This window comes from Rhodococcus qingshengii JCM 15477, assembly GCF_023221595.1.
GTDB classification, from domain to species: domain Bacteria; phylum Actinomycetota; class Actinomycetes; order Mycobacteriales; family Mycobacteriaceae; genus Rhodococcus_F; species Rhodococcus_F qingshengii.
The window spans coordinates 1-57,142 of the sequence record NZ_CP096565.1 but is presented as its reverse complement, the minus strand read 5'-3'; the positions used below and the strand labels follow the sequence as shown (position 1 = coordinate 57,142).

General features: G+C 62.3%; 62 protein-coding genes and 1 pseudogene (1 of these 63 cut by a window edge). 29 read left to right on the top strand and 34 right to left on the bottom strand.

Annotated elements, in window-relative coordinates:
- The 6 genes from M0639_RS30370 to ligD all read left to right on the top strand — a co-directional run.
- Positions 1-396: the 3' end of an HNH endonuclease gene (locus M0639_RS30370; protein WP_064075721.1), read on the top strand. It extends 468 nt beyond the left edge of the window; only the last 396 of its 864 coding nucleotides appear in the window; its start codon lies off the left edge, out of view; it ends in the stop codon at positions 394-396.
- A gap of 586 nt (positions 397-982) precedes the next feature.
- On the top strand, positions 983-1,168 hold the full coding sequence (locus M0639_RS30365; protein WP_064075722.1) for a hypothetical protein: 186 nt from the start codon (positions 983-985) through the stop codon (positions 1,166-1,168).
- Between the two features lie 433 nt (positions 1,169-1,601).
- Positions 1,602-2,885: a tyrosine-type recombinase/integrase gene (locus M0639_RS35245; protein WP_064075513.1), complete on the top strand. Its 1,284-nt coding sequence runs from the start codon at positions 1,602-1,604 to the stop codon at positions 2,883-2,885.
- Positions 2,885-5,362 (top strand): site-specific integrase, encoded by a 2,478-nt coding sequence (locus M0639_RS30355; protein WP_076949024.1) that lies wholly within the window; start codon positions 2,885-2,887, stop codon positions 5,360-5,362. Before M0639_RS35245 ends, M0639_RS30355 begins: the two co-directional genes overlap by 1 nt.
- A gap of 322 nt (positions 5,363-5,684) precedes the next feature.
- A complete protein-coding gene (locus M0639_RS30350; protein WP_143541263.1) occupies positions 5,685-6,173 on the top strand; it encodes a DinB family protein in 489 nt (162 codons plus the stop codon).
- A gap of 37 nt (positions 6,174-6,210) precedes the next feature.
- Complete coding sequence (gene ligD, locus M0639_RS30345; protein WP_082893206.1) at positions 6,211-7,122, top strand: non-homologous end-joining DNA ligase; 912 nt, start codon at positions 6,211-6,213, stop codon at positions 7,120-7,122.
- A 273-nt stretch (positions 7,123-7,395) separates the two neighbouring features.
- Here the strand turns inward: ligD and M0639_RS34995 are convergent, their stop codons facing one another.
- Positions 7,396-7,524 (bottom strand): hypothetical protein, encoded by a 129-nt coding sequence (locus M0639_RS34995; RefSeq protein ID WP_256063984.1) that lies wholly within the window; start codon positions 7,522-7,524, stop codon positions 7,396-7,398.
- A gap of 166 nt (positions 7,525-7,690) precedes the next feature.
- Here M0639_RS34995 and M0639_RS30340 point away from each other — a divergent pair, with 166 nt between their 5' ends.
- Positions 7,691-8,413: an SOS response-associated peptidase gene (locus M0639_RS30340; protein WP_064074597.1), complete on the top strand. Its 723-nt coding sequence runs from the start codon at positions 7,691-7,693 to the stop codon at positions 8,411-8,413.
- Positions 8,414-8,438: 25 nt separating this feature from the next.
- Here M0639_RS30340 and M0639_RS35240 read toward each other — a convergent pair.
- Positions 8,439-8,546: pseudogene (locus tag M0639_RS35240) on the bottom strand (hypothetical protein); the annotation flags it as partial.
- On the opposite strand from M0639_RS35240, the gene M0639_RS30335 reads away from it, so the two are divergent.
- On the top strand, positions 8,510-9,313 hold the full coding sequence (locus tag M0639_RS30335) for a hypothetical protein (protein WP_064074581.1): 804 nt from the start codon (positions 8,510-8,512) through the stop codon (positions 9,311-9,313). The pseudogene M0639_RS35240 and the gene M0639_RS30335 overlap by 37 nt on opposite strands.
- On the top strand, positions 9,310-9,648 hold the full coding sequence (locus M0639_RS30330; RefSeq protein WP_042953505.1) for a hypothetical protein: 339 nt from the start codon (positions 9,310-9,312) through the stop codon (positions 9,646-9,648). Before M0639_RS30335 ends, M0639_RS30330 begins: the two co-directional genes overlap by 4 nt.
- Positions 9,649-9,804: 156 nt before the next feature.
- On the opposite strand, the gene M0639_RS30325 is transcribed toward M0639_RS30330, so the two are convergent.
- Positions 9,805-10,224 (bottom strand): SMI1/KNR4 family protein, encoded by a 420-nt coding sequence (locus M0639_RS30325; RefSeq protein ID WP_064074582.1) that lies wholly within the window; start codon positions 10,222-10,224, stop codon positions 9,805-9,807.
- Positions 10,225-10,769: 545 nt separating this feature from the next.
- Between M0639_RS30325 and M0639_RS30320 the strand changes: the two genes are divergently transcribed.
- From M0639_RS30320 to nrdH, 4 genes are all read left to right on the top strand, one after another.
- Entirely contained in the window at positions 10,770-10,979 is a 210-nt protein-coding gene (locus M0639_RS30320; RefSeq protein ID WP_064074583.1) for a hypothetical protein, read from the top strand.
- 73 nt (positions 10,980-11,052) lie between these two features.
- Positions 11,053-11,307: a hypothetical protein gene (locus tag M0639_RS30315; protein WP_003945385.1), complete on the top strand. Its 255-nt coding sequence runs from the start codon at positions 11,053-11,055 to the stop codon at positions 11,305-11,307.
- Between the two features lie 86 nt (positions 11,308-11,393).
- On the top strand, positions 11,394-12,956 hold the full coding sequence (locus tag M0639_RS30310; protein WP_064074584.1) for a ParB/RepB/Spo0J family partition protein: 1,563 nt from the start codon (positions 11,394-11,396) through the stop codon (positions 12,954-12,956).
- A gap of 569 nt (positions 12,957-13,525) precedes the next feature.
- Complete coding sequence (gene nrdH / locus M0639_RS30305) at positions 13,526-13,756, top strand: glutaredoxin-like protein NrdH (RefSeq protein ID WP_064074585.1); 231 nt, start codon at positions 13,526-13,528, stop codon at positions 13,754-13,756.
- 40 nt (positions 13,757-13,796) lie between these two features.
- Here nrdH and M0639_RS30300 read toward each other — a convergent pair whose 3' ends face one another.
- Positions 13,797-14,999 carry an IS110 family RNA-guided transposase gene (locus M0639_RS30300; protein WP_064074586.1) on the bottom strand — a complete coding sequence of 401 codons (1,203 nt, stop codon included), beginning with the start codon at positions 14,997-14,999 and terminating at the stop codon, positions 13,797-13,799.
- A gap of 203 nt (positions 15,000-15,202) precedes the next feature.
- On the opposite strand from M0639_RS30300, the gene M0639_RS30295 reads away from it, so the two are divergent.
- The 5 genes from M0639_RS30295 (at position 15,203) to M0639_RS30275 (ending at position 17,669) form a co-directional block, all read left to right on the top strand.
- Positions 15,203-15,523: a hypothetical protein gene (locus M0639_RS30295; protein WP_064074587.1), complete on the top strand. Its 321-nt coding sequence runs from the start codon at positions 15,203-15,205 to the stop codon at positions 15,521-15,523.
- Positions 15,524-15,529: 6 nt separating this feature from the next.
- Positions 15,530-16,111 (top strand): DnaB-like helicase N-terminal domain-containing protein, encoded by a 582-nt coding sequence (locus M0639_RS30290; RefSeq protein WP_064074588.1) that lies wholly within the window; start codon positions 15,530-15,532, stop codon positions 16,109-16,111.
- Positions 16,108-16,497, top strand: a complete 390-nt coding sequence (locus M0639_RS30285; RefSeq protein WP_223304540.1) for a hypothetical protein — start codon at positions 16,108-16,110, stop codon at positions 16,495-16,497. The genes M0639_RS30290 and M0639_RS30285 overlap by 4 nt, the downstream gene beginning before the upstream one ends.
- A 117-nt stretch (positions 16,498-16,614) precedes the next feature.
- Complete coding sequence (locus tag M0639_RS30280; protein ID WP_007734780.1) at positions 16,615-16,830, top strand: antitoxin VbhA family protein; 216 nt, start codon at positions 16,615-16,617, stop codon at positions 16,828-16,830.
- Positions 16,827-17,669 (top strand): Fic/DOC family protein, encoded by an 843-nt coding sequence (locus M0639_RS30275; protein ID WP_064074589.1) that lies wholly within the window; start codon positions 16,827-16,829, stop codon positions 17,667-17,669. The genes M0639_RS30280 and M0639_RS30275 overlap by 4 nt, the downstream gene beginning before the upstream one ends.
- Before the next feature lie 54 nt (positions 17,670-17,723).
- Here M0639_RS30275 and M0639_RS30270 read toward each other — a convergent pair whose 3' ends face one another.
- On the bottom strand, positions 17,724-18,083 hold the full coding sequence (locus tag M0639_RS30270) for a hypothetical protein (RefSeq protein ID WP_054801604.1): 360 nt from the start codon (positions 18,081-18,083) through the stop codon (positions 17,724-17,726).
- Positions 18,084-18,177: 94 nt separating this feature from the next.
- The gene (locus tag M0639_RS30265) at positions 18,178-18,555 is read right to left on the bottom strand and encodes a hypothetical protein (RefSeq protein ID WP_141695824.1); all 378 of its coding nucleotides are present in this window, start codon (positions 18,553-18,555) and stop codon (positions 18,178-18,180) included.
- Between the two features lie 913 nt (positions 18,556-19,468).
- On the opposite strand from M0639_RS30265, the gene M0639_RS30260 reads away from it, so the two are divergent.
- The 3 genes from M0639_RS30260 to M0639_RS30250 all read left to right on the top strand — a co-directional run bounded on the left by M0639_RS30260 (position 19,469) and on the right by M0639_RS30250 (position 21,135).
- Entirely contained in the window at positions 19,469-20,365 is an 897-nt protein-coding gene (locus M0639_RS30260; RefSeq protein ID WP_064074591.1) for an ArdC-like ssDNA-binding domain-containing protein, read from the top strand.
- Between the two features lie 87 nt (positions 20,366-20,452).
- Positions 20,453-20,791: a hypothetical protein gene (locus M0639_RS30255; protein WP_064074592.1), complete on the top strand. Its 339-nt coding sequence runs from the start codon at positions 20,453-20,455 to the stop codon at positions 20,789-20,791.
- Positions 20,785-21,135, top strand: a complete 351-nt coding sequence (locus M0639_RS30250; RefSeq protein WP_054801592.1) for a hypothetical protein — start codon at positions 20,785-20,787, stop codon at positions 21,133-21,135. Before M0639_RS30255 ends, M0639_RS30250 begins: the two co-directional genes overlap by 7 nt.
- Here M0639_RS30250 and M0639_RS30245 read toward each other — a convergent pair.
- A complete protein-coding gene (locus M0639_RS30245) occupies positions 21,132-21,305 on the bottom strand; it encodes a hypothetical protein (protein ID WP_156525044.1) in 174 nt (57 codons plus the stop codon). The genes M0639_RS30250 and M0639_RS30245 overlap by 4 nt on opposite strands.
- Positions 21,306-21,687: 382 nt before the next feature.
- Between M0639_RS30245 and M0639_RS30240 the strand changes: the two genes are divergently transcribed.
- Positions 21,688-22,710: a DUF4192 family protein gene (locus M0639_RS30240; RefSeq protein WP_064074598.1), complete on the top strand. Its 1,023-nt coding sequence runs from the start codon at positions 21,688-21,690 to the stop codon at positions 22,708-22,710.
- 137 nt (positions 22,711-22,847) lie between these two features.
- On the opposite strand, the gene M0639_RS30235 is transcribed toward M0639_RS30240, so the two are convergent.
- The 3 genes from M0639_RS30235 to M0639_RS30225 are packed head-to-tail and all read right to left on the bottom strand — an operon-like array spanning position 22,848 to position 24,302.
- Positions 22,848-23,042 carry a hypothetical protein gene (locus M0639_RS30235; protein WP_021334494.1) on the bottom strand — a complete coding sequence of 65 codons (195 nt, stop codon included), beginning with the start codon at positions 23,040-23,042 and terminating at the stop codon, positions 22,848-22,850.
- 40 nt (positions 23,043-23,082) lie between these two features.
- A complete protein-coding gene (locus M0639_RS30230; RefSeq protein WP_064074593.1) occupies positions 23,083-23,937 on the bottom strand; it encodes a CPBP family intramembrane glutamic endopeptidase in 855 nt (284 codons plus the stop codon).
- An 11-nt stretch (positions 23,938-23,948) separates the two neighbouring features.
- Entirely contained in the window at positions 23,949-24,302 is a 354-nt protein-coding gene (locus M0639_RS30225; protein ID WP_054801595.1) for a hypothetical protein, read from the bottom strand.
- A 588-nt stretch (positions 24,303-24,890) separates the two neighbouring features.
- On the opposite strand from M0639_RS30225, the gene M0639_RS30220 reads away from it, so the two are divergent.
- The 4 genes from M0639_RS30220 to M0639_RS30205 all read left to right on the top strand — a co-directional run bounded on the left by M0639_RS30220 (position 24,891) and on the right by M0639_RS30205 (position 30,787).
- Positions 24,891-25,289, top strand: a complete 399-nt coding sequence (locus M0639_RS30220) for a plasmid mobilization protein (RefSeq protein WP_064074594.1) — start codon at positions 24,891-24,893, stop codon at positions 25,287-25,289.
- On the top strand, positions 25,286-27,046 hold the full coding sequence (locus M0639_RS30215) for a relaxase/mobilization nuclease domain-containing protein (RefSeq protein ID WP_064074595.1): 1,761 nt from the start codon (positions 25,286-25,288) through the stop codon (positions 27,044-27,046). The genes M0639_RS30220 and M0639_RS30215 overlap by 4 nt, the downstream gene beginning before the upstream one ends.
- A 1,061-nt stretch (positions 27,047-28,107) precedes the next feature.
- On the top strand, positions 28,108-30,039 hold the full coding sequence (locus tag M0639_RS30210) for an NACHT domain-containing protein (RefSeq protein ID WP_143542556.1): 1,932 nt from the start codon (positions 28,108-28,110) through the stop codon (positions 30,037-30,039).
- 172 nt (positions 30,040-30,211) lie between these two features.
- Positions 30,212-30,787 (top strand): hypothetical protein, encoded by a 576-nt coding sequence (locus M0639_RS30205; RefSeq protein WP_143542555.1) that lies wholly within the window; start codon positions 30,212-30,214, stop codon positions 30,785-30,787.
- Positions 30,788-30,861: 74 nt separating this feature from the next.
- Here the strand turns inward: M0639_RS30205 and M0639_RS30200 are convergent, their stop codons facing one another.
- The 23 genes from M0639_RS30200 to M0639_RS30090 form a co-directional block, all read right to left on the bottom strand.
- Positions 30,862-31,692: a hypothetical protein gene (locus tag M0639_RS30200; protein WP_087503837.1), complete on the bottom strand. Its 831-nt coding sequence runs from the start codon at positions 31,690-31,692 to the stop codon at positions 30,862-30,864.
- A 201-nt stretch (positions 31,693-31,893) separates the two neighbouring features.
- Entirely contained in the window at positions 31,894-32,658 is a 765-nt protein-coding gene (locus tag M0639_RS30195; protein ID WP_064075293.1) for a Shedu anti-phage system protein SduA domain-containing protein, read from the bottom strand.
- Positions 32,659-32,866: 208 nt separating this feature from the next.
- On the bottom strand, positions 32,867-33,343 hold the full coding sequence (locus M0639_RS30190; RefSeq protein ID WP_064075292.1) for a hypothetical protein: 477 nt from the start codon (positions 33,341-33,343) through the stop codon (positions 32,867-32,869).
- 152 nt (positions 33,344-33,495) lie between these two features.
- On the bottom strand, positions 33,496-34,308 hold the full coding sequence (locus M0639_RS30185) for a hypothetical protein (RefSeq protein ID WP_064075291.1): 813 nt from the start codon (positions 34,306-34,308) through the stop codon (positions 33,496-33,498).
- Complete coding sequence (locus M0639_RS30180) at positions 34,308-35,078, bottom strand: DUF4913 domain-containing protein (protein ID WP_064075290.1); 771 nt, start codon at positions 35,076-35,078, stop codon at positions 34,308-34,310. The genes M0639_RS30185 and M0639_RS30180 overlap by 1 nt, the downstream gene beginning before the upstream one ends.
- On the bottom strand, positions 35,075-36,901 hold the full coding sequence (locus M0639_RS30175; protein ID WP_064075289.1) for a type IV secretory system conjugative DNA transfer family protein: 1,827 nt from the start codon (positions 36,899-36,901) through the stop codon (positions 35,075-35,077). Before M0639_RS30175 ends, M0639_RS30180 begins: the two co-directional genes overlap by 4 nt.
- Before the next feature lie 86 nt (positions 36,902-36,987).
- Positions 36,988-37,239: a hypothetical protein gene (locus M0639_RS30170; RefSeq protein WP_019750037.1), complete on the bottom strand. Its 252-nt coding sequence runs from the start codon at positions 37,237-37,239 to the stop codon at positions 36,988-36,990.
- Positions 37,240-37,542, bottom strand: coding sequence for a hypothetical protein (locus M0639_RS30165; RefSeq protein ID WP_020971508.1), 303 nt, complete (start codon positions 37,540-37,542; stop codon positions 37,240-37,242). It lies immediately after the preceding gene.
- A complete protein-coding gene (locus M0639_RS30160; RefSeq protein WP_019750039.1) occupies positions 37,539-39,269 on the bottom strand; it encodes a hypothetical protein in 1,731 nt (576 codons plus the stop codon). Before M0639_RS30160 ends, M0639_RS30165 begins: the two co-directional genes overlap by 4 nt.
- Before the next feature lie 31 nt (positions 39,270-39,300).
- Positions 39,301-40,791, bottom strand: coding sequence for an SCO6880 family protein (locus M0639_RS30155; protein WP_019750040.1), 1,491 nt, complete (start codon positions 40,789-40,791; stop codon positions 39,301-39,303).
- A gap of 55 nt (positions 40,792-40,846) precedes the next feature.
- Complete coding sequence (locus tag M0639_RS30150; protein WP_064075288.1) at positions 40,847-42,409, bottom strand: hypothetical protein; 1,563 nt, start codon at positions 42,407-42,409, stop codon at positions 40,847-40,849.
- Positions 42,403-43,257 carry a DUF8175 domain-containg protein gene (locus tag M0639_RS30145; protein ID WP_020971506.1) on the bottom strand — a complete coding sequence of 285 codons (855 nt, stop codon included), beginning with the start codon at positions 43,255-43,257 and terminating at the stop codon, positions 42,403-42,405. The genes M0639_RS30150 and M0639_RS30145 overlap by 7 nt, the downstream gene beginning before the upstream one ends.
- A 28-nt stretch (positions 43,258-43,285) precedes the next feature.
- The gene (locus M0639_RS30140) at positions 43,286-43,936 is read right to left on the bottom strand and encodes a DUF8175 domain-containg protein (RefSeq protein WP_064075287.1); all 651 of its coding nucleotides are present in this window, start codon (positions 43,934-43,936) and stop codon (positions 43,286-43,288) included.
- A gap of 44 nt (positions 43,937-43,980) precedes the next feature.
- A complete protein-coding gene (locus tag M0639_RS30135) occupies positions 43,981-44,247 on the bottom strand; it encodes a hypothetical protein (RefSeq protein WP_064075286.1) in 267 nt (88 codons plus the stop codon).
- Positions 44,244-44,567 (bottom strand): hypothetical protein, encoded by a 324-nt coding sequence (locus M0639_RS30130; protein WP_019750045.1) that lies wholly within the window; start codon positions 44,565-44,567, stop codon positions 44,244-44,246. The genes M0639_RS30135 and M0639_RS30130 overlap by 4 nt, the downstream gene beginning before the upstream one ends.
- 18 nt (positions 44,568-44,585) lie before the next feature.
- Positions 44,586-45,275 carry a hypothetical protein gene (locus M0639_RS30125; protein WP_019750046.1) on the bottom strand — a complete coding sequence of 230 codons (690 nt, stop codon included), beginning with the start codon at positions 45,273-45,275 and terminating at the stop codon, positions 44,586-44,588.
- On the bottom strand, positions 45,272-45,859 hold the full coding sequence (locus tag M0639_RS30120; protein ID WP_223304546.1) for a hypothetical protein: 588 nt from the start codon (positions 45,857-45,859) through the stop codon (positions 45,272-45,274). Before M0639_RS30120 ends, M0639_RS30125 begins: the two co-directional genes overlap by 4 nt.
- On the bottom strand, positions 45,856-47,553 hold the full coding sequence (locus M0639_RS30115) for a peptidoglycan DD-metalloendopeptidase family protein (RefSeq protein WP_082893286.1): 1,698 nt from the start codon (positions 47,551-47,553) through the stop codon (positions 45,856-45,858). The genes M0639_RS30120 and M0639_RS30115 overlap by 4 nt, the downstream gene beginning before the upstream one ends.
- 93 nt (positions 47,554-47,646) lie before the next feature.
- Entirely contained in the window at positions 47,647-49,260 is a 1,614-nt protein-coding gene (locus M0639_RS30110; protein ID WP_064075285.1) for a cutinase family protein, read from the bottom strand.
- A gap of 26 nt (positions 49,261-49,286) precedes the next feature.
- Positions 49,287-50,144 (bottom strand): hypothetical protein, encoded by an 858-nt coding sequence (locus M0639_RS30105; RefSeq protein WP_064075284.1) that lies wholly within the window; start codon positions 50,142-50,144, stop codon positions 49,287-49,289.
- Positions 50,141-51,217, bottom strand: coding sequence for a DUF8176 domain-containing protein (locus M0639_RS30100; RefSeq protein ID WP_064075283.1), 1,077 nt, complete (start codon positions 51,215-51,217; stop codon positions 50,141-50,143). Before M0639_RS30100 ends, M0639_RS30105 begins: the two co-directional genes overlap by 4 nt.
- Positions 51,218-51,300: 83 nt before the next feature.
- Positions 51,301-52,512, bottom strand: coding sequence for a hypothetical protein (locus M0639_RS30095; RefSeq protein ID WP_064075282.1), 1,212 nt, complete (start codon positions 52,510-52,512; stop codon positions 51,301-51,303).
- A gap of 84 nt (positions 52,513-52,596) precedes the next feature.
- Positions 52,597-53,037 (bottom strand): hypothetical protein, encoded by a 441-nt coding sequence (locus tag M0639_RS30090; RefSeq protein ID WP_064075281.1) that lies wholly within the window; start codon positions 53,035-53,037, stop codon positions 52,597-52,599.
- 555 nt (positions 53,038-53,592) lie between these two features.
- Here M0639_RS30090 and M0639_RS30085 point away from each other — a divergent pair.
- The 3 genes from M0639_RS30085 (at position 53,593) to M0639_RS30075 (ending at position 56,005) form a co-directional block, all read left to right on the top strand.
- Complete coding sequence (locus tag M0639_RS30085) at positions 53,593-54,093, top strand: helix-turn-helix transcriptional regulator (RefSeq protein ID WP_031332243.1); 501 nt, start codon at positions 53,593-53,595, stop codon at positions 54,091-54,093.
- A 145-nt stretch (positions 54,094-54,238) separates the two neighbouring features.
- A complete protein-coding gene (locus M0639_RS30080; RefSeq protein WP_020971495.1) occupies positions 54,239-54,439 on the top strand; it encodes a hypothetical protein in 201 nt (66 codons plus the stop codon).
- Between the two features lie 390 nt (positions 54,440-54,829).
- On the top strand, positions 54,830-56,005 hold the full coding sequence (locus tag M0639_RS30075; protein ID WP_064075280.1) for a hypothetical protein: 1,176 nt from the start codon (positions 54,830-54,832) through the stop codon (positions 56,003-56,005).
- 4 nt (positions 56,006-56,009) lie between these two features.
- Here the strand turns inward: M0639_RS30075 and M0639_RS30070 are convergent, their stop codons facing one another.
- Entirely contained in the window at positions 56,010-57,017 is a 1,008-nt protein-coding gene (locus M0639_RS30070) for a GAF domain-containing protein (protein ID WP_019750057.1), read from the bottom strand.
- Between the last annotated feature and the right edge of the window lie 125 nt (positions 57,018-57,142).

The following is a 57,142-nucleotide window of genomic DNA, read 5'->3' as shown; positions in this document are numbered from 1 at the left end:
GATAAACTTCCCGAAAAACCCGACCTGTACTTGACCGCCTCTGTCTCGGTCGGAACCTCCGTGACTATCATCTTCACGGTTGTTCGGCCTGTTAGTATGGCGGAGGAAATATGGAAGATACACCGTCATCAATTTGCCGAACTGGATCTAGCAGCTCGATATGCGGAAGATTCGGTCGAAACAGTGACCGGTATGCTATCCGCTCTGGAGGAGTTCTACAGGATCGGTGGTTCAGCAAATGTTTCCAGTTACCTACAGCTTGAGTATAGAACAAAGAAACGTAACTACGGGCCTAATCACTGGTGGCCAGTCCTGCTAGCTGCACTCGCCTCCTCTAACGAGTTTTGCGACGGCGGATTTAAAGTCCTCGACTCAAATATCCCTCTTGAAGTGTGAAGTTTCGGAACGATCTGGCGCGATGACGATAACTACCGACTTTGCGGGTCGGGAGAAATGTTTCCAGTTCTCACTCAGGTTTGTATGAGCGCTTCGGATTACTGGAAGCTGACGCATTCTTCTGGCATGTCGGGCCACCGGACTATCCTCGAACTCGCGACGAGCACCAGGTCGCCACACTGACCAGACCGAAGCGCAAGCCGAAGTCCTGACCTGCAACAATCCTTGCAGATCGGTCACACGTGGCGACCTGATACTCATTCACCACCACAAACCAGAGCTACCGCGACACCACCCGTGGTCCAGTTCCGTCGCTCCCGCACAATCACCACGCCAGCGCACCGAGCGGGAGGTGCCCACCACCGCACACACCCACCGCCGGCCACACACAAGAACCGAACGACACCTCCGGCGCCGTTGCCGCTACGCAGCCCCGAGTGGTCAAGAAAGTCGTCGTACAAGTCGCCCCAGAACACCATGCCGGGGACCCGACCCGTCAACCCACGCTCCGCTCTACGGGGTTGACAGCCCACCCTCGACCTGGTGACAGGGGAGCGACTCTACCGACTCTCAGAAAGGCATCACCATGACCGAAACAGCCGCTCCCACACGATTTGTCGCGATACCCCGCACCGAAGAACACGGCGGATACGAGAACGAGTGCTTCACCCATTACGTCCAAGACAACGGCGGCCGCTACTGCCTTCGAGGACCGATGGTCCAGTCGGACGCGGAATGGCTTGCAAGCAAGATGAATACACAGTTGAGCTAGTCAACCAAGAAGGCCCGCACCGGATGGCGGATTCGGTGCGGGCCTGACTGGTGTACTCCTATGCCGGGGTAGGACGCTCGGGCATCTTCATCATGATGAGCTCCGCGCCATCCTTGTACCGGTACGCCCACCGACCATCCGAAGTCAGCACCGTGCCGGCCTGGCCCTCATCCGGGGCTGGACCCCACCCAACCCTTGAACCTCATCCGGTTCCGCAGTCTCGCTCATCTCACTATTGTCTCAACCTCGGAAAACCGGCCGAAACCAGTACAAACCCGCGCACAGTAGAAGGCATGAGCGCCGCCACCGGAAAACCAGTGCCGCCGATGCTCGCCACACTCGGGCAGCCACCAACGGGGGAGCGCTGGCGTATTAACTGAACTAACGAATCGCATCATTGCAGGTCAGGGTGTGTGCTGATACTTTCCTCAGTATGTGCAGCGAGACGCGCCGGACTGATCTTGCAGGGCTTGTCGTTCCCGACGTGGGGCGGCTGATTTCGACAGGTTCCGAAGCAGAGCCCTACCGGTTACTCGATGCGTCAGGTGAGGTAATCGGCACTGCGACACTATTTTTCGAGGAACTTCACGCGTGTGACCGGTCATCGGCGACGATCCGATCGTACGGACATGACTTGTTGCGGTGGTGGAGATTTCTCGCAGCGGTCGATGTGGGATGGGAGAGAGCCACTCCCGCGGAGGGCCGTGATTTTGCGCGTTGGATGAAGATTGCGGATAAACCCAGGCGTGAACACTGGCGGAGGCGGGGCGAAAAAGTCTCCGGCACAACACCTGTAGGGGGCAACGCGACCAAGAGTGGTAATTGGGTGGTCAACGAGGTCACCGGCAAGCCGCGGCAGGGACAGAAATTCTCCCCGGCCACTCGCGCGCACGCGGAAACAGTGTTGCGGGCGTTCTACGATTTTCAGATGAGCATCGGTGCTGGGCCGGTCGTCAATCCGTTCCCGGTGGATCGCTCGCCCCGTGCCTTTCGGTCGAACGCGCATCACGATCCGCACGATCCGTTTCGTAACGAGCGGAAGGGCCGATACAGACCCAAGGTTCCGAAACGGATACCCAAGCGGATTCCCGACGATCGTTTCAACGAACTATTCGCGGCGTTGTCGTCGAACCGAGATCGGGCAATGTTGGCCTTTTGGGTCTCGACCGGTGCCCGCGCCGACGAACTCCTGTCGATGTCCCAGCAGAGTGCGGACCCGGGCCAGCAATTGATCACGGTAATAAGGAAGGGGACCCGGGAGGTCCAACAGTTGCCGGCGTCGCCAGATGCATTCGTGTGGTTGCGGATCTATCAAGAAGAGGCATGGGGAAAGGATGCCCCTCGCGGCTGCGATCATCCCTTGTGGATGACGTTGCGAAGGCCGTGGCGGCAGCTGTCGTATTCGGGAGCGCGCGCGATGTTCTCACGGGCGCAGTCGGTGTTGGGATCCAATTGGACCATTCACGACCTGCGCCACACCGCCGCTTTTCGGATGACGAGCGATCCTGACATGCCGTTGTCCGATGTCCAATGGATCCTGGGCCACGCGCACCTGACAACCACTCAGCTGTATCTGACCCCGAGTCGCGACGAAGTTTTCGCACACGTCCGAGCCCACCATGCTCGATACACCGGTAACACCCAATCGCTGCACGCACCGCCAGCGCCGGGCTACAACCCGGCAGTACTGGACGTACTTTTCGGAGGTCGACGCTGATGGTTTCTGCACGTGTCTCCAAAGTGCCTGCCAGTTGGAGCCTGAACGTCGATGCCCGCGAAGGTGCGAATCGCAGTGTCATCGACACACTCCTCGATCGGTATCCACCGCGTGTGGTGCCGTCGTCGTGGAAGACGACTGAACTCGGCCGCGCGGCCGCACTGAAGCGGGTGGAAGCGCTCATGATCCGGGCTCCGGGTAGCGAGAACTTTCAGCGCGATGCTGTCCGAGGTGCTGGGATGCTTCTGCGTTGGCTGAACTCGTTTCCGGGAAAGAGCTGGCAAGACCGCTGGAACGGCAGTTGCGTCGCCGAACACGGTCTCGGATGGGTTTCGGTACCGGAAATGTGGCTGGACGAACAGGGGGTGCCATCCGTCCGGTCCACAGTCCTGACGCATGCCCTGATCGGATTGTTCGTCGCGGATCTGATTCGCCCCGATTTACGTTTCGTGGTCCAACTGCACCGGTCGCACTACTGGCGCGACTGGGCGGCAATCAGCCGAGATCCGAAAGGATTCGAGCGACTGGAGGCTGCGGCAGGTGCGGAAACTGCCCAAGCAATGCAGGGTCGAACTGCACGATGGCAGATCTCCATGTTGATCCTGTCCAAAGGCGGCGGCCTCTCCGACATCACCGTCGGTGACTGCGTCGAACTCCGCCAGGCGGAGCTCGCCGTATGTTCGAGAGGTAAAACTCGCTACCTCTTCTACAAACTTCTCCACGACATCGGGATCTTTCCACCAGACGCGCCACCGACTTTACGATTCGTCACGGTGTATCGAGGGCAGAGCACCGTCGGAGAACTCGTCGACCGCTTCGACATCGCAAATTCCGACGTCCGGAATCTCCTCGTGGACTATCTGTCCGAGCGTCACCCCTCGTTGGATTACACGACGCTCGACAATCTCTCACGACATTTGGCGCTGCATTTCTGGAAAAACCTGGAGACCACCCATCCGGGAATCAACTCGCTGCAACTCGACCGCGGTGTAGCCCAGGCGTGGAAAGAACGCATGCATTGGAAGGTCAGCCGCCGCCGACTCCCCGACGGAACGTACGCCGAGACCCGTAGTCCACGAATGAACTACACCGACATGCTGACAGCTGTGCGCGCGTTCTATCTCGACCTGGCGGCGTGGGCAGCTCTCGACCCCGCGCGGTGGGCGCGGTGGGTAGCGCCGTGTCCGATCGGCCCAAGAGAGACGAGCGCGAAGAAGATCGGACGCCGACGCAAAGCACGTATGGATCAGCGCACACGAGAGCGACTACCTCGACTGCCAGAACTGGTGCGTATCGCAGAACAACGAGCCCATGACGCCAAGATGCTCCTCGAGGCCGCTGTTGCGGCATCGCCGGGCGCCAAATTCAGCGTCCTCGGCAAGACCTACACCAAGTCGGACCCATGGTTGAAAGCAAGCGCCGACGGCATTCCGGTGATCTACGACTCCGAGGGGCGAACCATCCGGCTCCGGGAAGCCGAGAACCGGGCATTCTGGGCTCTGGCAAGTGTGGAAGTCCTGCGACACACCGGCGTTCGAATAGAAGAGATGCTCGAAATCAGCCACCACAGCATCACCCAATATCGATTGCCCTCCACCGGAGAGCTCATCCCGCTACTGCAGATTGCACCCTCGAAGACAGACGAGGAACGCCTACTTGTGGTCAGCCCGGACCTCGCCGACATGCTGTCGACGATCGTGTCCCGAATACGCGGCGCGGACGGAGGGGTTCCCCTTGTGCCTCTTTACGACCGGAACGAACGCATCTGGGTGGCACCCGCCCCACTCTTGTTCCAATGGAAAAGCGGTGGTCACCACCGCGCGGTATCCGCAGGCTTGATCCGCAATGCACTGACCGAACTCATCGATGCGGCAGGAGTGAAGGACGCAGCAGGCGAACCGCTGTACTTCCAGCCCCACGATCTGCGCCGAATCTTCGCTACCGACGCCATCATGAACGGCATGCCTCCTCACATAGCTCAAGTTCTGTTGGGGCACAAAGACATCAACACAACCATGGGATACAAAGCCATCTACCCGGAGGAAGCGATCAACGGTCACCGCGCCTTCATCTCGCGCCGACGCGCCCTTCGCCCGAGCGAGGAATACCGCACCCCGACAGATGCCGAATGGGATGAGTTTCTCGGACATTTCGAGCGCCGTAAACTCGCCCTCGGCGAATGCGGCCGCGCCTACGGCACCAGCTGCCAACACGAACACAGTTGCATCCGGTGCCCCGTATTGCGTGTGGATCCCGCACAACGTTTCCGATTGGTCGAGATACGCGACAACCTTACTGCCCGAATTACCGAGGCGGACAGCGAAGGCTGGATCGGCGAAGCAGAAGGACTCCGCGTGAGCCTCGTGGCAACCGAGGAAAAACTGGACCACATCGATCGGCGGGCCCGTCGTGCCGTTCAACTCAACATGCCCAGCTTCCCGGACATCGTCGCGCACACCGTTCAGCCTCACACATGATGGGTATCGCCTTGTCAGACGTGTCGACAAGCGCTGGCAGGCGCAAGGTTCGGGCGGTCGTCCTCTCCCGAATTGCAATTATGCGATAGACTACTAGCAGACTGCAGAACCTTGCCGCGGTGTTGACGCTGGCTCCTATCCTTGCATTCCCAAGCACATCGTCCTTGATGACAAACGGATCACATCGCCTTTCTCTGGCTCGGTTCCCGGTGCCGGACATTTCGCTTCTCCCCGCATTTGGTTGCTGTTGTGCGTAACCCATCCCAACTGATAGCGAGCGGCGGTCCTTGGCCGTCCGCCTGACTGAAACGAGTGAAAGACTATTATTACCAACATAATTACTACCGGCACGGAGCGATCGATCATTGAGAACATGCTCGACCGGAACCGCGAAGCGCTGATCGAGACCGTGCGCGGACTCTCTGAAATCGACGCTCGTCGACGACTCGTCTTATCGCTGACGACACCGATCTCGTTGATCAAGCATGCCGCTGCCGCGGAACGAATCTGGTTCCAACGGTTTTGGGCAGGACTCAGCGAATCTGAGTGTGATGGATACTCCCGCCGCGACGAGGGCACCTTCGCTGTTGCCGACGACGAGGCGCTGGCGGATGTCATCGCCGAGTTCGAGCGCGCCAGTCGACGGTCACGTGAGATCGCCTCTCGTTTCGACCTCGACGACATCATGGACACTCCCCGAGAAGGGGTCGTCAGCATGCGATGGACGCTGCTTCTGATGATCCAAGAGCTCGCCAGGCACGCGGGTCACGGCGATATCCTCCGCGAACAGATCGACAAGCCGCTACTTTGACAGTCGGACGCGTGACAACTTGTCCTGTTCGCAGTTTGTGCAGTTAAGGGCCTTCGAGTCGAAATGGGATGGAGTCAGAGCCATCGCCACCACCGGCACCAAACCGCCGGCACTGTGGTCGCGCAACGGCAACAACTTCAGCGCCTCGTTTCCCGAGATCGTCGACGCACTCAGCGCCGTGCTCGACCACCGCGAAACCGTCCTCGACGGCGAGATCGTCTCACTCGGCCCCGACGGTGTCCCGTCCTTCTCCCGATTACAGCGCCGGATGCACGTCCTCAAACCCACCGCGCAGCTCCGCAACGACGCCCTGACCACCTACTACGTCTTCGACGTCCTCGACATCGACGGAACATCGACCACCGACCTGCCCTACCTCGAACGCCGCGAAGCGCTCGCCAACCTCAGCCTCGAACACCCGCGCATCAAAGTCCCACCCCACTGGCTCAACGTCGACGGACCGACCATGCTCGAGGTCGCCCGCACACACCACCTCGAAGGCATCGTCGCCAAAAGCATCACCTCGACCTACCAACCCGGAAAACGGTCCCCGAGCTGGCTGAAAACACCGCTCCGCGCCAACACGGAAGGAATCATCTGCGGATTCGTCCCCGGATCCGGCAATGCCGCCGGCGGAATCGGATCTCTCATCCTCGGCGCCCACGACGACTCCGGATCGCTCGTCTACATCGGAAACGTCGGCACCGGATTTTCTTCGAGACAGCGCCGCGAACTACGCGAACAACTCATCGACATCGAACGACCCACCAGCCCGTTCGCGATCGCGCCACCACGAGCAATCACCCGTGAAGCCCGCTGGTCAGAGCCGCTTTTAGTGTGCGACGTCGAGTACCGCGAGTACACCGGCGGCGGACTCAGACACCCAGCATTCAAAGGTATGCGCATCGACAAGACCGCCGATGACGTCGACCTCCCCGGCCGACACTGACCACCGGCACGACGAGCAGCCGGAACCCAAAACAGATGCATCAAACTTGCATCTGATGCAACCCGTCTCCCTGACCTCGGACATGACGAAGCCGCCGGCACCGAAAGGTGTCCAGCGGCTTCACAGGGTCGGTGCCCGTCTTGCGCCTCTCGGCAAGTGGCCGCTCGAAGCGGCATTTCTGGGGTGGTACCCGGGGCAAAGAACCGAACACCGACAGCCTCTACAACGAACACCGTCGCAGAGTTATTCCGATCCGCTGACCAGCGCTGGCGGTCATTTCCGGGTGATGATCGTCCGCAACACGAAGCGGAAGACCACCGCGGTACCGGCCCCGACTGCCACGCCGGCCACCACGTCGGCCAGAAGAACCCCGACGGTGACACCGAGGACCGTTGCGGCCACGATCGCCAAAGCGACATCGGCAGGCGCCGGCCGAGGACTGGTGATCGCACTTCCCCTTCCGCGACAGTCGACGACGTACTCGCACAGATCATCACACGGCGTTTGGCGCGGAAGTCGGACCCACGCTGTTCAATGGGACAGGAACCGACTACGAGGAGGTCAGGCCATGTGCGGGCGCTATGCAAGCACAAGCTCAAGCAAGGAATTGCAGTCGTTTTTCGACACCATGCAAACCGTCGGCGACGAACTGCCCCCGTCCTACAACGTCGCCCCCACCCAACCTGTCCGGGTGATCCTCGAACGAACCCCACACGAGGAACCCGACGCCGAGCCCCAGCGCCAGCTCAGAACTGCCAAATGGGGCCTGCTCCCTGCCTGGGCAAAAGATCGGAAGATGGCGTCCAAACTCATCAACGCCCGCAGCGAAACCGTCACGGAGAAGCCCTCATTCAGAAATAGTGCATCCAAACGGCGCGCCATCATCCCGGCCACGGGATACTACGAATGGATGAAAAGCGAAGCAGGGTCGAAGATTCCGTACTTCCTTCACGGCGAGGACGACATCCTTGCAATGGCCGGACTCTACGAGTTGTGGCCCGATCCCGAACTGCCCGAAGATGATCCGAACAAATGGGTATGGACTTGCACAGTCTTGACCCGGCCAGCCTCAGATTCCTTGGGGCACATACACGACAGATCCCCGCTGATTCTGCCCGAATCATTCTGGGAGCACTGGCTCGACCCGACACTCACTGATAAAGGTGAAGTCCAGGCCATGATCAACTCCGTTCCGGAGCCGCACCTCGAACCCTATGAAGTCTCGACCGCTGTGAACTCTCCGAGGAACAACGGTCCGAGTTTGCTCGAGCCGATCGCCGGACCGGCGTAAAGCTCAGCCGCTCCCGAACCTGTTTTTATCGAACCTGTGTTCGAGTACCCTGGGTGTGCGGGACGTACGCGCGGATCCAGGAAAGCGGGGGCGAGGATGAATCAACAGCCCCACTCATCAGCAACAACAGTGCTGACCAAGGCGGAAAAGCTCGAACAGCTACGCCGCAAGATGGCCTCGATCCCTGCCCGCTCCGACGGCACCGAACCCGCTACGCCGTCGGTGATGCTCAAACCCGTCGGCGAGCGCGAGCCGACTCCGATCGTGGCCACCGCGCAATCAACCCTCCGGATGCTTCCCGTTCCGGAGCCGATCGGTGATCTGCTCCCACGCGGCGGGCTGGCCCGAGGAACCGTCGTCAGTGTCGACGGCGCAGCTTCAGTCCTGATCGGACTACTCGCCACCGTCACCGCTGCCGGTGGGCACGTGGCGGTGATCGGAATGCCCGGACTCGGACTCCTCGCCTTCCACGAGCAAGGCGGAGATTTAGCAAAGGTCGCGCTGGTGCCCCAGCCGAAGGACGCTGCAATCGACTGCGCCGCAATTTTGCTGGAGGGTTTCGACGTGGTTGTTCTGGGGCTCTGTGGCAGCGCTGTAACGCCCTCTCGCGGACGGGCTGTGGCCGCGCGCGCGAGGAGTAAGGGATCGCTGTTGATTGTCACAGAAGGGCAATGGGACGGTCCGGATCTGCGGATCTCGTCGCGGGTGTCCGGATATACGGGTCTATCAGCGGGGAGAGGGCGTGTGACCGGAGTCCAGCTCGACGTCGCGGCCGCCGGCAAAGGATTCCAAAAACGCACCGGAAGCCTGGAGATCCGCGACGAGAGCGGACAGCTCCGCTGGGCAACCGTCGACGACACTGCCCTCGCCGCGACACCGCCGCTCCGGGCAGCACAGTGATCAACACCGACCACTGGACCGAACGCTGGCCCGATCACCCCGTGATCAGGACATTCGACGAGCCGAGAGCAGTGAAAGTCGACATCGGCCGGGCACTTCCACTCGGACGCGGAGGAGCATCACGCGCCGATCACGTGAGCATGCGCGTGAAAACCTCCGCGCTCTACATGTCCGGATACCTGGACGGAGCCTTGAAATTCTGGGCGAAAATGCACGACGGCCAATGGCTGGCCGGAGTAACCGTGCGTGTCACCGATGCCGGCGGAACCAATCTCGTCGAGATCGACCTGCTCGTGACTGCCGACGCCGTCACCGAAGTGCCTGCTACCTCCTGAACGCACCAAAAGGGCCGGTGAGTAGTACGGCTCACCGGCCCTGCATGTACAAACACCATCTCGGCGACCGGTACGGTCGTTTGGGACGACCACCGCGGACATGCGGCCCGCGAGGGCGACGAGGGGCAGTCGATATCGCGCGGATGCCTTCGTGGGTCAGTCGTCGACGTTCTCCTCCAACAGCGTGCGGAAACTGGCAGCCAGTCGAACAACTGTGTTCGCGTTGTCATGGTCGACCAAGCACACACTTCCGTCCGCAGCGATCCAGATCGGATTCCCCGACCCGTCGTCAGCGAACACCACCCCGTCGATGAGGGCACCGTATGCGTCACGCGCCCCAATGGTCAGCTCGATGCATGTCTCACGACCGATAAGTTCGGCGTTGTCCCATGCGTGCACTGACACGCCCACGAAGCATCCACCCCAACGTCCCACGAACTCGGAGAAATCCTTGTCCGGGACGATGTCGAGCGCATGCAATCGCGCGTGAAGCTCGTCTGCCGGAATCGGACGGCCGGGACCGTAGAAGTCCACGGTGCGCTCGATGCGAGCGACCAACCCGTTTCCGAGAGCCATATCGGAAGGTTACTTACCGGCGCAGGACACTAGGGCACCCCGGTCGGTCGGATCACCAATTGCATCCGCCTGCCCGGCGGCCCGGCCACCTGCGGTGTCCCCCGAAGAGAACTCCGCTTCGCTCCGTCTGGAAAAGCGTTTTATTTGTTTCTCCTTCTGGCCTTCCGATTTTGACCGGCGGTGACCTGCGCGCAACCGCTGACTCCGCTTCGCTTCGGCCTTCGGCTCGAAAGACTTTTTCAACCCGCACTCGCAGGCTCGCAGAAAAACTCTTCCGCTCACCAGTTGCACTCCGGCCCCCTAATGCCGGTCCAACTCTCCTATGCCAGAAGGCGAAAAAAATCGGCGGGGAACGGGATTCGTCCCCAGCCACGAACGAAAGGTCACCGATGAGCGGCGACTACAACGCAGCAACCAACCACTACGCCGGACTGACGTGCGGGTGCGGTGACTACTCCTGCCCTCGCATGCACAACGACGCCGCACAGTGCGTCAATGCCGAGTAGACGACAGCCAACCCGCCCCCCGAAACAAAGGAAAACCACGTGAGCACCGAAACCGGCACCCTCGCACCCGCGCTAGTCGCCGTTGTCGAGGCGACCGCAGCCCTTGATGCAGCGATGTTCGACCGCAGCCGCGAAGGGTTCATCGACGTCACCGCCCTGGTCGACGCCTTCGCAGCCTCCCGCGCCGCAGCCCGCGACGCCGGACACCCCGAGGAGGACATCGACGCCGCCGCCGCCCCCACCAACTAACCACCCACCCATCCGTCACCTGCAAGGACGCGCAGCATGACCGACCACAACCGCCCGACCGAAGGAGAAAACGATGTACGGCTACGACCTGCACAACATCTGCGAGAAAGCAGATGCCTGGGCGAAGTTGTTCGAGACAGCCGAGTATCTCGACAGCGTCGTCGAGCACAACTGCTGTTCGGAAATCGACGTGTTCGTGGAGCTGCTCATCGCGCTCGACTACCACGGCCACGCCTCCGCCCTGATGGACGCACACATCGAGGCCGATAGCTGCCGAGACCGTCACCCCACGGCCGATCAAGTGATCTTGGAACCGGCCACCGCTTGAGATCGAAAACCCTACGGAAACAACACAACACCGGGCAGCTGTTACCTGCCCGGTGTTGTGTCCGAAAGTCTACGAGAGGCAACACCGTGACCGCAACACACACCGCCCCCGACGCAGCACTCGAGGTGGCGCAGCTGCACCCGGACACCCTCGACATCGGCGAGAACGTCCGCGACAGCGTCGATCTGGCGCAGACCCCCGACTTCGTCGAATCCATCCGCGAAAACGGAGTACTCGAAGCGATCAGCGCCGTCCGAACCGCAGACGGAACGATCGTCGTCCGCGACGGCCAGCGCCGCACCCTCGCCGCCCGCGAAACCGGCCTGACCACAATCCCCGTCGTGATCTACCCCGACACCGAAGGAAGCGACAAGGCCCGCGCCGTCGACCGGATCGGCAAGCAGATCACCGCCAACCGGCACCGCGAAGGGCTGACCGCAGCGCAGCACACCCGAGGGGTTGCGCAGATGCTCGAATTCGGCGCATCCATCACGAAGGTGTCCAAGACCCTCGCGATGGACAAAAAGGATGTCAAAGCCCAGGCAGCGGTAGGGAAAGCCGAGGCAGCCCGCGCCGCCCTCGACGCCGGACAGCTCGACCTCGCACATGCGGCAGTAGTGGCCGAGTTCGAGGAAGCCGGAGACGCCGAAGCCGTCGAAAAGCTTCTGGCCACCAGGTCGTACGACTTCGACCACGTAGCGGAGCGACTACGCGGGTTGCGTGAAGAACGGGAGGCATATGCCCTCGCCGCAGCTCCGTTCGCGGAGAAGGGATTTACGATCTTTCCCTTCGATCGGCGCAGTTTCCGTGACGAGGTGTCCCCGGCCGAGCTGGTCACCACAGACGGCGACGAGGTCACCCAAGAGCTGGTCGACGCAGCCCCGCAGTTCTGGGCAGTGTTTCTGGGATTGAACGATGCGTTTTTCGACAAAGCCACCGGCGAGCGCGTCGATTACGACGATGTCGATTGGGACACCGAGGACGACGATTCCGCCGTACCAGAGGAAGGGCTACGGCACGCCAACACCGTCGACTACCGGCCCGAGTACCTACCGGACTACTGGTGCATCGACCAGGACGGCGCTGGACTCGAGCCGCGACCGATCATCGACGCCGTTCCCGCCGCCGCAGGTGGCAGCGGAAACGACCCCGCCGAGGCAGCTCGGGCAGTGCGCGAGCAGGAAGCGAAGGACAAGCAGGAACGGCGACGAGTCCGCGAGTTGAACAAGCAGGCCGAGGCCGCGACCACCGTCCGCCGCGAGTTTCTGCGCACGACCTTGCTCGCCCGCAAGACCCCGCCGAAAACGGCAGCGGCCTACGTCGCGGCCACCCTCGCCCGCGATCCCGGACTGATCTCGGAATACAAGGCAGCGGAATCACTCGGTGAGCTGCTCGGATTCAAGGGCTACTACCCCGGCCGAGAGTTGGCCGAGCAAGTGGCGAAGGTGTCCGAGGCTCGCGCTCAGGTGCTGCTTCTCGCGTTGGTGATCGCCGCGCAAGAGTCCCGCATGGTCAAAGACGCATGGCGATCCAAGCCCAAGAATGCCGACCAGTACCTCAGTTTCCTGATGGAACAGGGCTACACCCTCGCCGCCGTCGAGGAAATCATCACCGGACAGCTCACATTCGACGAGGTCGCGATCGACTGACCCGATGAAGCGGCGATCCCCGGCCCGAAAGGGTTGGGGATCGCCCGCCCTTCCGCCCCGCACCTTCCGCCTCCGGCCGGCGGTCAGAGCCACCGGCGGACCGGAAGGGCGGAATACGGACACCACCACAGACACTCGAGAAAGCACCCGGCCGCCGGCCACGAACCGCGATAAAAGCGCAAGGAAAAGAAATCGACCCGCCCCGGTGTGAACATTCTTCTATCCCGACACTCGCGCATCAAGGCCGCTCCAGAAATAATATCCACACGCGCCACTCGCACGCTCGAACAAAGGCGCTACGATATTTTTTCCTACACTCACCTTGACCCACTCCCGCCGAGACCAGAATATCGGCACATACCGGGGGAGGGGGAGAAAATTCAGGTAGAACGCATGCAGGTAGCTGCGTATGTCACGGTTCGGCATTAGAGAAAGAATGTGGAAATGATTGAAGATGCCATTAACTAAAGCGGAAACTAATCGAAGAAATATCCACGAAAGTATTGGTTTATATTGCAATGTTCGATAGAATGAAATCAATAAAGAATCACCGACGAGGGGGAATGACAATGGCGATCACCGTATATACCAAGCCCGCATGTGTGCAATGCAATGCCACGTACCGCGCACTCGACAAAGCGGGAATCGAATACGACGTCATCGACATCACCGAAAACGCACAGGCCCGCGATTACGTCATGAGCCTCGGATACCTGCAAGCCCCCGTCGTCGTCGCAGGAGAAAACCACTGGAGCGGATTCCGCCCAGACGAAATCAAGAAGCTCACCACGGCCGCCTGATCACACACTTTCACCAGCGAAACGAGTTTCAATGAGGAAATCAAGCAGTTCGGACGGCGGGTGCATCAACGACGAACAGTCGGTCGTCGCGCAACAATGCCCAGATCACGCTCACTCGTCGACGGGCCAAGGCGATCACCGCTTGAACGTGTCTCATTCCTTCACTTCGTTTCTTGAGGTAGAACTCGCGGTTCGGTCCATCTTTGATGATGGAGGTTTGAGCGGAGAGGTAGAAGACGCGCCGCAGTCGCCGGCTGTAGCGTTTGGGTCGGTGCATGTTGCCGGTTCGGCGGCCGGAATCGCGGGGGACCGGAACCAACCCCGCTGCCGAGGCGAGGTGACCGGCATCGGAGTACGCCGACATATCACCGGCAGCGACAACGAATTCCGCGCCGAGGATCGGACCGATACCGGGCATGGATTCGATGACCGCAGCCTGTGGATGGCGGCGGAAGGTCTCACCGATCTGCGCGTCGAGACGAGCAAGCTGGACGTCCACTGCGAGGACTCTGTCGGCGATATCGGCCACCAACTGCGCCGCAACAGCCTCACCAGGCAGGACCACATTCTGCGCGGACGCCGCTTCCCACGCAATCTCGGCGACACCGTCCGCCCCGCGTACCCCACGTTTACCGAGCCACAAGCTCAAACGAACGCGTCCGCGTCGCCGAATGCCGCGCGGCGTCTGGAAACCGGTCAACAACACCAACGCGCCCTTGTGACGCCCGAAGTCGAAAGCCCGCTCGAGCGCAGGAAAGACACCGGTGAGAGTGTCACGCAGACGGTTGATCAGCCGGACTCGGTCAGCGACGAGATCGGTCCGATGCGAGGTCAAAAGCGCGAGTTCCGCGGCCAGCTGGGCCGGTGGAATCAACACAGACAGATCGCGTCGGTGTCGAGCAGTTTCCGCGATCACATAGGCATCGCGGGCATCGGTTTTCGCCTCCCCTCGATACGCGCCGGACATCCTGTTGACGGTGCGACCAGGGACGTAAACCGCACTCTGTCCGTGCGCGGCGAGAAGAGCAAGCAACAACGTCGAGGAGGTACCGGAAATATCTACCGCCCAATGGAGTTCGTCGGCCAAGGCCAGAATTTCGCTCAGCGCGTGCAATATCGCGGTCTCGTCGTTGATGATCTTGTGCGACCACACGATCAACCCTGCTTCGTCGACCACTGCCGCCCAATGATGGCCCTTGCCGGCGTCGATTCCAACCCATGCGTGGGTGTGAGTTTCTCTCATCGCTCCTCCATGTCGCCTACTCATATCAGGCCCGAGGAACACCCCACCGTCATCTCCGTAAACAGCACTCGAAGCACATTTTTCAATCAGCAGCCAGGGCGTCCCGAAGCGCTGGGCGGCCACTCGTTTCGAGCCACATAAGGCAGGACACCATCAGCCACACCCAGCACTTCCGGACCATCCAACAACTTACGGAGGACACCATGACCGCCGCCGCATTCACCTTCACTCCCGATGCAGACTTCGTCGACCGCGCACTCGACGCCGAGCTCCGCCGCGACAGCGAATCCGTCGACCGCAAACTCCGCACCATGCTCGCCGCCCTCGACGACTCCCTCGCCGGAATCAGTGATGCACGCGAAGAGCTACACACCCTCTACACCGCCCCCGGCACGGACACCGCCGAAGACGTTGCCGCCCATGACCAGGACATCGCAACCCACCTCGCCGAGGCTGCCCGCAACCTCCGCGCGGCCACCGAGATCCTGCGCAGCCACCGGCAACTCACCTCACCGCGACCCTGACCTCCCATGCCCATCGGCGACAGCAAGGACCCCGACGTGACACTCTCACTGGCCACCGTCCCCGACTTCGACGACCTCACCGACAACGACAGTGAGATCGACGAATACAGCACCATCATCGAAGTCGAGGTCGAGGATCAACTCCTGTGCTCGCTTCTCTGGGCGCCGGGCGCAAGCGCGAAGCGTGCAGTCGAGGCCCTGACCAGCGCAGACTTCTACCGACCCGTGAACGCGGCACTGTTCACCGCGATCTCGGAACTTGTCGAGGCCGGCAAACCTCACAACAGTGCCCACGTCTTCACCACCTTGCAGCAGGAAGGCCGCACCAGCGGGCACCTCGGGAAACAGCTCACCAAAGCACTCACCGACATCACCACCATCGGCGTCCCGTCCGCTGAACTCGAGCACAACATCGCCGCAGTCCTCACCCAGGCCTACCGGCGCGGATTCCGCGAAGCAGCACGATCCCTCGCCCAAGCCGCCGACGAGCTCCCCGAAGACCAACTGTTCGAGCACCTGCTCAGCATCGGCCGCGAACGCCGCGCAGCCTCCCAACGCCTCGCCGCCATCCGCGAAGGCCGAGCATGAACACTCCAGACAAGCCAGATCAGCGAATCAGCAGGCCGGGGGTGGTGAAACACAGCATCTTCGGTGTCCTCACCCTCGCTGTCGCAGCCCTGGACTTCGCCATCGGAACCAGTCGAACCCTCATCGCCGGAGTCGGATTACTCGCCCTTTCGACGTACAGCTTCCTGAAAGCGTCCAAACTCCGAAGGTCGCCCCTCGAGCAGACAGGAACCCAGAACATGAACGATGACGAACACGACGCCTGGCAGCTGCACCACCACGGAGCCGATTGGGACGAAATCGGCACCGAAATGGGATGCAGCCCCACCACAGCGCAAACCCTCGCAGCCGCCTACGAAAAACGCACCGACAACGCCGCCGCACAAACCCAAAACACCCTGTTCTGACACCACCCTCGCAGGTCTGTTGATCGCAGGAAACAAGCAATGATCAGGTAGAATAGACAACGGTGCGCAGCTCCCCTGCGCACCGCCACGCTCGACCGAGTCGACGAAGGAGCACCGGTGACCACTGCACGCAACGCACAGTCGCACATGACCGAAGCCCAGATCGACCGAGCCATCGCCGCCGCTACCGCCGGACACCGCATGGCCGGCATGGAACCCAGCGAATACGGCATCGAAGTCGGCCGCCGGCAACTACGCGGAGAAATCACCGGCGACGAAGCAGTCGCACTCGTCCTCGCCGAAAACCGCCGCCGCCGAGCTGCCCGCAGTTGAAAGACCCGTACGTCGACCCCGACACCGGGGTCCTGATCAACAAACTCGGGCACACCGACCCGCAAGCACTCCTCGAGGACGAAACCGAAGCGGCGTATCAGCGCATTCTGCAGCTCGAATTACAGCCCATCGCAGGTAATTTCGACTTCGAACACCTGAAGAAGATCCACCAATTCATCCTGCAAGACGTCTACGACTGGGCAGGCACCCTCCGCACCCGCGACACCGGCGCCGTCGGCATGAACCTCCCACACTGCCGACCCGAACACATCGAAAACCAAGCAGCGTTCATCTTCCGCGGAATCGCCAAAGACAACTTCCCCCAAGGACTCCCGAAAGACCGCGCCGTCGACCGACTCGCCTACCACTGGGGCGAAACCACCGTCCTGCACCCGTTCCGAGACGGCAATTCCCGCACACAACGAGTCTTCTTCGACGAACTCCTCAAATCCTCCGGCTGGACCATCGACTGGCAGAAAGTCCACGCCTCCGCAGTACAAGCAGCCCGCTACGTCGCAATGGAAGCAACCCACACACCGCTCCGCGACGTCCTCGCCCCCGGCGTACACCGCAACGGCACCGAACCGCCCACGCTCGCCAGCACTCAAGGCAACGTCATCCACCTCGAGGTGGCCGAGCACCACAAAGCGATGATCGACCACCTCCGCAGCGGAAACCGCGCACCGTACAACCCGAACGAACTCAGCGACCTCATGCGCGGCCGCCTACTCGACTACCCGTCACAGCCACCGACAGGTTCACGAGAATCAGGGACGAGCGGGCCGGAAACCTCGCGGACCCAGACACCGAAACGCTCCCACGACCTCGGGCGTGACTGAAAACTTCCGGACAAAAGCGGGCTGACCACAATAAATGTGGCCCGTACTCTGCTCCTACTGGAACTTTTCGGTGTGATCGCTCAACAGCCGAGCAAGAGCGCGAACGGTTTTCGGGTCAGTCATATCGCCACCGCGCGCGCAACCGATCCGCGCACCGGACGCCGCCTCCGCAGCCCGCAACTCCCGATATGCCTCAACAAGCTCAGGACTCGGATTCGCCATCAGCTCCGCCCGACGCTTCTGCTCAGCCTTGTGAGCCAAACGCAACTTGCTAGACAGCTGCTCTTCGCGCCAGATCCTGAACCTGCGACGCTTCCACGGAGAACGAACCGCAGCACCGCCCGTCCATGCCGCGAACTGCTCCTTGTCCCGCTCCCACATCCGCGGCCGAAAATCCGGACTCCAACTATCCATCAACGTTTCCCCCATCAAGCGCCGACCTGCGGATACACCCAAAATAGCAGGGGATAGTCGCTCTCGACGACGTCTCCGCCACACCCTCGGCCCGTCAGGCATCCAGCGAAGCGGCACCAAAAAGCATCCCCAACCCCGCACCCGCGACCATCAAAACCACCAACACCGCAAACGCCAACAGATCCCCGATTGTCGCCGGAAATTCCACCGGAGGAGTGATCGACTTCGCAGGCTGCTCCACGAAACTCGCGTCGATCAGCAACCACGACGAAATGCCGAACACGAAAGAGACGGCCACGCGCCCCAACGCCGCGCCCACGCGCTCCAACGACACATCTTTCATAGCCTCAATGACCGACAACGAAGCCACGAAACATGCCCCAGCCGCTCCCACCATCAAAACGAACCACCAGTCCTGCATCGCCGCCGAGGTCGAAAGAGAAACAAAACTGAAATCACTCTGACTTGGCATAGCAAACCCCCACGCAACATTGAAAGGACTCCCGGAATGCCGCCCCGACAGGAGCGACAAAAAGAATTATCCACATCCCCTGGCGCCTCCGCTACCCAATCCCTACACACCCCGGGCAGCGTGAACCGACGACGCACTGCAATCGAATCCGCATCAAAGAGCCTCAGAAACAGCAACTTTCGTGCAGGTGACGTCACCCCCGACGTCCCGAAGAGTAACGAAAAGCCCGCATGACCCACTGTCTGCGAGATAGCTGAGATTCCACGCCACCTGAACTTTTAATCGATGTGTTGTAAAAAATCTCGCTATTCCATCGAATTAGCAAACTTCTCAATAATAAGGAAAAGGAGGAACAGAAACAGGCCCGGCGGTTTTATGCGTCACCAAATCGAAATGAAAGAATCGGAACGAATCGGACAGATTTGCATGGTGTTAGACGCTCCGGTGCAACACAAAACACCCGAAAAAAATTGAAGAGCTACCGCGACACCGCGCGTGTCGAGTCCCGTCGCTCCCGCACAATCACCCCGCGAGCCACCCGAGCGGGAGGTGCGAACGCCTGGCCCGTTGCCGGCGGTGTGTTGGCGCCTGCCCGGCGGCCGGCCACCTACCGGTGTCCTCCGAATTGAGCTCCGCTGCGCTCCGCACCAGCGAAAAGCGTTGATTTGTTTGTCCTTCTGGCCTTCCGATTCTCGTCGGCGGTGACCTGCGCGCAACCCCTGGCGGCGATGCCGGCCCGAGGGCTCCGAGAAATTTTCTCAACCCGCACTCGCACGCTCGCAGAGAAATTTTCCCGGCCCAGGGGTGGCACTCCGGCCCCCTCATGCCGACGCGATTCTCCTTTGCCAGCAGGGCAAAAAAATTGGCGGCCACCGAGCAGGTGGCGCCACCGGATCAGCGGAGGTTGAAAGTTATGGGCGCGAAGACCACGGCAGACAAGAGCGCGGCACGACGCGAGCAGGCCGCCGCACTGCACGAGAGCATCACCGCGAAGGTCGCCCAGCTCACCGACACCGACGCATGGGCCGCCTACCTGACCGCCGCAGCAGCGTTCCACTCCTACAGCTTCAACAACGTCATGTTGATTTTCTCGCAGGCCCCCGACGCGAGCCAGGTCGCCGGATTCCGCAAGTGGCAAGAACTCGGACGCCAGGTCCGCAAGGGCGAAAAGTCGATCAAGATTTTCGGCTACTCGACCAAGAAGATCACCGAAACCGACACCGAGACCGGCGAGGAAACCACCCGCCGCGCAGCACGGTTCCCGATCCTGTCCGTGTTCGACATCGCCCAAACCGACCCGATCGAAGGCCACCCCGCCCAAGCAGCAGAAACCATCACCACCCGACTACACGGCGACGACCCCGCCGCGATCTACACCCGCATCGCGCAGGTGATGACCGAACAGGGATGGACCGTCACCCGCGAGCACATCGCCGGAGAAACGAACGGCCGAACCAGCCTCGACGGATCACGCCGCATCATCGTCGACGACAAGATCAGCGACGCCCAAGCCGCGAAAACGATGATTCACGAAGCCGCCCACGCGCTCATGCACGCCAACGGCGACATCGACCCCGCCGAGCTGCACCGAGGCCGCGCCGAAGTCGAAGCCGAATCCGTCGCCTACGTCCTCGCCGGACTACTCGGACTCGACACCACCGACTACAGCATCGGCTACATCGCCGGATGGGGAAACGGAGACCTCGAGGTCATCACCGACACCGCCCGCGCAGTCCTGGCGACCGTCCACACCCTCGCCGAGGCACTCGAACCCGCCACCGACGAAGCCGAGGACACCGCAGCCGCCTAGACGGCAGCACCCCACAAACACAGTGCGACACCGGGCGGAAGGAGCCCGCCCGGTGTCGCACCCGAAAGTCTACGAAAGGGCAACGACATGAGCACCACGACCGACGAGCTGCGCACCGACACGATGTACAGCAACACTATCGACACCGCGTACCCCGCGATCACACCCTCAGGAATGGCGACCGCCGAGATCCTCGAGACACTGACCGCAAAGATCACCGCCGCCACGAGCGCGGTAGGGATGCAAGCGGAAATCGGGTGGCTCACCCTCGCGCACGAAGTGACCGCCCGCGAAGCCGTCGCCCTGCTCGCCGTCGCGACCCGCCGCGCCTACGACGCCGGACAGATCGCACCCTCACGCGTGAATCGGGTTTACGGCAGAGTCGAGCGCGCCGCCGCACCGCACGGAATCCGATTCCGATGGTGAATGTCCCGAAGGCGGAGACGATGGTGGATCCGCAGATGTTCACCGGATGCGTTCTCGCGGGATGCTCGAACATCGTGGCCGAGGACGGAGAAATCTGCTCGCAGTGCCGCCACATCTTCGGCGACATGATCAGGCTCGTATCCGAGCGCGAGCGCGCCGAACAGCCACGGCCCGCCGCGACCGGAGCGCAGGTGTTGACCCGGCGCAATCAACGGTGCTGGCTGTGCGAGGGTGCTGGCTGTGCGAGCAACGCCGCACCTGTACCCGCGTCGGTGGTCAGTGGGAGTGCCGTGACTGCACGCTCCCGGCACCAGCGTGACACCCAGGACATTCGCCGCTACTAGCTGCGAGCCTGCACCTTCAAATCCGCGAAACCGGACGCACCGAGTGCAAGGCCCACCGTCACCCATAAAGCGGCAGAACCGAGTCCCGAACTGAAATAGGACAACACAGCCGCCACCAGAAAGATTGCGACAGTCGTAGCCCAGAGCAGCTTTCGTGCCTTCAAGCTCACGCGATCCCCCTAAAACAGTGTTCTCGACTCCGACCCTGCGAGCGTATCGCCGCAGTTACGTTGTCGCCTGCCCGGCGGCCGGCCACCTTCGGTGTCCCCCGAAATGAACTCCGCTTCGCTGCGTCCTGATGAAGAGCATCTTTTTGTTCTCCTTCTGGCCTTCCGATTCTCGTCGGCGGTGACCTGCGCGCAACCCCTGGCGGCGCAAGCGCCGGCCGATGGCTCCGAGAAATTTTCGTCACTCGCAAGCTCCCGCCGAAATTTTCTCGGCCCAGGGGTGGCACTCCGGCCCCCTCATGCCGACGCGATTCTCCTTTGCCAGCAGGCGAAAAAAATTGGCGGGGCACCCGGCCCGGTCACTTTCATCAGCGAGGGGAACGACATGCAGCGCATCCGTTTGAACACCGCCACCGAGGTACTTGCCTCCATCCCCACCATGCTCGGATTCATCCCGACCGCATCGGTCATCGTGATCATGCTCAAAGACGAAATCGTCGACGGCCGAACCACCAAGCAGATTGCCCTTGTCGCGCGGACCGACGCCGCCGCAGGCGAGGGCGCCGAATTCGATCCGGCCCCGTACCTCGAAGCTGCCGCACGCGCCGACACCACCGCCACGATTTGCGTTGCCGTCGCCGAAGACGCCGCCGCAGTCATCGCGCTCGACCAGATCGCGATCCTGCGCCAGGGATTCCGTGACGCCGGAATCCACGACATGCTCGCCTTGCACGTCACCGCGCTCGAAGCCGGAGCGTTGTGGACCGACCTCGACACGTACGCGACCGGACTCACCGAAGACCCGAACGCCTCAACGTTGAGCATTCACAACGCCGTCGAACAAGGTCGCACCACCGCAGCCTCACGCGAGGACATCGCCGCCCGCTACGCCGTCACCGTCGAAGCGGACACCGCACCCGCACACGCAGCGCTGCACGCGCAGGGACCGGACTTCGTTCGCCACGCCGTCACCGAACTCGCGACACTCATCCGCACACGGGGCAACCCGGACGCCGAGCTGGCCGTCCGTGTCGGACTGTGCGCCACCATCAGCCCCACCGCACGCGATGCCCTGATGTTCACCGCCAACGGAAACGAGCACGCCGCCGCCCACGCGTTCGCGACAATCGCCCGCCAGGTACGCGGCAACGCCCGCATCCAGATTCTCACCGTCGCGGCGTACTGCTCATACATCAGCGGCGACGGACCCAGTACCGGCATCGCACTCGAGGCCGCCCAAGCCGCCGTCATCGACGGCAACGGCGAACACGACACCCCACTGCGCAACCTGCTCGACTTCGCACTCGAGCACGCAGTCTCGCCCGCAGCAGTCACCACGCAACTGCACGCGATCGCCGCCGACGCAGCGCGATCCTTCGGCGTCGACGTCGACAATCTCGACAGCTGAAAATCGGCAGCGGCCCCGACTTCGCGAAGAAGTCGGGGCCGCTCCCGTATGCGGTGGCAGTTGTTCGGGCATCGAGCCCTAACAACCGCTGCGCCAGCTCCCCAGAGCGCCACCAGTGCAATGCGGCGCACCGAAGATCAATCGAACAAGTGATCCGTGGTTCCCGGCGCGGGAAACGCGAAATCGATCTGAGCACGCGCAACGGGTTCGCCAGTCAGTCCTTCGACAACAGCGGCAAGATCCGCATCGGTGATCACGTTCAGATGCTTCGTCGATTGGTACATCGCGGCCTCGACTGCGGAGCGTTCCACAGGGATGTTCTTGTCATTCACGGCTGGGCCTTTCGTTGTGTGCGTGGAGCTAGTGGAGAAGTCACGAGTTCAGCACCCACTGCACTTCGATGATCAGGTTGGCGAATCCGTGGGCAGCGATCGCCGGCCACAGTGAACGGGTGTACAGGGCGAGGACAGTGAACAGTGCGCCGCCGATGAACGCCGACACCACATTGCCAAAACCGAACTTCAGGTGAGCGAAAGCGAAGAGCACGAGCATGACCGAGGCAACCGACAGAATCAGAACACGATTCGACGGTTTCCAACGCTGGATGGCGAGAACGCCGGACCGGTGCAGAATCTCCTCCGGTAGTGCTGCGTGGAGGAAAGCCCCGGTCACTGCGGTGAAGATTCCACCCCGGATCAGAAATTCCTTCCGAGCCTCGTTCGCGGCGATGGTGTCCGGATCGGTGACCGGAAACCACGTATCCAGATTCACGCCATATGCGAAGAGGAGATAGTTTCCGATCGCGACGAGAACCGGAATCAGGAGAACCCACAACCCGATCCTTCTCCACGCAGACATCTGCGAGTTCGGTCGCGGCATGACAAAGCCCAACCACCGGATCGACCGCACCCAGGTGACGCGCAGCGAACGGGTCAACGATCGGATGCGCGGCCAACGGCCGCCGGCTTTTGCTTTTGCGATCGGCGGGACAAGAGCAAACACCAACCAAAACAGCCACGAGAGAAACGCGTCTTTGAGGTTCTCGCGAGTGGGGTCGTCCACGGCATACGCAGCGTTGTGAATCGCGTAACCCAGTAGCACCGTGGACAAGAACCGAATCTGCGTACGCGCCGGAATCAACCGGTACCACGCGTCCCTCATCAGTTCGTAGCGCGAGCGAACAACAGTGAGCGGCGTCGTCCCCGAGCGAACAGCCGGTGTGGTCACCGTGCGCTGTCCTAAGCGCTCTTCTGCTCACCGGATTCAGTGGCCGGCGAGGCGGCCGGTGAAGTTTCGATCTTCTTCGCCACCGGCTTCTTCGTCGCTGTCCGCTTGGCTGCTGACTTCCGCGCAGCCGGCACACGCCACTGTTTGATCGACGCTTCGGTGAATCCGACACGGAGCGCTTCACTGATCGCGGCATCGAGGTTGCCGACGTTGGCGGCATCCTTGCGGGCGAACTCCTCACGCGTGTCGAGCAGCTCCTTGTGTGCAGTCGCCACCACACGGATGATCTTCATCTTCTCTTCGGCTTCCGCCTTGATAGCTGCGTCGAGTGCGTCGAAATCTGGTGTGTTCGGTGTCGTGTTCATGCGCTACATCGTAGGAGAAATCTCGCCCGTCCGTGCACCACTGAACGTGCGCTAAGCGCAACTCGCGGAGACTCGTCCCGTTGTCCCCGGGTGGGTGTCCGGGGCGGCGTTGTGTGCACACCAGACGCGGAGCGGAGGAATCTGGTGTGTGCCCAATGCCGAGAACCCCGGTGCCCGCCTGTGGGCAACATCAACCACCCGAACTGCGTATCGACGCGCTCCGCGCGGCGCATCTTCTTTTCTCCGAGATTCGACCACAGATCGGGACTGCTCCGATCCTCATATGGATGCCCGAGATTTCCCTCTCCGCTCCGCTGCGTCTCAGGCACCCACAATCGGGACCAGCCCCCAAATGGGGACGAACTCAAGACCGGAGGAACTCGCGGGCTCGTCCTGGCGCTTTTTAGATTTCGGGGACGAGACTCAGAGCGGAAGTGACCCCGAAATCTGTGCCCCGGCAGAGCAAGATAGTAACTTAGGTGCCCTAAGTTGGGTCAGGTCTTGCCGCTGCGCTCTGGACCTGAGACACTGGCGTGTAGCCCCACGTGGTGGGGGCGCTGCGCTGGGCCGAAGGGAGGCACGACGGACATGAGTGAAGACGAGGTCAGTCGACCCCGCCGGTTCCGTCGTGAACGCCGGGAGAATGTGCCGGGCGGTCGAGCTGGCCGGCACGTGGTGAAGGTGACTCCAGAGGAGGAGTCCGAGTTGCTGCGCCGTGCGCAGGAAGCGCGCATCACCGTGGCGCGGCTGATGGTCGAGTCCGCCCTGTCCGACTCCGGTGAAACTGCTACTGATCGTCGCGATCTTGCTGCGGAGTTGTTCTCCGCGTTCCGGTTGTTGTCGGCAATTTCTATCAACATCAACCAGATGGCGAAAGCCACCAACGCAACCGGAGACATCCCCGCCGAACTGAACGGCGCACTGGTCAGCGTGCGGCGTTTGGCGGACCGGATTCACGGCACCCTCGACGAGATGTCCGCGCCGTGATCGTCAAGATTTCCCGCGGCGCCAAAGTCACCGGACTGATGTCGTACCTCGCCGGTCCGGGCAAGAGCAACGAGCACAGCGACCCCCATCTGGTGGCCGGCGACTACGCGATCATGGCGTGGTACGACGACAATGAACTCAGCGGCGTCGACGCTCTCGCGATCGGCAAGCAGATCGACCAGCCCCGCAAAGTGTTCGGCACCGAAATCCAGATCCCGAACTACCTTCGTGATGAATCCGGCCAAGACGTTCGCGACAGTCACGGCAAGAAGGTCCGCGATCCGATCGACCTCTACCGCGACGGAAATGTCTGGCATTGCTCGCTCTCGCTCAAAGCCGACGAAGGCGAGCTGACAGACGAGCAGTGGAACAAGATCGCCACCGAGTTCATGGACGAAATGGGTTTCACCGACACCTCCGGCCGCAGCCCCGCCAGATGGGTCGCCGTCCGTCACGGAGTGTCCGCGAAAGGCAACGACCACATCCACATCGCCGCATCCGCCGTGCGCGAAGACGGCACCAAAGTCAACCTCTACCGCGACTGGAAACGAGCCAGCGTCGCGGCTGCTCGCATCGAACGCGAACACGGCCTCGCTGTCATCGAGTCCCGCCAGAGCAAGACCGGCGAACGCGGATACCACCGAGCCGAAAATGCGCGCGCAGTACGCAACGGGAAGACCGAACTCGACCGCGATCTCCTCGCACGGCGCGTGCGTGCTTGCGCGACATCGTCGAAGTCCGAGGCGGAATTCGTGCGCCGACTTCGCGGGCAAGGGCTGATCGTCCGGCCCCGCTTCGCCTCCGGCCGCGATGACGTCGTGGTCGGCTACAAGGTCGCCGTCAGACCCGATCGCGATGCAATCGGAGCCGATGGAAAGCCGATCTTCTACGGAGGCGGTCATCTAGCAAAAGACTTGACCCTCCCCCGTCTCCGGAAGGAATGGGAAGACACCCCTACGGCGTCATCGGAGGCCGTCGACGAATGGCGTAGCGCTCGGCGCGAGCGTCCCGCCGCGCGACCCGGACGTGAAGCGAAAATGCTCGACCCGAAACTGCTCGAACGAGCCGGTCGGGACATCGCGGCCTGGAACAAATACCTAGCTTCGATTCCCGTGACCGACCGAGCGCAATGGGCACGCGCGGCGGGACGCACGGCAGGCGTTTTTGACGCATGGTCAGTCCGCACCGAAGCCACACCAGGACCCCTTGCCCACGCTGCGAAACAACTAGCCCGATCCTCACAGATCCCCGCACATCAGCACGCACCGAAGAGGGCAGGCGTCGTCTCCGCCGGCGGTGCGGCCCTGATCTTGATGCAAACAAGCCCGCAGCTCGGCAAGACCGCGTCGTACGCGCTGTTGATGCGCCAACTGATCAAGGCAGTGGAAGCGATCGCTGCCGCACATCGTGCAGCCGGCGACCTGAGCCGGGCGCGTGACCTCGAGATGACTGCGCGAGTGGAACTCGCAGTGATTCATCGTCAGATGCCTCAACCTCGCGCCGAGGTCGAGCGTGTCGAATCCGAGGGCAGCGTCGCAGTGCTCGAACGGTCGTTTTCGGAAGAGCAGACAACGGTGGAACCAATTCCGTCGACGGATCAGGCAGGGAGCGATGCCGCAACGCTTGCCGCCGGTGACTTCCCGGTTTCCGCCCGCGAAGCAGCAAAGCGCGGCCCGTCTCCAATCCCCTCGAAACTCGATCCCCAACGAGAACAGACCCGAGCGGGAAGAAACCGGGATCACGGCCCCCAGCGCTGATGCTCCAGCAGTAGCCCCGGAATCATCTTTGGCACGGCGATCGGCGGGCGAAACAGTATGATCGGTCGGTGCTGAACACGCCCAATGAAGGCTCGGGGCTCGATGAGTCCGCAGTGGTTTCGACCTCGGATCGCAAGGTCTTCATCAGCTGGGCCCACCGCAACGTCGATTGGAACGACGAGCAAGAGCAACAGTGGACAGGCCAGGCACACGCCTTCGCTGAGCTTTTGATCCGCAACGGGTTTCCGAACACCGAAATTGACCTGTGGTATCTCGATAGTCCAGTACCGGTCTGGACTCGGTGGGGACCGCAGCAGATCGAAGATGCAGATTTCGTGGTCGTTCTACTCAGCAATGCATGGAAGGAACGTTGGGAAGGGACGAACGATCCCACAGTCGGCGCTGGTGCAGCCGGGGAAGCCAATACTTTGCGGGGGATATTTCAACGGAACCAGCAGGAGTTTCAGCGCAAGGTAGTGCTTGTTGCGCTACCGCCGATTGATGGCCTATCGGGAGTGGGTGACAGTGCTCTCCCCGATGAACTACGTGGAGTATCACGAAAAAATGTCAAGCAACTGACGGACAGTGGGATCGGCGAACTCGTACGACTTTTTACGGGTCAGCCTCGGTACACGAAACCGACGGCCGGACCGGTACCGGTCCTACCTCCCATTCAAGCGCCGGCGCTCTCCACGGCGACGAGGCCGGTCCCGGGGTTGGCCGAGGAACCCTCAGCAACAGCACCAACAAGCGGCCCAGTGAATGTGTCCGGAAGCGGTAACACCGTGATGATCGGAAACAACCACGTTCATCAGCCGACGATGTCTCAGTCGACCTACGAACTAATCGGCCGGACAAGCTATTTAGCCGGATCCATGAGCGCATCAACCAGTCGTCGACGCCGACTGCGGTTCGGCGCAGGCCTGGACGAACAGCAAGTTGAGCGTTCACTTCTAAATGCAGTGGCTGTTCCTTCTCGGATTGATGAAATCGGACCGGGCGAGATACGCGTTTTGACCGGGCCATTAGGTTCTGGAAAGTCGGAGATAGCCGAGGAGTGGTTGAGAGCAAGCATCAGACGGGCTCAAAATGACGACTCCGCGCCGGTGCCGCTCTTCATCTCGGCTAAGGAGTTGGACGAGACAGTCGATGTCCGAGTGAGCCGCGACATCGGTTCAGCCACGGTACTGCGGTGCGGTGTCGACATAGTGATTGACGGGCTCGACGAACGTACGGACTTGGCTGCCACAAAAGTGCAAGAGGCATCGGAATTCGTTGCACGTTGGACCAAATCCCGGGTTGTGCTGACGACTCGAAATCCCGATCTACGCGACGAGTCGGTACAGGTCGCAATGAGCGACATGACCGACGCGCAGGCGGCAGAGCTGATGAGCGCTGTCGCCGGTCGCCCGATCCCTCCGCTTGGTGCCCAACTGACAAAGTCAGTCAGACGACCCCTATTCGCGGTGCTGACGGCGTCGCACGCGACCGCGAACGACGGAGTGACAGGCACTTCCGAACTCATCGACCGTGTCGTCGAACAAATCGTGGAGTCGGAAGGGATGGAACTGATTCCCTATCTGATGGAACTTGCAATCGAAACCGTCAGCACCGGGAAAGCCGTAGACCCCACCAGATTTGCCTCACTCGAGATCGCCTCCAAGATCCGAAAATCTCCGCTGGTCACCGGCGCAGGAAAGACATGCGCCTTTTCCCTGGCCACGTTCGAGCAGTGGTTCGCTGCGCAAGCGATACTCGACGGAAAGGTCGACGTAGTACCTCTGCTGTCTTCAATGCGCTCCTTCGACAGGTGGAAGTACGTCTTCTCGATCCTGCTCGCTGCTGGGGAACCCACCAAAGTCGATCTGGTCATGGCTGATATCGCTCGTTGGAATCCAGGTGCAGCTGCCTGGATCATCAAGGAGACCGAGAGAGGCGGGCTGACACGGCATATTTCGGAACTCGAAGAGTCCGACTGGGAAAGCGCAGGACATCGCATCCGCTACGCCCAAGCAGCGTGGCTTGCCGGACTCGGTCCGCTCGGACAGGCCTTCTTCTCGTCTTTCGCGGGAGTCGCATCAGGGTTGGATGACATCGCACTGTCGGTCCGCATTGGGCGGTCCAAGATCGCTGTCTCATGGATCGCACCTCGCGACGGGGAAACGGGCAGCTTGCCCGAGATCATCAAAGCAGGGCACGACTTCGAATATCGCGTGATGGTAATGAGGCAGCATGCCCTGCCCACGGGCGTCAACTGGGTTTGGGCACTGACACAGTCCTACTTGCGCGACGACATCTCGAGTTCCTTCAAAAACTTGATTTTGGGCACGGCAACGGAACCAGGAATCGTTCGGGACGAGCTGACCTCCGGAAGCCCTGAGACCATCGGTACCTGGGGCTCTACGATGATCACGCCCCAGTTGTACCCCGGTCCCGACATTTCACCGTCCCAGGAAGATCCTTGGGGGAATTTCACTGCTCGCCGCATGCACGAACGGGTTTGTGCGATCGCCACAGCAGCGCTTCAGTGCTACCACGAGTTGGTGGAACGACTCGTTCCCAACTTCACAGGCACACTTGGAACCCAGGGGCTCTTCCCCGTCGAGTTCTTCGGAGACGTCAATTTCACCCCGGGAGAGGATCAGGGGGCCTTTAGCTTCGGCCCCCCGGAAGCAGGCCTGGGATGGACACTTCGCGCGCGGGCATCAAGCCCATTCGACGAGGCCACCGCCCTATCCAACACGGTCAATCTCACGCTCAACGACGAGAAAAGATCCGCAGAGATGTCCGACGACAGAGATGTGCAGTACGCCCAGTTTCAGGCATATATGGCCCAAAGCCCTGAGTTTGCGGAGTTCGCACCATCTTTCAGCACGGTTAGTCAGCGGGTTTCTCCGACCGAATCGACGCCGGCGACGGGCCTTGCATCCGGCTTGCTCTGGGGAGATCTCGAAAAACTCAACTGGGTGTCCGGGCAACGACCGCTGTTGTGATAACTCGGCCGAGTGCGCGTAGACGAAAGAAGAAGTCGAAACGAACTTTGCCGAAGATTTTGGATCACCGGGATCGGTGAGTTCTCAACCCCCAGCGTTTGAAAGAACGGAGGCACGGAGGCACCACCGAGGCACCATCAAGAACCGCGAAATGTGAATCAGGGGGATAGCTGTGACAGATATGGACGCATCGACGTGGTGGATGCACCAACCGGGGACGGAGTTCAGCGAAGGGGTGTGGCTGGCAGGATGGGACGATCAAAGCACGTGGGGATGGGAACTCGGAAACTACTTCCTGTCGCTGTTGCCGAACGGGGCTCCCGATGACGTAGTCCCACAGTATTTCGGGCTTCCCTTCTCCCACACCAGTTCCGTTGTGGCAGCAGCCGCCCGAGCAACCCGCGCGGATCCACTAAGCATCTGCAAGGCTCTCGAAATCTTGCCACCGCCCGGCCCGCTCCCGAGCGAATCACAGGTCGCCACCTTGCAGATGAGGGCGCGCGAACTCGGTGCCGGCGAATACGCCGGGGGTCAGAACGCTGCATGCGATTGGCTCCTCGGCCGCTCTTCGATCTGCCCCGGCTCCGGCTGGAATTGGTATACCGGGCAGCGTCCGGACCGCGCCATAATCGCGGCCGAGGCCGAGATCAACACCGGCGAAATCTACCTCGACCCGACGAGCCCCCGAGAGGTCTACCGAAGAGGCGTCGACGAAATACTGGGCCGAATCGTCGCTCGCTTCAATTGACCTGGCCAGCAAAATGCACAGCCAGCCTGCTGAGGCGATTGCTTGGGCAGTTTTGGGACGCGTTCAGGTATCCGTCAGTCACCGGTTGGGACTCGAGTCTGCGCTGTCGAGACCGTGGCGATGACGCGATCGGGCGCAGTGAGGAGTTCAGCGACACGGCAGAAAGTTTCGTTCCAGTCCGTAGCGCTGTCGAACTTTTTGGACTGAAGAGCACCAACGAACATAGCTCGTACGGGCGCCGCTATTTCTGCAAGATAGGAATCCTCTAGCGCTCTAGAAAACTGCGCAAAGGCCTGCGATGAGGCATCGTCGCAGGCCTTTGCGGCGTGAGCGATAGCAGCCACCTTCGGGTCCTTGGCGGTCTTGGGGAATTGCCGTTCGAGCCTTCCGATTCCAGACGTGTCCGGACGTGCGGCCTCGATCGCGGCGCATTCGGCCGCATACGCGATTGCTGCTTGTGCCGCGGCCGCACACGGACGATTGCATATCGCAAGTGGGATGGTGACCGTCTGCACTGTCGCGATCACCGAGGGGACGACAGCGAGCGAGATAGACCCCTTGTGCTCGTGGCGGTTGATATACCGCAGCACACGATGCCCGTCCGCTCGCACAACCGACTGGGCGGTGAGACCGAACCAGTTGCTGGCCTCCCCACGCACATCTGTGACGTCTTTGGCATCGACACAAAGCGTGATTCTGTGAAGGTGGAACTGGGAGTCAGCATCTGACTCGTTACGCATCCGTCGCAACATGTTTTCGATAGCGGCCTCGTAGGTTCCAAGATGGATCGCCGAGTCCGTCGGTTCTTCGTTCATCGGAGGCCACTCGCGGTACGTGGAGGTGTGGTACCAGGCCACACCCGACAGAGCGCTCGGATCGAGAGCGACATCGTCAGGCGCTGACACAGCCAGATCGTGCTCGTCCTCCGTCGTAACCGTGACACCGCAGCGAACGCAACGTACACGCTCACCGGTGACGTACTGCTCAAAGGTCAGCCGAGTTCTATCCGTGCAGGAAGGACAGATGATCCAGCAGTGTGCATACCCGAAATCAACTCTTCGGTCGGCAACCACTATCGACTCCTTGGCTTGTTCTGGCCGTCGGGTTTAATCCGATTCTTCGGCCCTTCTCCTACGCCTGCCCTCCAGCTCATCTGAGCGCATTTGAGCGCGTTCGACGAGCCAATCCCACGAGTGGATATCGATGTTGTTCATGGTGGCGAGCCTGCGTCGGGCCGCGTTCGTACTCGCAGGCGTCTCGTGGCGGCGACCGATGATCACAAGGCCGCGCACAGTGGGGTGGACATCTACGAGCCCGAGGCCATTCTCGTGCCGAGGATTTCTTACATACTGGAGGTTGCTCTCGATGAAGCCGCGCCAGTCGTTGATCTGTTGGATGGCATGGACAAGCGATTTGTTGGGGTGGCCATCCTTGTTGAACATGACTTGTTGCGGGCCTTCGAGCTCCACTGCGAGCCACTCAAACCCCTGCGAACTGTTCTCCGCGATCATGTAGTCGCTTCTGAATTGATCACCGAATTTCTTCTCTGCAATGACCCACCTCCCGTGGCCACCGCCCAGCGGTTGCACCAAGAGATGGGGTCGCGATGCCAAGAATTTCTGCATATCGGGTTCGTTTTTCGCGTCGTGGAGCGCGCGACGAAATTCGTCGACGTCGTCGGGCGTGATGGTGTCCCACGTGACGGAGAATTCACTGAGCGATAGTTCGGCCTCTGCTTCTCGCGCTTTGCGCGCTTCATAATCTTTGTGGTCTTGGAGAATCGCTGCCCACTCGTCTGCGTCCAGTGAAACGTCAACAAAGTCATCGACGTTCGGTTCGTCGCGAGGGTCCGCGGGACCGATCTCTGACATGCAATTTCTCCTCGCACTTGGTGAAGTTTCCGTGACTCTACGGACAAACTGATTGTTCAAACGGCGAGACGCACAAAACCGTGTCACGCAGTAGTTAGTTGTGGTCTTCCTCCGCCGGTGGCAGCTGAGGTCAGTCGACGGGCAAAGCTTCGGGATCCGCGCTTGTGCGCGGATCCCGAAGTCGGAGTGGCTTGAAGGTGGAGGAGTTTTAGGGTTCTGTCCTCAGGTCCTCGAGATATGTCAGCGTCATCGGGGACGTGTCGAGCTCCGTCAACGCGAACTCGCCTTGCCTGGCGTCACCGAATTGCACGACGACCAGCGCACGTTCGGGAATGAAGTCGTCACCGGAAGGCGCCGGCGGGAACATCGTCTCGACCCATTCACGGTCGAACGGTTCTTCCCCGGCGACCACGAATCGCCACACGTCGCCGTGCGAGATGGTCAACAAGTCGTCGGCCCAGAGTCGAAGGACACGCTCAGCGGGCGGGTCGATCCAGCCACCGAAGCCGTACTCGGGATGTGCGAAGTCGAAACCGGAGCCTGGGGGCACTGACAAGGTGATGGCAGGTACTCGTACCGCGGTGTCACCATGCGGGTGCATGACCGCGTGATTGAACGTGCCGATCATCAAAGTCAGCCCGACCTCCTCAGTAAGGAATCGGCCGTACGTGTCCGGGGCCGCCAAGCGTGGCCACCTCGATGGCCCCGAGACAGGTTGGGGCTCCGGGGCCACTGGCGGCGGGCTCGTTTCGGATGGTGTGTCGGTCTTCTGCTGCGCTGTTCGTCGCTTGAACGGCCACATCGGTCGGTCTCCTTCGTAGATCGCGGGGTGGTCGGCTATCTGCCGGCGTGTTGGCGTTCCTGGCTGCGGCCCTTGCTCGGACGTCCTTTCCTGGCGACCGGCGGTTTACCAGTCCCGGTCTGCACCGCTCCTCGGGGATGCTTGGCCTGGTCGAGATCGGCCGTCATCCGGGCGCCGATCGTTTCCTTGTCCACTCCTCCGGCGTTCATGTCGGCGGCGAGGGCATCGCGCCGTTCGGCTGAGTCGTACTCGGCTTCTGCGGCTGCGCGATGAGCGTCTGCGTCTTCGACGATTTCAGTTTCGGCCGGCGTACCTTCGGCTTCCGTCGCCGTCTTGTCGAGCCGATCGGCTTCGGCCATCAACTCGGAGGCCTTCACGTTCTCGCGTTCGGCGAGTTCCTGTTCGGCGGCAGCGGCCCGCTTGGCTTCTTCGGCTGCTTGGAGCAGGTTCTCGATTTCTCGGGGGTCGATCCCGGGGGCGCCCGCGTCGATTCCGTACCGGGTCTGGACTTCCTTGCGGATGCGATCTGCGGCGTCGGCCGCGGGCTGCGAGTGGTCCTGCCAGCCGCGGGCCTGCTGCCAGCTGTCGGCGATCTGCGCGTGGGTAGCGTCCTCCCACCAGCGGTCCGTCATCACCGGACGTAGCTGCGCCTCGATCGCGCTGCGTTCGGCGACGAGCCGTTCGCGCAGTTCGCGGGCCGCCTGCACGCTTTTGGCTTCGGCGTCGCGGATCTGCTTCTCCCGTGCGCGACCCATCTGCTCTGCGAGACGGGACGCAGACTGCAAGCCGACCCGGAACATGCGCGTGAGTTCTTGATTGACCTCACCGATTTCGTCGTGCTCTGACATCAGTTGTTGCCTTCCTTGTGGGGTGACGCCGCTGTGGGCGCGGATTCAGGGGAGAGACGCATGTCGGGGAACATCGACGACGGTGCGGGTTCAGTCGGCAAGGGCACGATCGCGAAGTCGCCGCCGGCATGACCGCTGCGGACCGAGCACGCTTTGAACGTGCCCTCTGGATCGAATAGCTGTGCCATGTGGTGGTCGGCGTGATCGCGCCACCACACACTCATCCCGGTCGAGGGATCCAGGCGCAGACGCTCCCATGCGCGCCACAGGGCTTCCAACCGGGAGATAGCTTCGGCGTGTTTCCACCACTGCGTGCACCAGTTCCTTGACGTCCCCTCGATCACCTCACGCCGATAGACAGGGGCGATGCGTTCGCGCACGAACTCCTCTACCGATCCGAACACCAGTTCCGGTTCTGCCGGCTGCTCCGGCTCCGGCTCCGGTTCCGGATTGGCGAGTGAAATCTCGAGCTGCGCCAGCAACCGGGCCGCTGCCGCGGCTTCGAGTCGCGCGTACAGCTCCGGAGTGAGGATTTCCGCCCACTTCGCTTCGGCGATCGCGTCGGCTTCCTTCTGGATGCGTTTGAGAACTGCCTTGCCGACCATCGCCTCGAGGTTCTCGCTCAGCGGCGCTTCGACGTTCGGTTCATCTCTCCCGCTGAGGGGCGTGTACGCGGATGGGGGTGGATAGTCCGCATCATCGGGCGGCAGATAGTCAGCCTCACCCGGATCGAAATCGTCCTCCGGTGGTGGCTCGAACGGCGCGGTCACAGCGACACCGCCTCACGCGCAGCCCCGGCGTGGTCTGGCTTGAGCCATTCGGACAGCCCTACTTCTGCTTCCGCCAACGTCGCCGGGGCTGCCGGATCGTGGGCTTCGATTGACGCCCTGATCTGGTCGGCGTGCGGGCCGGCCATCCACGGCGCCGTCCGTACGATCACAGGCCGGTTGCCGGAGGAACGTACGATCGCCCGGCCACGTGGCAGTGCTTCGAGTTCGGATTCGGTGAACGTACGAACTTTGGTGCGCTGCTTGGAAGTGGATCGGCCTTGCGAGGAGGCTGTGACCGACCCGGTGATCTCCCAATGGTCACCGATCGCGGTGGACATGTCCCGAAGGAACACCCCGTCATCGACGGCGACACCACCGCCGTAGACCTTGACGTTCGCCGCCGACCACAGTTTCTTCATCCCGCGTTCGCCCCACACCTCCACACCCTGTGACCAGGACTGCAAGATGGCCATGATGATGATTCCGCGTGAACCGTAGTGGCTGTAGAGGCTAGGCAGCTTGGACCAGCGCACGACGTTGGCCACCTCGTCGAGAGGAGCGACGAGAGGAACAGGCAGACGTCCCTTCGGCGAGGTAGTCGCGATTTCTTCGGCCGCGTCGATCACGGCGACGGTCAACGCAGTCACCAGTGGGCCGGCCGAACCGTTGCCCTCGCGGGAAAGGCTGTAGAGCGTGCCTCCGGAACGAACGAATTCACGAGGATCGAAATGCGGCCGCGGATCGGTCAAACTGTCCGACGTCACCCAGGGATGAATCGTCCTGATCTTGAGCGAGCGGATCATCTTCTTGGCAGTACCGAACACACCGCCGCGTTGTTTGTCGGGCGCGTTGTACTGCCCGGCCAGGCCGTCCGCCTGCAATCCGTACCCATGTTGGCGAAGGATCTTCACCGCTTCCTGGTTCTGCACGTCCGTGACCCACGTATATGCCTGTGTGATCGGGCGGCGATCGAGTGCCGCAGCCAGGAACAGTGCCGCCAACAGATCCTTTCCTTCCGGATCGAAGAACGCGTCCGTCTTCGCTTCGAGTCCGTCGTCACCGGAGGCGAAATGATCGGCCAGATCGGCGGCCCTGACTTCGTCGGTCACCCACGTGAGCGGATTCCACCACCAGCTCGGTTCCTCATTGGCGACCCTCTGCGGATCGAACACCCAGACTTGCGAGCCCATTGCTGCTCGAACGTCGCGGGTCGCGTCGACGACATCACGCTTGTTCGACGTCGTCAGGACTGCGCCGGGAGCATCGAGAACTGCGGGGATGACGCGACTGGTCGACTTACCGGTGCGAGGACCCCAAATATCGACGTGCAGGTCCTCCCAGCTGCCGCGCAACATCGGGGCCGACCCGAACACCGGCTTGCTCGGCAGCAACAGGTACCCGAGCTGGATGCCGACAACGTCGTCGGGACGGAGCCGCACCTGCAAGGATTCGGCTTTCGCCCGGCATGCCTGTTCCGTCAACGAAGCGATGTCGCGACCGCGGCCCATGTACTTGGCTAGCTCGTCGACGCGGGTGCTGTCCCGCTTGCGCAGGATCAACAACCACATGCCCACTGCGACCAGCACGATCAACGCCAAGGCAAAGGCAATCGCCACTACGCTCGCACCGGACTCCCACACGAGATCGCCCTTGATCAGGCCAGCGACCATCGCCATCGGATTGACCGGAACATCCTGCTCGGTGCCGAACTGCATCGCGACGGAGGCGCCGACGACGCCGGCAACCGCGATCCCGGCGCACACACCGAGCACCTCGAACGCCACGTCACCTTGACTGGGATCACGCACAGAACCCTTACTCATGACTGATCTCCGTTACTGTCGACGGCGGCACTGGCGGGGGAAGTGAGTATTCGTCGAAACATGGTTTTTACTACCAACTTTCGGATCTACGTGTTGTCCGTCGGTATCTCGACGACGGTGGTCAACGTGACGGCGTAACCGGCACGTGGTCTGCCCGTCAACGATGTTCCCGTTACTTGAGCGGGGATGACGGTGTGTGAATGGCCTTGTACTGCAACGAATCGGTGTTTTGTTTCGAGGTCGGCGACCAGGTCGTGCATCTTCTGTACCGCACTCTGCAATGCGGCCGACGGCTCACCGACTTCGGTGGCGGTGCTGTAAAGAAAGATATGCGTCATTTACAGGCCTCTGTTCGCGGCGATCAGTCCACGGTTCACTTCGCGTAGTGCTTCGAGTTCGACGCGGAGGGAATGTATTTCGGAATCCGGGGCGCACGGTTGCGGTTTCACGGCGTCCGCGCCTTCCCGCTGCCGTAGCCATGCCCGCACGGTGGAGGTGTGGATCCCGGTATCGGCGGAGACACGCTCGATGGTCGCCCACAGAGACGGATACTGAGGGCGCAGCTTGTCGACCAAAATTACTGTGGCACTGCGCACCTCTGCTCCGTAGCGGTTGCCGCGGGTGCTGCGTTTGCCGCTCATGCCGCATTGTCCTTCGCTGTCTGTGCCGCGTATCCGGCGTCGGTGGCGTCGACGAACCGACTGTCGGTGTCGTGCCACTGGTATTTCAGTTCCGTGGGGGTCAGGACGGTCTCGAAACGGTGCCCCGGAATGCGTTCGGTGCCCTGTTTGAGCAGGAAAAACCCTCGGCCTGGGGGTGGTCCTGGCTTTTCGAGTTGGGCGTCGTAGCCGGCTGGGGACGACAGCGCGGAGACCCATGCCTTGTCTGCGCGGGTGAACGGAATGATGGAGTCGAGTTTGTCCATCTCGTCCGAGGTCAGGGCTCCCACGATCAACGCTCCGGCGCGTTCGATGAAGCCCTTGGCTTTCATGATGTCGAAGTCCATTTCGAGCGATTCGAGGTCCTTGACGGTGTGGGTGATCATCACCAGCGCCGTTCCGACGGTGCGGGTCAGGCGGGTGAGGGCGTCGACGCGGCTGACCATTCCGGGGCCGGCGAGGACTCGCCAGAATTCGTCGAGCACTGCCAGGAAGAGCAACCGGTCGCGAAGTCCGCAATCGGCGAGGACGTGTGCGGCTTCGATGGCGCCGAATCCGTCCTCCCAGCATGCGGCCATCACCGCAGCTTCGAGCTTGGTGTCACCGTGGCTGAGCGCTGAAATGTCCACGCACACACCGGTCGGTCGATCCTCGCCGGTGAAGTCGATCGGGGTGGTCGTCTGCTGGGAGAACACCTCACCGAGATCGCCGTCGAGCAGCGCGGACAATGTCTCGAGGAGGGATTCGACCTTGGCGAGGTACTTGTCCTTGTCGCGGGTGTACGCCTTGCGCATCAACTCTTCCGGCGGGTTCTCGATCAACGTGAGCAGATCCGAGATCAGCGGCGGGTTGTCGTATCCGAAACGGGGGTCCTTTTCGAGTAGGCGCAGCGCCGCGGTGATGATGTTGCGTTCGGCCTGTGTCAGCGCTGTTCCGCGCTCGATTTCGCACAGTGACTGCATCACTCGCTTGCGGCGTTGGTGAACCTGTTTGATCACTTTCTTCTGCAAGTCGGGGAAGTCCGCGAGCAGCGGAATCACCGACCCGAGAGCTCCGATCGCGAGCGGGTTGAGGTACCCCTCGCCGTGTCCCAGGCGCACGATCTTGCCGCGATCGCCGCAGATGATTTCGATTTCCTTGGTGAAGTCGGGTTTGGTGTCGGCGAACACGAACGGGATGTGACCTTGGGCGATGCCGCCGCTGACGAGTTTGCGGCCCACCGTGGACTTGCCGTTACTGGGGAGGGCGAGCATGAACACGCTGGGGGTGTTCTGTCGGCGTGAACGGTAGGTGGCGGTGATCGGGTCGTAGTGGAACGAGATGCCGTCGGGATCTTTCCCGAGTGGGGTTCCGACCATTGGATAGGTGCTGCCTACGACCCACGGGGAGAGCCCACATGCCTGCACGCTGGTGCCGCGGAACTCCGGCGGCTTGGGTACGACGCCCATCTTGCCGCCGCCGTGGCCGGCGAAACCGCGGTCGGTGAGTTTGGGGGCGCGGCGCCATTTCGGTTCGGTTCGGGAAGGGTCGCGTGCGAGTTCGGCGGCTTTCGCTGCTGCCTTCTCGTCTGCGATGCGTTGTTTTTCCTCTGCCTGGCGGCGTTTGCGTGCCGCTGCCATCGGATCGCGTAGGGAAGCATTCTGCTTCTTGCGTCCGGGTTCGTACGTGCCGGTCAGGTCTGCGATCCGGCGGCGCAACATCAAACTCATCGTTTTCTCCTGTCGGTGGTGGTCGGCCGGTTCAGGCCTGCAAGGTTTTCGCCGTCGTTGCGTGGTCTTGGAGATAGACCCCGACTCCGACGCCCGAGAGAAATGCCGCTGCCTGGTATCGCCATGCGGGCCGTACTTTCGTCGAGCACCCGGCGACCAGGGATTCGATCGTGTCGGCCTGAATGTCGAGCTGGGCTTCGGTACTTGCCGACGCGGTGACGATCAGCGAGACCGCTGTCGCGCCGGCACCGTTGCCGACCTCGACGCGAGTACGGTCTGCTGCCTTGACCTTGAGGTCTGCGCGGACCGATCCGATACCGCGTTGGGCATTGCGTTCACCGACTGCGTAGACGTAGCCGCTTTCGACTGCGTTCACGGCGTCGGCCGGGGACATCGGCCGGTGAATCAGTGTCACGCGCTTGCGCGGGACGTCGCCGTGACCTTCGAGAAGTGCTTTGAGAATCCGTTCGTTGCGGGCACCGGACGGGGGTGCGTTCATCACCCAGGTCCGCGAGGCCGCGCCTTCGTGGAAGTAGGTGTTTTTGGTTTCCTCGGCCGTCATCGGGCCGGCATCGAGCCAGTCGACGTACATCTCTCCGCTGCGCAGTGACGATTCCACCTCGGCTTCGACAACCGGGCGGGGATCGTATGCGCGGCGCACGACTGCGGAGATTTCGTGATCGGACATCGGGACAGCGGTCACGCGGAATGTGCCGAGGTTCGCGCAGATCGACGGAAGACGTTCTGCCAGATCGGCAATCATCGCCATCGGATCCTTGCGTTTGGCTTCCGTGTTCGCGGTGAAGGTGAGCGCCATGTGGGTGTGCAACTGGATTCCGTGACGTACGCCGGTGCCCGATTCGCGGACCACCGCTTGTGCGAGTTCAGAGGTGCCGGGTTTGCACAGTCGCGTGATTTCCGCGTCTTGCCGCGCCCCTGTCTCTGGGAGGGTTTCGATGATGGTGGCGATCGCTTCGATGTCCGGCGTCTGTCCGCTGAGGTTGATGAACTCGCCCCAGTTGGCGACGTCGAGGTCGACCTGACCCTGTTCGACACCCTTGTATCCGGGCACAGAGCAACGCAGCCTGATCGTGTACTGATGCAGTTTCGGTAGATGACTCATTCCGAATCGTCGGCCCAGTTTGTCGATTCCCCACCACATTTCGATCGGAGCGCCGATTCCCGGGACTCGGGTTCGGCCTCCGGGCGCGTTCGAGAGAGAACCAGCGCGCAGGATGTGCTGGCCGCGCCGACGTTGCTTGCTCCACCCGGTGAGTTCAGTGGCGAATTCGTACCCTGACTTACCGCCGATGCGTGCAGCGAGCGGCGCCCAGGTCAGCACCACTACGCCGAGGATCACCGCTCCTGAGATGAAGAACCCGGCGAGCAGTGCAACGATGCCGGCCACGATGCCCGAGGCGAAGACGTAGAACATTTTCTTCGACACACCGAACAGGTACGTCGAAGGGGCTTCGTGAAGACCGCCGTAGGTGTTGGGGCGGGCCGGTGCTTCGGTGCTCATAGCTGCTCCTTGAGGATGGAATCAATGAGGTCAAACGGTGCGGTGCGGTGTGCGCTCATCCGGACCGCCCACCTTGCGGCTCGTCCGGAACGTCCGCTCCCCCACTTGCTCCGGAGGCGCTGTCGCCGATCGTCGATGCGACGGCGCCCATAGCGCTGCCGATCCGGTCGGAGACTTCCTGCCCGACGGCGACGGCCGCGCCGACCGGACCAGCGGCCGCGGCCGCGCCGGAAGCTGCACCGCCGGATGCTGCTCCGGACGCTGCTCCGGACGAACCGCTCGCGGTCGCTGCTCCGGACGAACCGCTCGCGGTCGCTGCTCCGGACGGACCGCTCGATGCGGCTTCTGTGCCACCGCCCGAGGGCGCCGGTGAGCTCGATCCCGATGAGGGCGTGCTGGAGCCGGTCGGTTCCGTACTCGGGCCGCCTTGAACGCTCGACGACGAGGAGGACCCGGAATCCTGTTCAGCCGAGGAGGACATCGACTGGATCATCGAAGCGCCCATACTCGCGCCGGTCGCGGCGAGCATGCCGCCCAGCACCGCGCCGCCGTTGCCGCCGGCCATCGAACCCATCGCCGGAACGATCAGTCTCGCCAACGCCGGCATCGTCAGGCACGAGAGTGTCAGCAGGATCATTCCGGCGAAGACACCTTGTGCGTCGGTAGCACCGGCGGCCGAGAGGAAAGCGATCCCGTACACGCTGGAAGCGACGAACGGGAACAGTGCGAACACCACCGCCCAATTCCGTAGCTTGGTCCAGGCCTGCATTCCGGCGCTGCCGATTCCTGATGCGGCGGCCGCGATCGGTGCCCATCCGAGGACCAGGCGCAGCATCGCGATCTGCATCATGATGAACACCGCTTGCACGGCGGTTCCGACGATGCCCAAGATTGCGAAGACGAAAATCAAGCCCGGACCCAGGAGAGGGCCGACTTCGGCGACGGCGAGGAGTTTGTTCGCTGCTTCGTCGATGTTCTCTCCGACCATCGCTTGAACCAGCCACACACCCGCTGCTCGGGAGAGTTCGTCACCGGCGAGGATGAGCGGAACCAGAGTCCAGGACGCGAACACCGTGCGGGTCAACATCATTGCCGTTTCTTCGGCATGTTGCTGTGCCAGACGCGATTTGGCCCAGGCGAGTTTGAGTGCGGAGATCCCGACCGAGATCATGAACGCCGCTATCTGGAATATTCGCAAGAATTGGTGCACTTGCCAGACTGTGTTCTCGGTGTCACTGTTTCCGACCGCGCCGGTGACCGAGTTGGTCATCCACCACGTCAGCATGAAAGTGATGCCCTTTTTCCAACCGTCGAGGAACACTTCGGCGGCCTTGCCGACGCCCGATTTCCACATCCCGTCGGCGAACTCGCCGGCCGCGTCCTGTGGATTGGCAACAGCAGTGCCCAAGTCGCAGAACCGCTCGAGGAACCCACCGACGACCGGTACGGAGTCACCGACGTCGCGGCAACCGGCATACATGTCGTCGTCAGCCGGCGGTTGTCCGGTTTCCGAAGTGCCCGGATCATCTGCCGGGGGCTGGGCATGCCCGAGCGCGACCGGCCCGAAGACCAGCACGGCCAGGAGCAGAGCCGCGATCGCAGACAGACGCTTCACCATTGGGTCCACCCCGTCAGCGAAGTGATCGTCTGCGGCGGAAGCTGGGTGGAAGGGCGACGGATCTTCCAATCACCGTCCTGCCAGACGACCTCGAAGCGAGTGGTGAACCAGGAGCCCGGAGTCTTGTCGCGGGCCGCGACCTCCACGACTGCGAACGAGTTGTCAGCGCTCCAACCGGAAATCTTGAATGCCGCCGGGATGTACTGAGGGGGCAACTGGCTCCAGTCGATCCACTTCTTCGGCGCCCACGACGCCTTGTTCCCCCGTGTCGAGGGTTCGATCTGGTTGTCGAAGACCGCATCGAGTGATTCCTGGTCGATGACCGTCCGCATGCTGATCTGCCAGGCAGCGAGCGCAGCGCCCTGAGGGGTGCGAGCGAAACCCGTGGCCAATGGGCCATCTACTCGAGTGGGACCGTCGGAGGTCGAGAACGGCAGGATGAACGGACCGACTTGCTGCCACATCAACCCCTCCGGAGCGGGGACCGGGTCACCTTCCTTGAACGAGGGGCGATCTGCCGACGACTGCGGCAACGCCTGACCACGCGGGTTGACGGGGTTGGCGATCACGCGGCCGAACAGATCCGCCGACGGAACGCCGAATGCAGTGCCGCTGTCGGGTTTTGCTGGTGCCGTCGCGGGCGGCTGGGTGGCAGTGGGGGCGCCGGCGCCGGCGGAATCGTCGTCGCGGGTGACGGCGATGAACACGGCGACGGCCACGACCACAGCGAGAAGCGCGCAGAACACGGCAGCGGCGATCCCGGTCGTGCGGCTGGTCGCCAACCACTCGCCGGTGCGGCGAAGGCGCGATCCTTCTGTGGTCTCGCGGGGTTCGGTGCGGTTACTCACGGGTGGCTCCTGAAAAGTCGGGGGAAGATCAGTCGGCGTAGGAGAAGGCGGTGTATCCGTCGAGCGAGGCCAACGGCACTGGATCGGTGGGCGCAGCTTCGGAGGTCTCGGGCTGCGGATCAGGGAGAGTGATCTTCCAATCGCCGTTTTGCCAGATCAGCGAGGTCGGCGACGCAGACAGCGCAGCGTCCGGCATCCGTGTGGCCAGCCACACCACGGCTTGGTCTGGGCTGTAGTCCTCGATGCGGAATCCGGCGAACTGGGCTGTCTGAGCAGGATCGGCTTCGGTGGTGATGGAGGTCATCACCCGCGCCACGGCGTACGCGTCACGGCCCCGGCCAGGGGCGGTCAGCAGTTGTGCGGTCTGCGCCCAGGTCTCGTCTGGTGCGAGTGCGAGACGGCTCTGGCCCTGAATGGCGGCCATCACCACCCCTTGGGGTGTTCGGCTGTATCCGAACGGGATCTTCGCCGAAACGCTCGTCGGTCCGTCGACAGCGGAGACAGGGACAGCGACACCGCGGTAGCTCTCCCACTGCACCTGCTGCGGCGCTGCGCTGGTGTCGACCGCCGCGGTGCCGGTTCCGGGGTCCTCCTGCGACGATCCGCACGCGGTGGCCACCGACAGCGCGAGAGCTGCGGCGACGAGGGCGCCGACGAGGCGGTAACGGTGAATTGCCATGATTTCCTTCTTTTTCGCAAAGTGAGTAGTGGAATCGAGACGGGCTAGATGAGGAGCCATCCCGCCCACGTGATTGCGGAGGCGGTGACGATGGCGCCGATGGCGATCGCGATCAACCGCCGGATTCCGGGGCCGGTGACTTCGCCGTCGTCGAAGCGGTGCGCGACTTCGACACCGGCGCGCATCGCGGCGACGATCAGACCGGCTGCGACGAACCACAGGAACACCCCGAGCATCTGCCCGAGCGGGACCAGGACGTCTTCGCCGGGCATCTTGATGCCGCCGCCTGCGGCCAGTATCGAAGTACTCACTCCATGAACCAGGTGACGTACGAGGCGGCGGAGGACGTGATGATCGCGCCGACGGCGACACCGACCACCATCATCTTTTCGCCGCGTCCGGCGGTGCCGTCGGCGAACGACTGGGCGAACTTGACGCCGGCCATCATTCCCAGTCCGATCAGGAAAGCTGTTGCCGCCCACAGGCCGACGCCGAGCAGGATCTGAAACTTGTCGCCTGACGGCGGAGTGGTCATCTGAACGTCGATCACGTCCCCGCCCTGTCCAGGCGAGGGGAAGGGCGCGGGCTGCTGAGCGAGGATGTAGGTGTTGATGGTGTGGAGTGCGTTCATGAGAAGGTGCCTTTCGAGTTATGTTGCGGAAGAACTGATTTCCTTCACCCGAGCTGCTGCTGCGACTCGGATCTGGTCGTGGAGAGCGATCACCGGGGCGACGGGGTATCTCGTCGGGTCACGCGCCGCTTTCTTGTCGGTCGGCAACGTCGAGGACGGAGACCACTCGGGAAGCTCACGAGGAGGCATGACCCGCCAAGGTTCGAGCCACGGCACGTCCCAGCAGTGACCGGCCAGCGAGCGCGCCAGCGACTCGACGACGGCTAGACGGTTCCGGACCGGCTTGGACAGTGGGCGATCACTGTCGGCGACGGACACGACGCCGAGGATGTGTGTTCCTTCCGGCGTGCCACCGGCGGCGTGTTGCAGAAGCAGTGAATGAGCACGCTCTACGCCGTGCATCGTCGTGCGAAAAACGAGCACCACCAGCGGCGAGTCCGCGCCCGGTAGGTCACCGATGTATCCGGGCCAGCCGCGCTGGCAGTCCCCCGCGTATGCGAGGGAACGCGTCAGCGAGGAGACTCCGGCACCTCCGGTAGCTCCGAGAAACCAGACAAGCGGCCGGGCCGGGGTCAGAGCCTCACGTTCGATCGGGCCTTCCCAGATCGGAGCGGATTCATCGGTCCCGGGCATCACAGCCCCCGCGATGCGTGGACCGCTCGGCATCGGAGCACCGCGGCGCGGAACATCGGCATATGCGCTGGTCATCGGACCATCACCGCGCTCACGCGCCACACACCGAGCTTGGTGGCGGTCATGTACGCCGCGAACGGAACCCGATCAATCTCCCGGCCGCCGGCATCGACGGCGGTCACCGTCACTGCCACGACTCGTGAGACCTTTGCAGGCTTGTCCTCGGGGTGATTGTCGGCGGTCACCGTCGCCGTGGCCGTGGCCACCGCGTTCTGCTCACGCCAGGACTCCCATTGGCGACCGGTGATCGGTGCCAAAGCAATGAAGGACGACGCGTTGTCGGTGTAGTACCGCTCGTCGAGCAACGGTGCTGCCCGGTTCGCTGCGTCGATCTGGTTGGTGTCCGCCCCGGGGGTGTACGAGAACAGAGCTTGCGCGGCCGCGACCATCACGGCTTCCGGATCGCTTTGATCGACCGAGGAAAACGGTTCCGGCAGAGTGGGATCGGCGGGAACAGTCAATGATTGGGTGGGGCCGCCCTCATCCATCGGGTGGTCGTGGTCATTGCTGCGGCCGCATCCGACAAGTGCGAGAACAGCGAAGGTCATGGCTGCGAATGCGGTCAACCTCATCGGTCTGCGGTCAGTCCGGTTTGTCATCGTGCCTCCTGCGGTTGCGGTTGTGATGCGCCGAAGCGGCGGACGTGCATTTGTTCTCCCGACATCCCTGACAGCGGAGCGATGGTGACGGTCTGGCCTTCGGTCGGAGCGTGAAGCAACATTTCTTCGCCGTTCTCGAGGCCGTAGTAGATGCCGACGTGGTGCGTGTTCGAGGCGGGGCCGAAGAAGATCAGGTCGCCGGGTTGTTTCTGGTCGATGGGGACTTCTGCGCCGCGTGAGTCGTAGAGCTGTCCGGGATCTGCGGTCGATCCGGTGAAGTGCGGCAGGCTGATTCGTCCGCCGGATGCCTGGTAGACCGCGTACAGCGTCAGACCTGAGCAGTCGAATCCGCCGCCGGTGGGGCCGTTCGTGTCGCCACCGCCCCAGACGTACGGGGTACCGATCCAGCGCGAGGCAGCCAGGATGATGGCTCGTCCGAACTCGCTGGCCGGACCCTCGCCGCCGCCGCTACCGGGTGCGGGCTGCTGATCGTTGCAGGCATCGCTGCCGCCGTCGGCGACGGCGATGGCTCCACCAGCTGCGATGGATGCGAGTTCGGCTTCGGACATGTTCGCCCCGGCGCCCTTGAACTTGGCCGCCAACGTGGTGGCGATCGGCTCGTCGTCGGCGTACGCGTCCGGGTACAGCGATCCCTGAACGTTCTGTGCTGCGACGGTAATCGGTAGCGATTCCCACCCGCTCTGCTTGGCCAGCGCTTCGTAGAATTTGCGTGATGCAGTGGCAGAGTTCATCAGTTCTTCGAGCGTTCCCCACCACGGGTACTGCTGCTGAAACTGATTGACGGAGCCGTGATCTCGTCCGACAGCATCGTGTGGGAAGTCCAGGGATCGGCCCACGTCCTTCTGATCGGCTTCGAGGCGAGGATCGGTGCCGTCGTTGGCGTACATGCGAAAGCCGGATTCCTGGCTTGCGGTTGCGAGCGCGACGATGACGCCGCGATCTGGAATGCCCATGACTTCACCGACCGCGACGATCTGCTTCGCGATCGCCAACTGTCGGCCGTCCAAACCTCCGAACCCGGAACCTTCATCACCCGCATCGCCCGAGCCCGGGGAAGTCGGTGCGGGCGCAGCGGGAGCCTCGCCGGGTTCGGCGGCCTTGTCGATCCACGGTTGCGGATCCACCGCGGTACCGGCGCCGTCGGGTAGACGACCGCCGTCCCACACCTCGAAATGAAGGTGCGGCCCGGTCGAGCCGCCGGCATTGCCGATCGCCCCGATCTGCTGACCGCCGCGGACCTGCTCTCCGGCGCGGACCATCACACCGTCGTCGAACATGTGCCCGTAAACCGAGCTGTATACGTGGCCCTCGATTTCGTGATCGACGATGATCCAGTTCCCGAAGCCGTCAGCGGGACCGGCTTCACGAACGCGGCCGTCGATGAACGCGTAGATCGGGGTACCGACAGGACCCGCACGGTCGAGTCCCTTGTGTTCGGTGCCCCATCGCGGACCGAACGGAGAGGTGTCCGTTGTTTCGGACGACTTGGTGGGCTTGACCAGCGAACCAGCAGCGGCAACCTGCCCGCCCCCGTTTTCGACGGGAGCGCACTCTTCGTCCTCGGAAACGAGAACGACCACCACGGCCATGATCATCAGAAGGAACGCGACGGCTGCGGCACCGACAACGACGATGGCACCGCCGACGCCTCCGCTGCTGCTGTCATCTGACACGAGATGGTCCCTTCGGTTGGAGTGGGACGTCAGTGCGTCCCGGGGTTTGCTGGGCGGCGGCGCAGCAGAGGAGTTCCGTGCGCCGCCGACCGATCACTGCGCGGGCGGTGCGGCGGCAGGCGCCTGAGTGGGAGTCGGGATCTGGGCAGGCGCGAACGCGCCGCCCGGCCCGACGATTTCAGGAGAAACCGCCGAGGTCGTGGCGAACACCGAGCTGGTCAGCGGCGTCGACGACGAGGGGGCCGCAGAGGGCGTCCCGCTCGGACGAGTCGTCGGCGAGGCTGTTTTCGTGGTGCTCGCCCCGGCCGACGTGGATCCGGACGAGAGTTCTTTCGCGAGGGTGGAGAACCACTCGACGGTGAACTTCGCCGGGGTCTGCCCCTGTCCTCCCACGGGAATCGAGTCGTAGGTGCCGTGGTTGCGGGCCGTGTCCCAGTACTTGACCTGCGTTGCCATCTTCAGCAGGTCCTTGTTGTCGGAAATGCCGCGCTGGACTTCGTTGTAGATGTACTTCTGGATCTGGGTGCCGGTGGACGGCGGGAACAAACTCATTGCCGCGTCCCCGACTTTCGCTGCCAAGATGCCCAGTGCAGCAGGGGGATTGGCCATGCCGACGGTGGCGAGGGTGCCGATCGTGTCCAGTGTGAGGACTTTCTTCGCGACCGCGATGCCCGCTTGCAATCCCATGACACCGGTTTTGATGACTGCCCGGATGACATCGGCGTCCGCGTCCGGAGTGGCGGAGCGCGGATCGGAATTCGTGGACAGGCGCCCGAGGATGGTCTTTCCGGACGACTGCACGGTGAACCGGCCGTTGGAGAAGTTGATGTCGTCGTTGACGACGTCGGCGGCGGTACGAATTGTCGCCCCACCCAATGCGCCCGCGAGGTCGACCAGAGTTTTCTGCGGATCCTGCTGCTCGAGGTGCAGCTGCCCAGCGATATTGGTGACCGTGCGGGCCAGCGTCGCATCTTGTGGTGTCGCGCATGCGAGGTCGCCGTCGGTGCAGAACGAAGCGACACGGCCGGCAACAGAGCCGTACCCGGACGAGGCGGCGTAGTTCGGGGCTATGCCGCCGCCGTCAGCAGGGGTCGGGGTGGTCACCGTCAGATCCGACAAGGCAGAGGTGGCAACGCCCTTGGGCGGTGTCGGTGAACTCTGCCCGGACGAGCCGCCGGGGAAGGTGCTGGCACCTTGCGGGCGATTCGGGGACGAGAACAATGCACCGGCGGCGAGCTTGTCCGCTGTGATCGGGCCTTTGCCGCTGCCGATATTGCGGATGACGGTGTCCGCTATCTGCGCGCCTTGCGAATATCCGGTCACCGCGATCATCGACGAGGGGCACCTATCGGCGTAATCGGAGATCGCTTGGCTGGTCTTGTCGACCCCCTCGGTCATCGACTGCTCGTACGTCGCTCCCCGCCAACCGAAGTCGGCGGCGTACGGGACGAGCATCCGTGAGACCTCACCGGCAGCGGACTGGAGCAAGGGCACCATCACCGACATGCCGAGGAAGCCGCTGTCGATGGTGGGGTCGGCATCCGGAGCGGACTGGTTGGTCCCCTGAACACCGAAGACTCCCAAAGCGGTGCAGGGCATCGGTGCGGAGTCGCCTGAGGTGGGTGCGGCGTTCGCCAGACTGGTTCCTGCCAGTGCGAGGACGACCGTGGCCGTCACCGCTGTGGTGATCCCTCTCGCATATCTCATGCGGATTTCCCTTCGGATGTGTTTGTTCACTGCGTCGGCGCGGCTGCACCGAGGTTTCGTACGTCGGCGGCGAGAGCGGTGAAGTCCTGCTCGACACCGCTGCCCATCGCCGAGGTCACGATCGGTCCTCCTGCGGCCAACGACCGGTCGTGACCGATCAGGCGCACCGCTCCGATCCGGCCCGCCATATGGGCACTGAGGTGATCGGCCACCGGCGTCGAACCGGGACGGACCTCGACGACGGCCACGACGACCGATGCCAACGTGTGTGCGCCGAGGGTGCTCTCGATCCATTCCAGGACGGAGGGAAGACGGTTCACGGAGTCGCCGCGGCTGGACACCACCAGGACGATCACGACCGACGCATCGGCCAGCAGCGGAGCGAGATGCTGTGCACGCAAAGGGTTTCCGGCGTCGTAGATCGGAAAATGACCGGACGCGGTCAGGAGTGAGTGAACGGACGCGAGCGCCGCAGCGTCGCCGCTCAGCTCCCCAAGCGTGCGGCGACCCCACAGCACCCCGTGCTCGGAGACCCATTGGCCGGGGTTCAGCTCGCGCCCGCAGCCACGCTCGGACAGGTCACCACCGGCGGGGGTCGTATCCACGGCGGCAGCAGTGACGAGTTCGGTGTGCAATGCACTCGCCAGGCCGACCGCTGTCGTGGTGGCTCCGACTCCACCGGCAACCCCGGCGATCAGCACAGCAGAAGGCGGTGCCAGCGGAATCAGTGCATCTTCTGGCTCGGGTACCTCATCGACCGGGCCTTCTGCCTCGGACCCGGGCACAAGCGGCGGTGCGGTGTCGTCCACCGTTGCCGACGGCTTCTCGTCGGATTCGTTGTCTTCTGTCGGCTCGCCCTCGAGCCAGTCCCCCGCCCACGTCACGGCGTGCCTACGCTCTCGTTGATGGCCGCGATCAGCGTCTTTCCGTCACGCACGGTCGTGCTGATGGTTTGCGCGTATCGCACGATCGCACCGTCCGCGGCTTTTTGGACCATCTCTACGGCGAAGACACCCGGCTGACCGGACGGGCGGATCAGAACGCAATGCTCGGTGCCGACCGGGACGCCGTCATCGATGCCGGCTTGCAAGGTCGACAGTTGGGTGGCCGCAGCTTCCGGAGTGGCGAAGCCTCGCGCTTTGTCCGCATTGCGATCGACGTAGAAGGCGTACTGAAATCCGAGGATCGCATCAGGGCCAGATCCGGTACCGCCAGGGCCATTCCCGCTGATGACGTCACCCTTGACGCTGCTCGGGCACCAGGACGAGGCGGCCTGCGCCCCGGCGACAGACGTCCCCGCCGCTGGCGGGGCCGTAGTGGTTCCAGGTACTTCGAGGGAGGCTGGAGCGTCCGGTTCGTCGGAACCGGAGGCCAGCGCGATTGCGGTACCGCCGACGAGGACAGCCAGCACGGCCGCAGCGGCTCCCCCGACAGCGGCTTTCGTGCGGCGGCTCCGGCCACGCGCCCGGTCGGATCCAGGGAGAGGTTCGGGGATACCGATCCGCTCCCCCTCATCCGGGGTGGGCGGTGTCGGTTCCGGATCGGTGGCCGGCAGCTCCCATTCCGATGCCCAATCCGGTTGTGTATTCAGATCACTGACAGCGAGGGTGACGACCGGGAGCGTGCGGACAACACCCACGGACTCAGAGACGACCGGATCGGTCGCCGGTCCGGTCTCGTCCTCATCTGCGAGTTCGAATGTGGGAGTGAGGTGTTGGGCGGGTCGGCTCACCGCAGCGACAACGGTCTCGTCTGCCGAGGGAGCGTTGCCGGTGGAAACCGGTTCGCTCTCAACAGTTTCGGCATGGTCGAGTAGGGAGTCGGGTTCTGATTCCTCATCGGGGTTTTCGGACTCGGGCTCGGAATGTACGTCGGTGTCTGGGGTTTGCTCTCCCGTGTCCACTTCGTCGGCGAACTCGGTCGGGTCCAACGGTGGAAACCAGTTCTGACCTGACATGTCGATATTTCCTCTCGTGCAAAGAAAAAGAACTTCGACTAACACCGCCGGGGCCGAAGCCCCGACCCCGGCGGCGGTAGTGATTACGCGGGGGTCGCTCCAGCGGCAGCAGCGCCGAGGGCTTGGCCGATCAGATCGGCGGTAGGTCCGAAGGCGTAATTCGCTTCGACGGCCGCGTTGTCGAGTGCGGCGATGACCTGATCGCCACCGGGCTGAGCGAGGACGGTTTCACGTGCAGTAGTGAGCTGCGCGTTGACGTTCTCGGTGATCTGCGGAACGGACGCCACAGCGTCGGTGACGACCTGCGCGACCGGCGGGGCCTGCGCCGCCAGCGCGTCACTGGTCTGCGAGGTGATCGCAGGTGCGTCCGGCTCAGGAAGGTTCGGCACGTCGATGTGGCGAGGCTCGGCATCGGTGTCACCGGCCCCGATTGCTCCCGCCGTCAATCCGCCCACCACAGCGCCGCCCACGGCACTGGGAATCCCGAGAATCAAGCCACCTGCACCGGCACCGATAGCCGTGCCGACGACGCCTGTCGTCGCTTCCGGCAGTGGCGGCGGGAGCGGAACCAGGCCGCCCATACCGGCCCCGATCAAACCGCCCACTGTGCCGCCGCCCAATGCGCCCACTGTGAACCCTGCGGTTCCGGCAGCCAAGGCACCTGCTGCGGCTCCGCCGAAGGTTGCAGCCGAGACACGTTGCGAACGATCCACGTCGACGCCGACGCTGGACCAGAATGTCGCGAACTGTGAAACACCGACAGATGCAGTGTTATTGGTGCGTTCGAGATACTCGTCGGACATCCAATTGGGCTTCGGCCCGACGTAATCACCCAGCTGCAACATCTGGGGCGGTGCTTCGATCGGAGCGATGATCTCGACTTCGGTCGGGAGATGGAGTGTCCCCACGTCGATCGGGTCGCCGTAATACGTCGGCGCTACATAGTTCCCGCTGCTATCGCCTGCATTGTTCGGGGACGACTGCTGTGTCGACGGCGAAGGCTTCCACTGAATGTTGTCGTACTCAGCCGGAGGCGGAGTCCAGTACGAACGATCGGACGTCGGCGCAGGAACCTCAGGGGCAGTAGTAATGCCCGGCTGCTCCGACGCAGGCGGAGGCGTCGTAATGCCCGGCTGCGACGGAGCGGTGATGCCCGGCTGGGTCGGCGCTGCGATCGCAACTCCGGCATTGACGAAGGCGGCTCCGACCATCGCCGCCAACGTCACGGCTGCGACCGCACCCGTCGACGGTGACCGATGGCGCCCACCGGACCGTGGTTTCTTGAACTGCTTCATGACATCCCTTCAATCGTGTTGTTTTGCAAACACTTAGGTGGATTCGTGGATGAGCCGGCCGCGAGAGTTGTGATCTCGGGGCCATTAATCCCGGTAGGACGTACCGGGAAGCTGATGCGCGGCAGAGATCACGCCGTCGGCCGCGAAGCGTGTGAAGAATCTGGTTGTGGTCGGGAGTTGGGTGTGTCCGAGTGGGCACCGGTGGAAGAAGCCGGGAATCGGAACGCTCACACAAACGCTGCCCGGACTGCGCCCCATGCAGTGGACGACGTTGGCGAATAGAGGAACGCAGCGTGCACGAAAAGGCGCACCCACCCGGTCCTCGGGCGGGAGGAGCGGGGTGGGTGCTTCACGGACCGTGTTGCCGAGCACCACGAAGGGCGAGACACGACGGACCGGGATCCGGGTGGCATGGCCGCATGCAGGGTTCACAGTGCGCCCGAGTTCGTGGTCAGCGAATCCGAGTTTGAGAGTGTCCTGTTCTACCCAGCTGGAATAGGTATTTTGCGCAGAGTTGTTCCCCACGACTGCCTCCGGCTAGTTGCGTTTTCAACTTCACCGCATAGGCTCGAAGGCCTGCGGTCTGGTCGCCTTGGTGCGTGCAGCACCGCAGACATGAAAAAACCCCAGGTGCGTGAGGGGACGCCAATCACCAACGCACCTGGGGCTTTCGAGACAGCACGACGCTCGGCAGAAGCCGAAGTCCTTGTGTTCGTGCTTGAAGTAGAACGGTCACTGAGAGTGACCTGGGATGTTGCATCGCGCACTGCGAGAAACCAGTTCATCCAAATCGCCTGCCCGTACTCAGAAGGCACACGCAGATAGACGTGTGCAAATTCTTCTGCGCTACAAGCGATACCGACGTCGACAAGTACCGAGGAATCCCAGGCTGGGCACGCCGTTGCAGGGTAGACCGCGTGGTTTGTGTTCGGCAACTCATTCAATCGCCTCACGGCCCCCCTTTTCCGCCTATAGGTCCCTTGACCTCGACTCTTTCTTGGCAACCTTTTATGCCAAACCAATATAACACCCTATTATTCTAAACACTAGTGCGAGTTGGCGGGGTAAAGGAGCGACACAATGACTCACGGGGATGGTTCTCGAGAGCTTGGAGTAGGCGTGTCGCGGAGTGCTGTTCGAGGCTTTAGTGCTGCCAGGTTGCGGCGCTATCGACTGGCGCGCAAGGCGAATATTGCAGACCTGGCTGACGCCGCTGGTGTCTCCGAGCAGACCGTCTCTGCATGGGAAACGGGTCGTGCGGCACCAACACCCGAGCTGCTAGCCAAGGTTGCGGCCGAATTGCGGCTTACCGTTGCAGACCTTGTGCCGATTCCGAATGACCAGCTTGGCCTCAGTGATCTGCGCGCCCAAGCTGGCATGACTCAAGGGCGAGCTGCCGAAGCTCTCGGAATTTCGGCGACGCTTCTCGGACGAATCGAAAAAGGGCGCAAAGAGTACGACGAGGCTAGGGCTGCGCAGCTTGCGGAGCTGTATAAGGTCACGCCCGAGCTGGTCGCTGAGGTCTGGCAGCGCGATCGTGACAGCCGTCAAGCGCGTGCGACACGCTTCCGCGATTCTTAAAAAATCTCCCCATAATTCCACCCAAACATCGAAGTTCGGTTCTTCTTCGGCGTGTCACCGTGACGATTGTGTGATCTTGGCACAGGATGAACGGGAACCTGGCACTGCATCGCTAGGAGCAAGGTCGGGCCGAAGGGAGAAGAGCATGCCCACACCAAGCAAGGGTGATCGAACCCGGGTTGTGAGTCGCGTTCCAGATCCGGTGTACGCAGAGCTGGAAAAGCGGCGGAAGGCGGCCGGAGTCAGCTCCGTCAGCCAGTACGTCGCAGATCTGCTGGCGGCCACCACTGGCCATAAGAATCTTGTCGTCGAACTCGACCAGGAGGTTTTGCAGCTCACCGCGTAACGAACGTCGCGTAGACGGCAAACCCGGGCGGGGGATGCCGTGACAACCACACATCGTTAGCTGTAGCGCACCGACTGCAACAAAAAACCCCCGAACCGGGCGGGGTCGAGGGTTTTTCGAAGTTGGTGAGATTCGAGTTAGACGCTCGTTTCTCAGCGGTACTGCTATATCCCCGAAGGGACTGTCTTGGCGGACAGGTCTCAGGCTACATCGTGGCCTGATGAAGTTTCAATGATTCCTGCGCGTGTCGCTGTTCACGAACACGCACCTACATCCGTACTGCGCCCGTACTGCGGTAGCAGCCCCATGCGGCGTCGGTACGGCACAGCTCGTACGCCTCGCGCTGTATCTGGCCATGTGCACGGGCACCAATGCCATTCCCTGACCCCGATGTTCGTCAACGCGCTCGGTGGCCCAGAGGCAGCTTGCCGAAGGTACTGCCAGGTCACGCTCGAATTGGAGCCCGGCGCATACAGCGGTATCGCGTCATGGCGTGGAGCCCAGCACTGGGTCGAGATCGTCGTCCGCTGCGCCTATACCGCGGAGTACAACCGCATCCGCCCCGAGCTCGTCAAGACGTCGAAGACAGGCAGTGTCGCCGGCGGAGGGATCAGTCTTAAATCGTTGTTGGCGGTCGCGAAAGTCATGGCCGGTGCTGCTGATTTCGATTCCGGCCGCAGCTCGCGTCTATCCATTGCCACACTCGTCGAGCGAACAGGGCTCGGAGAGCGGACCGTTCAGCGAGCCCGTCAAGCGCTCAAACTACTTCGGGTAGCCACGGAGGTATTGCGTGGCCGACTACGCCGCAAAGGCGAACGTATGGCGTCGTGGAGATTTGATGACAAGTCGCGTGGCTGGGCATCGGTGTGGGCGTTGCACCCGCGTAAGCCTGTGGATAAAACCCGCATGTCAGTCGCAGGATCTATACAGATGGCACCCCACCCCCGTAGGGGTCAGTTTTCTATCCCTACCTCTCGTAGAGAGGTACTTAATACAAAACGATCTGTGGATAAACGAGCCGCTTCGCGGCGCAAGGAATCCAGGTCCGAGGTCGAGAAGGCTGACGGCATCCGGAAAGGCCTGTTGCTCGCATCCAAGTGGCTCGGTAATCCGAGAACGCCTACGTGGGCACGTCAACATACCCCCCGAGGTTGGGCGCCTGCACTGGCCGAATCAGCGGCGCACGGCTGGACCGCTGACGATCTCAACTCCACCATCGACGCGTGGGCCGAGGCACGGAAGATGACACCGGACCCAAAGCATCCGATTGCGTTTATCCGGTGGCTCATGAAGGAGCAGGATCTGGCCTTCTCACCGCATGTTCTCGCTCAAATTGCCGCTGAGCAGGCAAAAGCTGGACGTGAACGACAGTCCTCGCAGTTCGAGGCCGAACGTGCGCGTTACGCATTGGCCGCGACTGAGGACTCCCCCGGCCGCCGGGCAGCGATGGCAGCTGTTCCGGATGCTGCGGCAGTCCGCCGCCGCAGACAGATTGCTGAGCGGAGGACTGCCGCTGACGCGCGCGCAGAACTGTGCGCGCGTCAGCGCGGCATCGACAACTGGTGAAAAGCTACGAATCCGCAGCAGCGCGGACCATGACCAGGCCGGCGGTGGTGTGCTGGTCGAGCATCATCAATGTCGCTCGCACATCACAGGCTTTCCACTTCCCGTCGAGCTGTCTGAACCGGACGGTGCCTTGCGTTTTGCCCCGCGCCAAACCCGCAGACATCTCTAGCGCCACAGGCAAGTCCTCGGGATGCATACCAGGTTTAACCTGGTCATCCACTGATTCCCACGCCAAGTCTGGCATCGGATCGCCTACCCATCGAATGAGTTGCAGCGTCTTGAGATTGACGATCGCTCGGTACTCCCCCTCCTCCGTCGCAGCCTCGAGGACCCGGTATTCAAGAACCACAGGGGGCGGAGCCGCCGCAACGTCGATCGCGGGGCCGATGTCTTGCGTTATTCCTCGCAAAATGACCTCTGACCTGCTGGTCGCAGGATCGATTTCTTCAAGCATTCGGCACGAAAAGTGGGCGGCACGCAGCTCGTCGTCATCTCGCCTCACTGTCCACACCGCTTGGTGAATGGTTCCGGGAGCCGAGTGGATGATCTTCGACAAAGCCTCGCCCTCATCGCGATTGGTCACGAGACGGGTGAAGGCGCCGGCCATTGCTTTCTCGGTATGTCGCTCATCCTCCGGAACGCCGTACAAGTCGAGCAGATCGTTGCTTCCGCTGGCTTTGCTCGCCGTCAGGTTGAACAACCAAGCTCCGGCCGGGTCCCTGTCGGGAACGACTTCGTCTGGTCCGCCAGTCCATAGGTACATGCCATGCAGACGTCCTGAGAACGTCACCAAAGGCTCCACAACGACACGCCGGCGGCCATCAGCAGTTACCCTGTCTACGCGGTCAGGCGACGCCATGACCTCGGCAATCACGCTGTAAACCTCGTCGAGGGAATCTTTGCTTTTGAAGAATTTGTCCAACGGTGTGAACTTTCGAGGAGTGCTCCCCAGACCGATGATCGACGGTGTAGCGCCACCGATCGACTCAATCAACAACCACTTTGTTGCCACTGCGTAGTTCCTCTCCCCGCGGATGCGAACAGAGGAACACTACCCGACAAAACAGACTTAATGTTACTGTCCGTTACAGGTATTTAGTCCTTCAGTGGACGGCGCTGACCTGGGCATCCGCCAAA

Coding starts and splice junctions, on each gene's coding strand:
- M0639_RS30085 (WP_031332243.1), top strand. CDS start 53,593: ATGACTCACGGGGATGGTTCTCGAGAGCTTGGAGTAGGCGTGTCGCGG.
- M0639_RS30225 (WP_054801595.1), bottom strand. CDS start 24,302: ATGAACACGACACCGAACACACCAGATTTCGACGCACTCGACGCAGCT.
- M0639_RS30140 (WP_064075287.1), bottom strand. CDS start 43,936: ATGGCAATTCACCGTTACCGCCTCGTCGGCGCCCTCGTCGCCGCAGCT.
- M0639_RS30125 (WP_019750046.1), bottom strand. CDS start 45,275: ATGACCAGCGCATATGCCGATGTTCCGCGCCGCGGTGCTCCGATGCCG.
- M0639_RS30325 (WP_064074582.1), bottom strand. CDS start 10,224: ATGGCTCTCGGAAACGGGTTGGTCGCTCGCATCGAGCGCACCGTGGAC.
- M0639_RS30250 (WP_054801592.1), top strand. CDS start 20,785: ATGGTGAATGTCCCGAAGGCGGAGACGATGGTGGATCCGCAGATGTTC.
- M0639_RS30265 (WP_141695824.1), bottom strand. CDS start 18,555: ATGCCAAGTCAGAGTGATTTCAGTTTTGTTTCTCTTTCGACCTCGGCG.
- M0639_RS30295 (WP_064074587.1), top strand. CDS start 15,203: ATGACCGCCGCCGCATTCACCTTCACTCCCGATGCAGACTTCGTCGAC.
- M0639_RS30170 (WP_019750037.1), bottom strand. CDS start 37,239: ATGACGCATATCTTTCTTTACAGCACCGCCACCGAAGTCGGTGAGCCG.
- M0639_RS30340 (WP_064074597.1), top strand. CDS start 7,691: ATGTGCGGGCGCTATGCAAGCACAAGCTCAAGCAAGGAATTGCAGTCG.
- M0639_RS30100 (WP_064075283.1), bottom strand. CDS start 51,217: ATGTCAGGTCAGAACTGGTTTCCACCGTTGGACCCGACCGAGTTCGCC.
- M0639_RS30290 (WP_064074588.1), top strand. CDS start 15,530: ATGCCCATCGGCGACAGCAAGGACCCCGACGTGACACTCTCACTGGCC.
- M0639_RS30150 (WP_064075288.1), bottom strand. CDS start 42,409: ATGGTGAAGCGTCTGTCTGCGATCGCGGCTCTGCTCCTGGCCGTGCTG.
- M0639_RS30080 (WP_020971495.1), top strand. CDS start 54,239: ATGCCCACACCAAGCAAGGGTGATCGAACCCGGGTTGTGAGTCGCGTT.
- M0639_RS30195 (WP_064075293.1), bottom strand. CDS start 32,658: ATGTCAGAGATCGGTCCCGCGGACCCTCGCGACGAACCGAACGTCGAT.
- M0639_RS30285 (WP_223304540.1), top strand. CDS start 16,108: ATGAACACTCCAGACAAGCCAGATCAGCGAATCAGCAGGCCGGGGGTG.
- M0639_RS30075 (WP_064075280.1), top strand. CDS start 54,830: ATGTTCGTCAACGCGCTCGGTGGCCCAGAGGCAGCTTGCCGAAGGTAC.
- M0639_RS30175 (WP_064075289.1), bottom strand. CDS start 36,901: ATGAGTAAGGGTTCTGTGCGTGATCCCAGTCAAGGTGACGTGGCGTTC.
- M0639_RS30220 (WP_064074594.1), top strand. CDS start 24,891: ATGAGTGAAGACGAGGTCAGTCGACCCCGCCGGTTCCGTCGTGAACGC.
- M0639_RS30240 (WP_064074598.1), top strand. CDS start 21,688: ATGCAGCGCATCCGTTTGAACACCGCCACCGAGGTACTTGCCTCCATC.
- M0639_RS30300 (WP_064074586.1), bottom strand. CDS start 14,999: ATGAGAGAAACTCACACCCACGCATGGGTTGGAATCGACGCCGGCAAG.
- M0639_RS30120 (WP_223304546.1), bottom strand. CDS start 45,859: ATGACAAACCGGACTGACCGCAGACCGATGAGGTTGACCGCATTCGCA.
- M0639_RS30185 (WP_064075291.1), bottom strand. CDS start 34,308: ATGTCAGAGCACGACGAAATCGGTGAGGTCAATCAAGAACTCACGCGC.
- M0639_RS30335 (WP_064074581.1), top strand. CDS start 8,510: ATGAATCAACAGCCCCACTCATCAGCAACAACAGTGCTGACCAAGGCG.
- M0639_RS30110 (WP_064075285.1), bottom strand. CDS start 49,260: ATGAGATATGCGAGAGGGATCACCACAGCGGTGACGGCCACGGTCGTC.
- nrdH (WP_064074585.1), top strand. CDS start 13,526: ATGGCGATCACCGTATATACCAAGCCCGCATGTGTGCAATGCAATGCC.
- M0639_RS30095 (WP_064075282.1), bottom strand. CDS start 52,512: ATGAAGCAGTTCAAGAAACCACGGTCCGGTGGGCGCCATCGGTCACCG.
- M0639_RS35245 (WP_064075513.1), top strand. CDS start 1,602: ATGTGCAGCGAGACGCGCCGGACTGATCTTGCAGGGCTTGTCGTTCCC.
- M0639_RS30315 (WP_003945385.1), top strand. CDS start 11,053: ATGTACGGCTACGACCTGCACAACATCTGCGAGAAAGCAGATGCCTGG.
- M0639_RS30255 (WP_064074592.1), top strand. CDS start 20,453: ATGAGCACCACGACCGACGAGCTGCGCACCGACACGATGTACAGCAAC.
- M0639_RS30355 (WP_076949024.1), top strand. CDS start 2,885: ATGGTTTCTGCACGTGTCTCCAAAGTGCCTGCCAGTTGGAGCCTGAAC.
- M0639_RS30130 (WP_019750045.1), bottom strand. CDS start 44,567: ATGAACGCACTCCACACCATCAACACCTACATCCTCGCTCAGCAGCCC.
- M0639_RS30365 (WP_064075722.1), top strand. CDS start 983: ATGACCGAAACAGCCGCTCCCACACGATTTGTCGCGATACCCCGCACC.
- M0639_RS30155 (WP_019750040.1), bottom strand. CDS start 40,791: ATGAGCACCGAAGCACCGGCCCGCCCCAACACCTACGGCGGTCTTCAC.
- M0639_RS30270 (WP_054801604.1), bottom strand. CDS start 18,083: ATGGATAGTTGGAGTCCGGATTTTCGGCCGCGGATGTGGGAGCGGGAC.
- M0639_RS30160 (WP_019750039.1), bottom strand. CDS start 39,269: ATGAGTTTGATGTTGCGCCGCCGGATCGCAGACCTGACCGGCACGTAC.
- M0639_RS30165 (WP_020971508.1), bottom strand. CDS start 37,542: ATGAGCGGCAAACGCAGCACCCGCGGCAACCGCTACGGAGCAGAGGTG.
- M0639_RS30260 (WP_064074591.1), top strand. CDS start 19,469: ATGGGCGCGAAGACCACGGCAGACAAGAGCGCGGCACGACGCGAGCAG.